Origin of the sequence: Pseudoalteromonas sp. MMG012, assembly GCF_018100875.1 — a bacterium.
GTDB lineage: Bacteria > Pseudomonadota > Gammaproteobacteria > Enterobacterales > Alteromonadaceae > Pseudoalteromonas > Pseudoalteromonas aurantia.
Genome location: NZ_JAGJEF010000005.1, coordinates 1 through 57,671, shown reverse-complemented (window position 1 = coordinate 57,671; position 57,671 = coordinate 1). Strand labels below are relative to the sequence as shown.

The window sequence follows — 57,671 nt, the reverse complement described above, 5'->3', positions numbered from 1 at the left end:
TAAAGGTGCCAAGTAAACATAAACTAAACGCTGTAATGGCCAACAACACAGTCCAAGACTTGAAGATCCCGCGCTTTTCTGTGCTCGCTAAAGAGTGCAGTAATGCTGTTGCGACTAACCATGGCATCAGCGATGCGTTTTCCACCGGATCCCAAAACCACCAACCTCCCCAGCCAAGCTCTGAGTAAGCCCACCAGCTACCGATAGTGATGCCTAACGTCAAAAAGCCCCATGCAACCATCGTCCAAGGTCGTGACCATTTAGCCCAAGTGTTATCCAACTTACCTGTTAATAGTGCCGCTATCGCAAACGCAAAAGACACAGATAAACCAACATATCCCATATAGAGTAAAGGTGGATGAATGATCATTCCAGGATCTTGTAGTAACGGGTTTAAGTCACGTCCCTCTACCGGAAAGTAGGGCAGTAAGCGCTCAAACGGACTCGACATCCAGAGGGTATACAGCATAAAACCTACACCAAGAAAGCCCAGTACCCCCAAGACCCTCGCTCTAAGCACCCAAGGAAGTGACTTAGACATCAGTGCCACAAGCGCAGTCCAACTTGACTGCATCACTAACCATAGCAAGATTGCGCCTTCATGGCCTCCCCATGTCGAAGTGACTTTATAGTACCAAGGCAAGCTTGTACTTGAATGGTGTGCAACGTACGCAACTGTGAAGTCGTCTATCAATGTTACATAAATCAAAATAGCAAACGACACTAACACAAACAAACACTGACCAACAGCCAATGATGGTGCAGCTCGCATCAGCCTTAAATTTCCAGTATAAGCCCCCCACATCGGAAATATGCACAACAACAGACTTAATGCCATCGCTAGCACAAGCGAAAAATAGCCAATCTCTGGGATCATATTAATTCTCGCTATTTAAATTGTAGGTAGGTTTAACGTGCTTAATTCCTTTAACCGCCTCCGCCACCTCTGGGGGCATATATTCCTCGTCATGTTTTGCCAGTACTTCAAATGCTTCAATAACATCTGGCTCAATTAACGTACCTTGCGCAACTATTCCCTGACCTTCTCTAAATAAGTCGGGTAAAATACCACGGTATTTAATAGTCACAAGAGGACCTTTATCAGCGAGTTTAAATGTCACATCCAAACTTGTTTCATCTCGTACTACGGAGCCAGGAACAACCATACCGCCAATTCGTAATTTTTGACCAACAAATGGTTTTTCTTTGTTTTCGCCTTTACCATCAATTAACTCACTTGGCGTATAAAATAAGTTTATATTTTCTTGCAGCGCATATAAGGTTAAGCCTATCGCGGAGCCGACACCAAACACAATCGCCAATACTGCAAGCATGCGCTTTTTACGTCTAGGATTCATACTGCTTGCTCCTGCTGAGCTTTTTTAATTCGAGCTTCTCTTTCAATCTGCAACCTAACTTGCTGCTTAAGCCGCTTCCCATCAAATAAAGAACTTATCAAAACTGATGATAATACCAATGCACAACTACCAAACGACAACCAGACATAAAAACCATATCCACCCATCGAAATAAAATCACTAAATGACTCAAACTGCATACTTAACCTCGACTTACTAAATCTCGCACCCACGGGCGATGCTTTTCACATTGTAAGATCTCATTCTTCAAACGAATTAGCGTAATTACGCCAACAAAGCCTGCAAATGCCGCAATATTTATTAATAGCGGCCACAACATTGAAGCATCAATAGCAGATGTATCAAACTTAGTAATTGTTGCACCTTGATGTAACGTATTCCACCATTCAACTGAAAAGTGGATTATGGGTAAATTAATAACACCAACAATTGCTAAAATACAAGCCGCCCGTCCAGCTGACTTTTTATCCTCAAAGGCGTGATATAGAGACAGCACCCCAAAATATAAAAATAATAATATTAATTCAGATGTAAGCCGTGCATCCCATACCCACCAAGCTCCCCACATTGGCTTGCCCCAAGCGGCTCCTGTAATTAATGCAATTGCCGTCATTGCCGCCCCTACTGGAGCTATGGCAATAACCGCCAATTCTGCATTCCTTATTTGCCAAACCAGCGCTATGATGGCCGCAATGGCCATTGATGAATATGCTCCCATGGACAAAATAGCAGAAGGTACATGAATGAAGATAATACGATAACTGTCTTTTTGCTGATAATCGGCTGGAGCATAAGCGAGCCCCCAAACCCAACCAACAACTAAACACACGACGGTAATAACTGTAAAATAAGGCAGTAGCGTATTACATAATTGATATGCACGCTCTGCTTTTGCATAGGGATGTAACCATTTCCACATGTTAACTTACACTCACTTTTAAAGCTGACGATATTGCTAAAGGGGCCATAACAGCAGCTACTGCTAACATAGCCCCGAGGATCGCGAGTTGTCCACCATAAGCCAATGACATGCTACTTGTATCAATGGCGGACGTCGCAAAAATTAGTACTGGTATATACAAAGGTAACACCAAAAGGCTCATTAAGATCCCGCCTTTTTGTAACCCAACAGTCAATGCCGCGCCGATAGCACCAATAAAACTCAAAAGTGGTGTCCCGATCAGTAATGTTAATAACATCGCGCTGAGTAATTGACTGTCTAAATTCATGAGTAATGCAAAAACAGGTGCCATCAATACCATTGGTAACCCAGTCGTTGTCCAATGGGCCAGTACTTTTGCTAACACTGATAATGGTAACGGGTATGCTGAAGCAATTAATTGTTCTAAGGAACCATCATTAAAATCATCTCGAAAGACTTTATCTAGCCCAAGCATGGTAGAAAGTAAAGCTGCGACCCAAATTATGCCTGGAGCCATTCTTGCTAACAGCGCAGGTTCCGGACCTATCGCCAGCGGGAATAATGTAATAACAATTAAAAAGAACAGCAATGGATTAACAATTTCTGCACGTTGACGAAATGCTAACGTAAGGTCTTTTTTATAGACTGCATAAAATAACTGCCAATATGAATGAGATATTTTCATTAATGACGATACTCCAAAACAAGCGTTTTTAAATCGTCAAAATGTGTGGTTAAATCCTGATGGGTTGTCAATAATATCGACCCACCTAGGCTTAATTGCTGAGCGAATTGTTGTTGCAGTAATATCACGCCTTTTTTATCCAAGGCAGTGAAAGGCTCATCTAGTATCCATAGTTTAGCGTTATTCATCCATAGTCTCGCAAGCGCGACTCGTCGTTGCTGTCCTGCCGATAGTGTCCGTACAGGCACGTCCTCAAGGCCAACCAGACCAAGTTTGGCTAACACCTCATAAATATTGGTTGGACGTTCATAGCCATGTACATCAAGCCAATGACAGACATTTTCATAGGCTGTCAATTGCCCATTCACGCCCGTTTTATGACCTATGAATAACAATTGAGTAGCGAACTCATCATAATGGTCAGTAATTGATTGGCCGTTAAAAATTACATTACCTTCATCCGCATTTGCAAACCCTGCAACAATGCGCAATAAAGATGTTTTACCCGCACCATTTGGGCCCTCAACTTGCATGATTTTACCTGACTCTAAAGCAAAGCTTAAAGATTCGAACAAACAACGCTCTTGTTTGACACAAGTGACCGACTTTATCTCTAGCAAATTGGTGATTCTCGCTACTCAAAATTGGGCGTTAGTCTACCATAATGGTATGGTAATACGAATAATCCAACACCAACGATTACTGAAAATTTGATTTAAAATAATGAATAAACAACCAATTCACATTCAAACTTCGAGTACATCTGACACTCGCACAGTTTTAAGCGATGCTAGTACAAATAGCGTTCAGCATTCTCCACCAAAAACCTTTATCGCTAAGAATGTGGTGATTAAGTCTGATAGCCTGCAAATGGATGTAGAATTAAACGGCCGGTGGCAACCAATGCGACTGGCTATTAAAAATGGGAGCGCGGCGCCTTCACGAATTGAATTAGCACATGTTACTGTCGCAAACAATGGGCAAACATTAACACTTAACACACCAGAACAAAGCATTCAGGTTAAAGCTGCAAATGAACTGATGGCGCTCGTTAACCTGCTCAAAGGACTTCACCCTTCAACGAGCCTTCAACAAAACGTCAGCGTCATCCACACCCCAAACCCACAACTTCAATTCAAAAAACTTGGTATTAACTTAGCAATTAATCCTGCTTTATCAGAAATACTCAAAAACGAGTCTAAGCTTGTAGCTAATATTCAAGCTGCGCCACAAAAAGTTACTTTTACTTTACTCAATCAATTTAAAGACCCGTTATTAACTGGTGCTATTAGCAAACAAAAGTTCACAGAGCTGTTAGCATCAAATAAAGTCACGCCTTTTATACTGGTGGATAAGCAGGATATTCAGGTGAAATTTTCGCAATCTCAGCAATCATTCACGCTGACTAATACCAAAGTGGAAACAAGTAATATTACGAGCACCGCTAAATGGCAACAAGCATCGATTACAAAGCATAGTCAAGGTATCAACATCGCAGCAATCCCTCAAAAACACGCTCTGACATTAGCGCAACCTATTAAAAGTCAATTCTCTGACATTCAACCTTTACCAAACAACAGCTCAATATCAAACACCCACAAACCAATGTCTGATAATACGCTTGGCTACAATAAACCGCTTGTAAATATCACCTTCCAAGACATCAAAGATGCGGTTAAAAGCGCACTAAACAACTTGATTGCTAAGCCGTTTGAATCCCTTAACCAAAAGAATCAAACTACAACGACAATGAACACCGACTCTAATATTGCAAAAAATAGTCAGCATCACCAAAAGCTACCAACGACACTCGATACAACCTTAGTATTACGTTCAGCAAGCCGAACTGAACAAGCCCCTATTGTGCATTTACTTTCAAGGTTAAGCACGGTAATACAATCGCTATCAATGCAAAGTCCTTTGATGGCTACCGAAAAGCTATCAAGCCTAGTTTTGTCTACAAACAATGCATATGACTCACGCACTGATTGGAGTGCACTCAAGCACAGCATAGTAAAACCCACGGCCGCACCGCTGTTAAACTTTCCAAATGAGTTGCCGCCTTCACGTATGCACTATGAACAGCTTTCCTACACGCCTAAGTTGCCTATCGAACGCGCATTACTTAAAACAATACTTGGTCTAGAAAAACAGCCATCACCTGCATATAAAGACTTACCAACAACCCAAATCCTCACCCAAAAAATAGACGCAATTAGTCATTTTAAAAGTAGCGACTCTGTTGATCTAACTAGGCTAGTACACAATGCTTTCAACCGAATGATCGATGAAAAGAATATATCTGCACCTAAAATACTTCATGAGTTACAACCGCATTTTACGCAATTTTCAAGAACTCCTATCAGGGAAACACACGGCCAAAGTAGTAATAACTATACTCAGGCATTAGACAAGCTACTGGTAACACTCCTTGCCGCCCCCAAGGCCACACAAGGGTTTAGTGAAGATATACAGCTTGAAAGGCTTCATTCTTTGCTTAAAACACTCTCCCCGGAATTTAAAGGGGTGCAATCAAAACAGTTATTACAGAATTTGCCGCAACTAAACTCTCAATTATTAGATGATTTAATAAAAATAAATAACGCACACCAAACAAATCTAGTACCCAGTCCAAGTGCCACAAAATTTGATTCTGACGCCCAGTTACTATTGAGTTTATTTATGCCGATGAAACTCCCTCCAGAATGTAAACAAACCGAGCTACAAATTGGCCAATATAAGAAAAAGGCCAAAGAGAATATGCCAGAAAAAACGGTTTGGTTCATTCGCTTAAACTTTGACTATGCACAACAAGGTAAAATCAGTGCACATGCGGAACTTATGGATAAGGCATTAGAATGTGAGTTGTTAGGTACCACGGCACAAGTTTGTAACTTAGCTGCACCCCATATAGATGGCCTGCGAAGAAAACTTTCAGCACACGGGTTACAAGTAAGTGAGATAGTTTTAAATGAAAACGCAGAGCAAGTAGATGCTTTTTTTGACAGTCATGCTATTGTCAATATACAAGTATAGGGGAATTTAAAATGGGGCAAAAAACAGCGATAGGCTTACTTTATGAAGCCGGCCAATCTCCACATGTCGCGTGTAAAGGCTTTGGTGAACTGGCTGACGAAATAATTACGCTCGCAAAAGATAAAGGAATAATGCTTCATCAAGATGCGAGTCTTGCCAGTACATTAAGCCAACTCGATTTAAATCAAGAGATCCCCAGAGAGCTCTATTATGTTATCGCAGAGCTTATCGCATTTTCTTATGTACTAAGAGGCCAATTCCCGCCTGGGTGGAAAGGCTTTAATAGCAAGCTAGATATTAAAGCCTAATTATTATGATTTATTATGCAATGACATAAGAAGTTCAGCTTCGGCACGTGGCAATTCACATTCACGTATAACTTCTTCGATATCAGCGCCTAGCTCAACCATTTTTACGGCTCGAGAGTAAATTCTTGCATCTGGATCATCATACTTTTGTGCCACCTGTTGCTGCGCCAAATCTTTAGCATAATTCTCACAAGCAATAAGACGTTGGCCAATGCTCAGCAAACCAGAACGAACTTCCGCAATTTCACTGCGCAAAATTGCGGTTTGATTTTCAGTATCTTGTATATGAGCGTGTAACTTATTATGTTTGATATGGCTCTGCTGTGCTTTTTTCAAAAATACAAAAACAAACCCCAAGCACACCAATGAAAGTACGCCCGAGGCTATTGCAACAAACAGTAAAACCAAATTGTTATTTACTACATCCACTATTTATATATGACTCAGTTCATCCCACTCATCATCATTGAGCAGCTTATTAAGGTCAACTAAGATCAGCAGCTCTCCTTCTCTATTCGATACACCTTGAATGAACTTAGCACTCTCTTCAGTACCTATATTGGGCGCACTATCAATTTCAGAGCTTCGCAAGTATACAACCTCTGCAACACTGTCTACCAAAATCCCAATTACTTGTTTTTCGGCTTCAATAATTACAATACGAGAGTTATCTGTTACCTCTGCACTCATTAATCCAAAGCGAGCGCGAGTATCAATAACCGTAACAACATTACCACGAAGATTAATAATACCTAATACATAGCTTGGTGCACCTGGCACTGGTGCTATCTCTGTGTAACGCAATACCTCTTGTACTTGCATTACATTAATACCATACGTTTCGTCTTCGAGTTTATAAGTTACCCATTGAAGAACTTCATCGTTACTATCAGCATTCTTGTCTGCAGAAAGTAGTCTATCTTGGCTCATGGTTTTACTCCATAAAGATCTTAGTTACTGCTCTCGACTATCGAGGCCTTGCTCAAGCAAGCGGTTTAAATTATCGACATCAATTAAGGCACACATTTTCTTTTTTATAACACCTGCCAACCAAGGTCGTTTGCTGTCACTCGTGCGCCACTTTACATCATCTGGTTGTAACGTAATATTATTAACTAGGCTCTCAGCCAATAAGCCCCATGGGCTATCGCCCAGAGTTATCAAATACTGATAATCTAAACGCTCCTCAAGTTCTGGTGTAAACTTTTCCGGCATAACCCACCGAGCTGTATCTACAACATTTAGCTTTTCTTCGCGGTTTAACATCACTCCTTTAAACCATTTAGGTTTTCCGAAAAGTTGATTTATTTCACCTAATTGGTGAATTCCGCCTAAAGATTTCAACGGTACAGCGAGTGTTAATCCAGCAACTTCAAAAAATAGTGCTTGAAACTCGTCTTCTCCATAAGCATCTCGAGCACTCACGGCATGATTTACTGTGTCAGCTGCTTCTTTGATAATAGTATTATTTTCTGGTATCTCAAGATTTTTTGCTTGTAGCTCAACGATTTCTTGAGGTTCAACCTTTATTTCAACTGACCTTACCTTTTCAACTTCTGCCGCTGTCTGTGTTGCAACTTTCGTTGAGGTCGGTTCAATTTCAGTAACAACTTCATCTACACTTTGTACTTGCTCTAATAATTTAGCTACAGGTGCAAGTTCTTCTTCTTGAAGAGGTTCTTCCGTTAGTAAAGCCCCTAAATATTGCTTCATGACTTTTTCATTAGCAAATAAATGCTTACTCATTTATACCTCTATTTTGCCTGATGCAGATACTCTAGCAACGCTTGATATGCAAACACACCTCTGGATTTAGGACAGTACTCCACTGGTACTTGCTGCGCCAAACTAGCATCGCGAAACTTAGTATCTACGGGGATAACCCCTGGCCATACATATTCTTTGTAATTGGCTAATAGTGATTTATAAGCTTCTAATGATGCTTTAGTCCTTTTATCATACATTGTAGGCACAATAGTATATTGATAATCTTTGGATTGCGAACTTTGCATCAATTCCATGGTACGCATCATACGATCTAAGCCTTTTAATGCTAAAAACTCTGTTTGTACTGGGATAAGTATACGCTCACTTGCAGCAAGGGCATTAACCATTAAAACACCCAATACAGGGGGGCAATCTAAAATAGCATAATCATAATGCTCGCTAATTTTTGCCAGCGTTTTTTTTAACACCAAGCCCATCCCCGTGCGATTGCCCATACTTCTATCTAATGTCGCGATTGCCATTGTTGCGGGCAAAATATCCAGATTATCAATTGTAGAAGGGCACAACGCTTGCAAAATTTCCTCACTTTGCATCGCTGAGCCTCGCGCAAAAATATCATAAACGCTCACCTCTAACTCTTCTGAGTCGATCCCAAAATAATAAGTCAGTGACGCGTGCGGATCTGTGTCTATTAATAATACACGCTTTCCTTGCAATGCGAGTATACCACCTAAGCTCACTGCGGTAGTGGTTTTCCCTACCCCACCTTTTTGATTTGCGACTGTCCAAATCTTCACAATATATGTCTATTCCTAAACGCGATGCCTATTCACAATAAATTAATTGCCCATTACGTACGCTGTTTCTCGCACATTATTAGCACCCTACCTCTTTTGCAACTCTCATCGCAACATCTTGGAGTGCTAAACTCTCAGTTGATAAACCAGCATTAGTAACAGCTTGAGGCATACCGTAAACAACACATGTTTTTTCATCTTGTGCCCAAATAGTAGAACCTGCTTGTTTTAACATTCTTGCCCCATCCCGACCATCGGCCCCCATACCTGTTAAAACTACGGCCAATACATCCCCTTGGTATGCCTTAGCTGCACTAGCAAAAGTAATGTCTACACTCGGTTTATAAGTAATCCTAGGACTCTCATCCTCAAATACTTTCAATGTTTTAGAGCCGCCTCTGGCTTCCACCATCATCTGCTGTCCACCAGGCGCTAAATAAGCGACACCAGGAACGAGTCTATCGCCATTTTTAGCCTCTTGTACTTTTATCTTGCAAAGACTATCAAGACGCCCAGCAAAAGCTGGGGTAAACGCTGCAGGCATATGTTGAATCAGCAGAATTGGATGCGGGAAATTAGCAGGGAGTTGAGTTAAAATAGTTTGTAAAGCAACAGGTCCTCCTGTTGAAGTACCAATAGCAACTAACTGGTAGCGTTTTCCTGATGCTTTTACACTTGTCGAAGTCGTCGTTGGCGAAGAGCTTCGACTAAAGCTCCTATCTGGCTGTGCTATTACTGGTTTAGCTGATGTCGTAGGCCTCGAATTTAATCGACTACTCCCCTCAGTCGCTGGCGCTCTTGTTGTTGGTGCCACACGATGAACCCGCCTACGGCCAATCTCTTTAACTTTTGACTGTAAAGATTTAATCGCCTCTCCGCTATTACGTGCTATGTCTTCAAATTTTTTCGGTAAAAAATCTAGCGCACCTGCATCCAAAGCGTCTAACGTTGCACTAGCACCTTCTCTTGTTAAAGATGAAAACATCAATATTGGTGTCGGGCTCGCTTTCATAATCGCTTTAACTGCGGTTATCCCATCCATTACTGGCATTTCAACATCCATTGTGATGACGTCAGGTCGAAGCTTTGCAGCTTTTTCTACTGCTTCTTGTCCATTAACAGCAAAATCAATAACCTTGATATCACTGTCTTTTTCTAATATTTCACTGACACGACGACGAAAAAAGCTCGAATCGTCTACTACTAATACTTTAACTGCCATTGGCACGCTCATTCTTCTCTGCGGATCTGAAAAGTGGTGCACTAGCACCACTTCAATCAATTTAACTGTAATCTACAAACTCGGTTACTGACCAGCGTAATGTTTCAGCATATTTGGTACATCTAAGATCAACGCTATACCACCATCAGAGGTTATTGTCGCGCCAGCCATACCTGGAGTACCTTGCAGCAATTGGTCGAGAGGCTTAATTACCACCTCTTCTTGGCCAATCAAAGAGTCAACAACAAATCCAACTTGCTGCGTACCTATTTGCACTATAACGACATGACCTTCCGCTTTTCTGGTCGTTGTATCTGCGCCTTTTACTAACCAATGCTCCAAATAAAACAGTGGAATAGCTTTTTGTCTCACGATGATAGTCAGCTGTCCATCGACAATATTCGTTTTTGTTAAATCTAAATGGAAAATCTCGCTAACACCAGCAAGAGGTAATGCAAAAGTTTGCTCACCTACAACAACCATTAAGGTTGGTAGTATCGCTAGCGTCAGTGGTACTTTGATTTCTAAAATAGTGCCAACACGAAGCTCCGATTGAATATTCACGGAACCATTGAGCTGAGTAATTTTAGTTTTTACAACATCCATTCCAACGCCACGGCCTGATATATCAGATATTTCTTCTTTCGTTGAAAACCCTGGTGCAAAAATTAAATTATACGCTTCGGTATCAGATAAACGGCTAGCCTGATCAGAATCAATAACCCCTTTCCCAATCGCTATTTTCTTAAGCTTTTCTGGATCCATACCTGCACCATCATCTCTGATGGTTAACAATATATGATCTCCTTCTTGGGAGGCTGATAACGTAACCGTACCCGTTCTTGGCTTGTTTGCTGCTTCACGAACATCTGGCATTTCAATACCATGATCGACTGAATTTCGCACTAAGTGAACGAGTGGATCTGCTAACGCTTCAACTAAATTTTTATCTAAATCAGTCTCTTCACCTTCCAAAATTAAATTAATATCTTTTTTCAGGCTTCGAGCTAAATCCCTAACAACGCGAGGAAAACGACCAAACACTTTTTTAATTGGCTGCATCCGAGTTTTCATTACCGCGCCTTGTAAATCAGCAGTAACAACATCTAAGTTAGAAATAGCTTTACCCATAGTTTCACTATTTGTATTGTTAGCTAAACTCACTAACCTATTTCTAACCAAAACTAATTCACCAACCATATTCATGATTTGATCTAAACGTTTTGTATCCACTCGTACAGTTGTTTCTGCTTGCGCAGCAGCTGGTTTTTTAGCCACTGGCGCTTTCGCTGGCGCAGCCTTAGCTTCAAGTTTAACAACTGGTTTCGGTGCTGGTTTTGGTTTTGGCGTTGGTGCTGGCGTAGCCGCTTTTGGAGGCTCAGGTTTTTGTATAGATTCATTCTGTTTAGAAGGTGCTTCTAACTCTGTTGAACGTGGAGCCCCCCCCTTGCCATGAAGTTCATCTAATAATGCTTCAAAATCATCATCATTGATTTCATCGTCAGCGTTATCACCTCCGACAGCCGCACTTGGCGGTGACGAATTTCCTGTAGTTGATGATTCCGCCTCTATATTACCAAAACTACCAACGCCATGTAATTCATCTAGTAGACTATCAAATTCATCATCACTTATATCACCATCACTGCTGCTCGCAGCTGGCGCTGGCGCTGGAGTAGGAGCTGGTCCTTGCCCTGATCCATGAAGTTCATCCAATAAATTTTCAAATTCATCTTCTGATATCTCATCAATACCACCATCATTTTCTGTAGCAGGCGCTAAGTCCGCCTCAAATAACACATCATCGACAGGTGGTGTACTAACCGGCTCGGGCTCGGTTGCAACAATTGGCGCTTCATCTTCTGATTCTGGTCGACTTAATTGATGTAACGTCTCTAATAATTGAGGGTCTGCAGGCTCTGGTTTTTCACGATTTTGAATATGCCCAAACATCTCATTAATGGTATCTAATGACTGTAGAATCACATCCATCAATTCGGAGCTAACGCCTCTTTGCCCTTGCCTTAATACATCAAACACATTTTCAGCACCATGACATGCATCAACGAGTTCGGTCATACTTAAGAAGCCGGCTCCGCCTTTGACAGTATGGAAACCTCGGAATATGGCGTTCAATAACTCCTTATCTTCAGGATTGTTCTCCAGTTCTACCAGTTGTTCTGATAATAGCTCTAGAATTTCTCCTGCTTCAACAAGAAAGTCTTGTAAGATATCTTCATCGACTTCAAAGCTCATGTACCTACTCTCCTATTAGAAGCCTAAACTAGACAATAAATCATCTACTTCATCTTGCCCAGAAACCACATCATCGCGAGTATCCGCATCCAATATGGGGCCTTCGGGACCTGATATAGCATCTATGTCTACTTCAGTTGCTTGAACTACCGCTTGCTCAGCGATTACGTCACTTTCTTGGGCTGGTAGTTCATCAGTCGTACCAAAAACGGTAAGCATATGGATAAGGTTATCTTCAACTTCCCTGACAAGTTCAATAACACGGCGAATAACTTGACCGGTTAAATCTTGATAATCTTGTGCCATTAGCACGTTAGTCATCAGGCCCTGTAACTCGTCAGTACGAGTTTGAGAGCCCTGCATAAAACGATCTAGGTCATGACAAAGCGTTTTAAATTCACCGAGTTGGATATCTCGGCTCATTAAACGATCCCACGTAGGCTTTATCTCTGAGATCTCGTCACCTAACTGTTGCGCTAAAGGTAAGCTAGCCTCTATTGCATCCATTGTTTTGTTAGCTGCATTCTCAGTCATTTCCATGACATAATTTAAACGTTGTTTAGCGTCAGGAATGGCTTCAGTCGTCAAATCAGCAAGGCGAGTATCGAGTTCGAAACTTTTTAGAGACTCATGCAATTGACGGGTTAATTTACCCACCTCCGCAAACAACTCGGACTGTTCTTTATTCGCAGCATCCAGTATAAGTTGGTCTGCTTTATCTTGCTCACCTTGTTCCAAATAAACAACAAGTTGTTTAGCTTGCTCAAGGGTGATTTGAGGCACAGAAGGCGTTGACATAAGCCTCTCCTTCTTATTGTTAACCTAAACGTTCAAACACTTTTTCTAACTTAGTTTTTAGCGTTCCTGCAGTAAACGGTTTAACTATATATCCATTTACACCAGCTTGCGCAGCAGCTACTATCTGCTCTTTTTTCGCTTCTGCTGTTACCATCAGAACAGGTATGTGCTTTAAACTATCGTCAGCCCTAATTGCACGCAATAAATCTATTCCTTGCATACCTGGCATATTCCAGTCTGTTACAACAAAATCAAACTCTTGATTTTGAAGCATAGGAAGCGCCGTACTTCCATCATCAGCTTCTTGTACATTTGTAAAGCCTAAGTCTCTAAGTAAGTTTTTGATTATTCTCCTCATTGTAGAAAAATCATCAACCACGAGAATTTTCATGTTTTTATCCAAAACATCCTCCAGTGAGGTTTCAACCTATTATTTTTACTCTAATTGACCCAGTCATTGATTTTAGCTTTGAGCTTTATCATTGCCTGCCCATGGATTTGGCTAACACGAGATTCACTAACATCAAGTATCTGGCCTATTTCTTTTAAATTCATTTCGTCGTTATAGTAAAGAGAGAGTACTAAACTATCCCTTTCTGGTAGCGATTGTATCGCTGTCAGCAACGATTCATTAAAACGTTCATTTTTAACGTTATTAAAAGGTTTGTCTAGCGATAAATCATGGTTTGCAGGAGTAATCACGTCTTCATCAACGCCTAAATCCTCGATACCGATAATTTTACTCGCATTTACATCATGTAGAATATGATGGTACTCATCTAACGTAATATCAAGTTTTTCAGCAATTTCAATATCTTTTGGTTCTCTTCCCAACGCAGATTCAAGGAAAGATATCGCTTCAGCCACCGTCCTGCTGTTTTTATGAACAGAACGTGGAGCCCAATCGCCTCGGCGGATTTCATCCAACATCGCGCCCCGGATCCGAATACCCGCGAATGTTTCAAAACTTGCCCCTTTACTGGCGTCAAAGTTTTTTGACGCCTCGATGAGACCAATCATACCTGATTGAATTAAATCATCTAATTGAATATTTGCAGGTAGCCTTGCCAATAAATGGCATGCCACCTTTTTTACAAGTGATGCATGACGTTCAACCACCATGCTCAAGTGTTCTGTTGTTTGATACCCCATCGCTTTACTCACCGATGATGCCATAGTTACCCATTGACAAGTTGTTCAATAAAAAACTCTAAATGCCCTGATGGCTGATGTGGTATAGGCCATTTAGCGGCCTTGCTTGCCAGCCCACGAAATGCAACCGCGGCTGGAGACTTAGGAAATAGCTCAACAATTGTTTTTTGACGCCGCGAAGACTTTCGCATGTTTTCGTCATACGGAACTGTTGCAACAAGCTCAAGTGCCACATCTAAGAATCTATCCGTCACTTTAGACAGTTTAGCAAATAACTCTTGGCCTTCTCTTAAACTACGCACCATATTCGCAACTATTTTAAATTTGTAAACGCCATGCTCTCTGCTTAAAACTTTAATCAATGCATAAGCATCTGTAATGGACGTTGGCTCATCACATACAACGACCATTACGTCCTGTGCTGCTCTAGAGAAGCTTAGCACCATATCCGAGATACCGGCGGCAGTATCTACAATTAAAATGTCAAATTCAGTATTTAACTCACTAAATGCCCGGATCAACCCAGCATGCTCTGCCGGTGTAAGCTCAACCATATTCTGTGAGCCGGATGTCGCAGGCACTATTTTTATGCCTGCTGGCCCTTCAACTAAAATCTCATCTAGCTCACATTCGCCCGATAAAACATGAGATAAATTCTTTTCGACACGCAGACCCAACATGACATCACAATTTGCCAACCCTAAATCAGCGTCTAAAACTAATACTCTGTTACCTTGTTGACCTAACGCTATAGCCGTGTTCAAAGACACATTGGTTTTACCCACGCCACCCTTACCACCAGTAACGGCTATGACTTTAACACCATGGTTATTATTTTGATTCATCCTACGCAGGCCACTTGCTTGATCTAAAACTGTGTTAATCATACATTCCTACTGTCTGAGACGCCACTGCTTCGCGCCTCGAATGTTGTGCTTTTATTCTCTTTAAATACAATTGCTCAGCTTTTTTGACTAACTTTTGAGCATTTGCCACTCGAATGTCTTCTGGCACCCGTTGACCATTAGTAAGATACCCTATTGGCAAGCGATTTTGAATCGCAATACTGATAATCTCACCTAAACTTAGACATTCATCAAGTTTTGTGAAAATACAGCCACTTAAATTTACTTTTTGAAAGTGACGGACCGACTCTTGTAAAACATGCATCTGTGAAGTCGCACTTAATACTAAATAACTTCTAATATCAACTCTTGCACTACGCATTAAAGTATTTAATTGTTCTGTTAATCGCAAATCTCTTTGACTCATTCCTGCTGTGTCTATTAATACTAGACGCTTATTGCGTAAATGATATAAAACTTCTGCTAATTCATTGGCATCTTTTACTTGCTTTACAGGACAACCTATAATCCGGCCATATGTCGCTAACTGCTCATAAGCACCTATTCTATACGTATCTGTCGTAATTAGCGCTACTTTGTCAGCTCCATATTTTTGTGCGCCTAATGCCGCAAGTTTTGCCACAGTGGTTGTTTTACCCACACCAGTTGGACCAACTAACGCATAAACACCACCTTGGCGTAAGATATCATTATTGGTTGTATGCATTTGGTTTACGACCATATTAAGCAATGCATTCCATGCTTCTTTGCGCGAAACATCATCTGGAATAAAACACGCCATTTGTTCCGCAACCTCTGAATCAATCCCCATACCTTGCAGGCGATCAATTAAACAGGCTCTAGTAGGATCTCTGCGTGCCATATCTTGTTGCATCAATCCGGAAACTTGGTGCTCTAACAACTGACGAATTGCATTCATTTCTTCGCGCATTGACGTCATTTCGTCTGGCTGGACTTCATCTGACTGTTTAACTATATCATCACCAAATCCAGACTCTAATTCATCCTCAAACTTCCAATCAGCGTTGCTTTCAGTGTGACGAGCTGAAATATCCATTGGTTTTGATTTCGTTGGTCTAACATGACTTTGTTGAGTCGGCGCGCTTTGACGCTGTCCCATTGAACCATATTGACCACCGACTTCTGCATGCTTATTGAATACTTGGTCTGTATCAATACCAGATTGCGAAAACATCGATGCCAACTCAGGAGAACGGGGACGAGGTGCTTGGCGCTCTAACAGAGCTTGCAAGCTATCTGCAACTTGAGCTTGTGGCTCAGGCCGTGCTCTTTGAGGCTCTGGACGTATAAATCTAGGCGGTTGTGATTGCGGTTGCGTAACCGTTTCTGCTAGATTTTCTGAAACCTGAGGTTGTTTCACTAGTTCTCGGTCATTATCTACCGCTGCAACGATCTCAACACCATCTGCCAACTTTTTATTTGACATGATTACAGCATCAACGCCAAGTTCTTCTTTGACTTCCTTTAATGCTGTGCGCATATCTTTAGCAAAAAAACGTTTAATTTTCATGTTACAACCCCTTGAGTCCTATTATTGTCCAACTGAGCTCACAATCTTGATTTGCCTTTCATCTGGTACTTCTTGATATGACATCACTCGAAGTCCAGGTATTGTATGTTTAACAAATCTTGAGAGCACACTTCTCAACATACCTGAGGTTAATAAAATAGACGGGTCACCTAACATTTCTTGCGTTTGATGCGCTTCTCGTAACGATTCTTGAAGCCGCTCCGCAAGGCCTGGTTCGATACCTGCCCCTTCATCACCTGCGTTCTGAAGTGACTGATGCAACATCTGTTCCAACTCAGGCGCCAATGTTATGACAGGGATTTCTTCCGCAGCTCCTACTGCATCTTGAATAATCAATCGTCGTAACGAGATTCGTACAGCCGCGGTGAGTACATCTGGGTCTTGACTACGAGGACCATACTCTACGAGCGTTTGAATTATTGACCGCATATCTCTAATTGCGACCCCTTCATTAAGTAAGTTTTGCAATACTTTAACGATAGTCGTGAGAGGTAATACATCTGGCACCAAACCTTCAACAAGTCTCGGATGACTTTTCGCCAAAATATCTAGTAGGTTCTGAACTTCCTCATGACCTAATAGTAGTGATGCGTTATTAGTCAACAGTTGGCTTATATGTGTTGCTACGACAGTTGCAGCATCAACGACTGTATAACCAAGAGAATGCGCTTCATCTTTCTGTTCGGGTTTAATCCATACAGCCTCTAAACCAAATGCTGGATCGGTTGTAGCAACACCATTTATTGGACCAAATACCTGGCCCGGGTTAATTGCAAGCTCATCACCATGCTTTAATTCCCCATCTCCGGATCCCACTCCCATTAAAGTAATATTGTATGCATTGGGGTCTAACTCTAAGTTATCTCTAATATGTACTGGTGGAACCAAGAACCCCAGTTCTTGAGAAAGCTTTTTACGAACACCTTTGATTCTACTTAATAGTTCACCACCTTGTGCTTGATCTACCAACGGTATTAGACGGTAACCAACTTCAAGCCCAATAACATCCACAGGCTGAACGTCGTCCCAACCAAGCTCTTTTTGATCTTGTTTTCGAGCTGCGATGTCACCACCTTTGGCTTCTTCCGCTTGTTTAACTTCCTCTGCTTTTGTTTTTTGGGACTGAGTGTAATACGCCAAATATCCGAGTAATGCACCTAAACTCAAAAATGCAACATGAGGCATCCCTGGTACAAGTCCCATAACAATTAAAATTGCAGCAGCTATTGATAATGACTTTTCATTACCAAGTTGGGCCTTAAATTGATCTCCCATATTGTGAGATTCATTTTGTCTAGTAACAACAATTGCAGTGCCGATAGATAGAAGCAACGATGGTAATTGCGCCACAAGTCCATCCCCAATGGTGAGTAGAGTATAAACCTCCATTGCTTTACCAAACCCGAGATTGTGTTGGATCATACCAACAAATAAACCACCAATAATATTAATAGCTAAAATAACAATACCTGCAATAGCGTCCCCTTTTACAAACTTACTGGCACCATCCATTGACCCGTAGAAATCAGCTTCACGGGTTACTTCTTCTCGCCTAGCTCGAGCATCGTCTGCACTAATAAAGCCTGCATTTAAATCTGCATCAATCGCCATTTGTTTTCCTGGCATTGCATCTAATGTAAATCGTGCTGACACTTCAGAAATACGCCCGGCTCCTTTAGTGATTACAACAAAGTTAATAATAATTAGAATTAAAAAGACCACTAAGCCGACCGCGTAATTTCCGCCGATGACCACTGAGCCGAATGCTTCAATTACTTTACCAGCCGCATCACCACCATTGTGCCCTTCAAGCAAAACAACTCGTGTACTCGCGACATTTAATGCCAATCGCATAATTGTTGCAATAAGTAACACTGCTGGAAACATACCAAACTCTAACGGTTTCATGGTGTAAACAGTTACCAATAGAACGACTAGTGCTAGCGCGATATTAAAAGAAAATAAAATATCTAGTAGGAAAGGAGGCAGAGGTAAGATAACCATGCCTAGCGCAGCCAGAACCATTAGAGGGGTACCTACACCCTTTGCATATTCTTTCTTATCTCTATTGATTTGCTGTAAAACTGCTTTAAAATCCATAACTTAGTAACTACAAAATATTGACACTGACTAGTACAAAGCAAGTTATGCGCCATAAAGTTACTAACCCTAAATTTATAAGGTAATGATGAAAAATGTAGAGCATAAATAAATGTTACGCTTGTCTAAAAAAACCGTGAAGTTTAATGTTTCAACTCGTTGGGAATAGGTAGATCGTCATTAAGCGCTGTCGGTCGCTTGCCTCGGCCCTTTTGAAAGCGCTTTAACTGAAATACAAAAGCGAGTACTTGTGCTACGGCTGTAAACAATTGATCTGGTATTTGCTGGCCAACTTCAGTGGTATGGTATAAAGAACGTGTTAAAGCTGGTGATTCAACAATAGGCACTTCATTACCTATTGCGACCTTTCTTATTTGCATGGCCAGTTCATCAACACCTTTCGCTAGTACAATGGGCGCACCGGCTTTTTCCGTATCGTATTTTAATGCAACGGAATAGTGCGTTGGGTTAGTAACAATCACATCTGCATCAGGCACATCTTGTATCATACGACGCTGGGACATCTCTCTTTGAGTGCGACGGATACGCGCCTTAATTTGTGGATCACCTTCCGAATTTTTATATTCATCTTTTACTTCTTGCATCGTCATTTTAAGCTGTTTATGGTGATTATAGCTTTGGTAAGGAGCATCTATGGCTGAAATAATAATTAACGTACAACTTAACGCTAAAAACATCCATGCCAAGATTTCTAATGCGTGAATGATGCTACTGGGGATTTGCTCGACACTTAAATGCAATATTTCATAAAAAAAAGTGTTTATCAAGTAAATAGCAAAACCTGCTACCAACCCAAATTTAAGTACCGCTTTTACTAGCTCAATACCCGCCTGTGGGCCTAGCATTCTTTTAATACCTTTTGCCGGAGACATTTTACTGGCTTTAGGTGCCGCTGCCTGCCAACTAAAGTTAAAGCCGCCTAATAAAGTATTACCAACAATAGCGGCTATTACAATGATAAAAACAAACATAGACATTGGGAAAATAAGCTCGGAAAACATCTCCCCCCATATAGAGAACATCTTGGTTGTATCGTATGTTTCATTACGGTTTAGGCTCAATGCTCGGCCCATTATATTATACAGCCCCTTTCCTATATCAGGTCCATACAATAGCAATGATATTGAGGAAAAAATGAGTACAAATGTGGTCCCTAACTCTTTCGAACGTGCAACTTGCCCTTTCTTACGAGACTCATCTATTTTTTTCCCCGTGGGTTCTTCCGTTTTTTCTTGACCCGAATCTTCTGCCATATGCTATACCGTACAACCAATTAAATTGCACATTAGTTCAATTGTCTTAAGCCATTGAAATTCATATTGCACTAAAAAATTTCCTAACGTAGCCCAAATAATAGTAAGACCTGCAACAAGGGTAAATGCAAAACCAACTGCAAATATATTCATTTGCGGCGCAGCACGGGTCATAATGCCCAATGAAATATTAATCACCAACATGGCTGTTAACGGTGCAAGGGATAACGCCATTGCCGTTGAAAACATCCACCCTCCCCAATTCACTATTTGCCAATAATTATCGACAATCCACCATTGCCCATTAATTGGAAAAGTTTGAAAACTAAACACTACCATTTGAATCATCATTAAATGACCATTCAAAACAAAAAACAATAATGTAGCTAAAATCAAGTAAAACTGACCAACCGCAGGGACACTCAAGCCATTAGCGGGGTCAACCACAGAAGCAAAACCAAGGCCCGTTTGCATAGCCAAAATCTGCCCTGCAATAATAAATGTATTAAGTAGCAATAAAGATGCAAATCCAATGGCTATGCCAATGATCATTTGTTGAATAACAACGAAAATCATAGAAAATGAGAAGAGGTCACTAAATTGCGAAGTAGGTAAAACAGGCATCACGGCAAAAGTAACCGTTACAGACAATCCAAGTTTTATTCTCGTTGGTACACTCTGTGCCCCCAGCCCAGCCATCACCATAATCATCGAGCTAATACGTACTAAAGGAAGTAAAAAATCGCTTAACCACTGGACTATAATCGCAAAAGGAAACTCCACGACTAACCTGCAATTTCAGGAATTGATAAAACTAAACCAGTGAAAAAATCCATCAACTCTTGTGTGAGCCAATGCCCCCCAGCAATCAATGCTAAAATTGTAACAATTAGGCGTGGTAAAAAACTCAACGTTTGTTCATTAATTGACGTAGCTGCCTGGAAAACAGCAACAACGAGTCCGATAGATAAGCCAGGAAGTACAATTGCTGCAACGAGTTTTATTACTAAAAACAATGCATTGCTTAATATATCAACAAATACTTCTGGATTCATACTATGCCCCTAGCCCAAAACTCCGAGCGAGTGTGCCCATAACAAGACCCCAACCATCAACTAAAACAAAAAGCATAATCTTAAATGGAAGAGAAACAATCATAGGCGATAGCATCATCATACCCATTGCCATCAAGACACTAGCAACCACTAAATCAACAATCAAAAAGGGAATAAAAAACATAAAGCCAATAATAAATGCCGTTTGCAATTCGCTTGTCACAAAGGCGGGGATTAGCACAATAAATGGTGTATCTTCAGGCTGCTCTAATTTGTCATAGCCTGCAATTTGCACAAAGGTTTCCAAATCTTTTAATCGGGTTTGTGACAACATAAACGCCTTAATCGGCTCCTTCGCTTCAGTTAATGCCTGAATCGATGTCATCTCTTCATTCAAATATGGCGTGACGGCTTTTTCATTTATATCCTGCAAAATTGGCGCCATTATAAAAAAAGTCAAAAACAATGACATGCCCAACAGTATTTGATTGGACGGCGACTGCTGAAGACCTATAGCCTGACGTAATATAGCCAGTACGATAATTATTCTCGTAAATGAAGTCATCATTATGACTGCCGCTGGAATAAAACTCAGTGCCGTCATAATTGCAAGTACTTGCAATGTCACTGAGTATTCTTGAGAACCATCGGGATTGGTTGTAATACTCAAAGCATCAATGCCCTCTGCGCTTACATAGGGTGTAAAAAACAGTAACAGTACTACAGCGAATAATCTAATCATTTGGTGTGTTCTTATTGTGCTTATTGTGCTTATTGTGCTTATTATCAGGCGTAAAGAAGCGGCTTAGCTCCTTTGCAAATACAGGCGAGTTTTGCACATCGAGAGGTGTATCTAGCTGATATAAAAAATTAATATTTTGTGGCGTGACACCTAGTAAAAGTTGCTTATCGTCAACCTCAATAACTAATAAACGCTCTTTAGTCCCTAAAGGAAGACTCCTGATCACTTTAAAATCATTGTTATTGCCAATATTAGGATTTAACTTTTTGAGAAAAAACCCTAATCCAATGATCAACAACAACACCATCAAAAGAGACAAACCAACTGACACTAGCTCTGAACTGAAGCCCGAGGGCTGTACAGCAGTGTAAGCTACACTTGGGTATAAACTAATTGCAAATAAAAAATGTTTCATCGTAATTTTTTTATGCGTTCAACTTGGCTGATAACATCCGTTAGACGAATACCAAACTTATCATTTACTACTACAACCTCTCCATGTGCAATAAGAGTACCATTAACAAGTACATCTAGAGGCTCACCAGCGACTCTGTCGAGCTCTACAACAGAGCCTTGGTTTAATTGTAATAAATTACGGATATTAATTTTAGACCGACCCACTTCCATAGAAATAGTCACTGGTATGTCTAAAATGGTATCTAGTTTTCGGGCTTCATCGGCTGACAAGTTACCTGATGCATCTGTTAACTCATCAAGCTCTGCTAACTCAGGCTCTCCACCTTGATCCGCATCATCAGCCTCTGCTAATGCCGCAGCCCACTCATCCATTGTATCTTGGTCATCACTCATACTATTAAAACCTTTATCAAATCAATTATCACCAATCTAAATCTACGCCATCAGATAAGTGCAAATCTTCTTCTAACTCAGCCAGCTCAGCATCAGAGTCAAGTTTCTTTCCACCTTTAGTAAAGACATGCAACTCTGATTTCACAGATTCTGGACGTTTAATTTTCTCGCTGATCTGCAGCGCTATGTTGTCTCTTGAACGACCCATTTTTGCTCGATATGTTGGTAACTCTTCAACAAATACCGTTATATGCTCTGGCATTTCAACCGGGATCACATCCCCCGTTTTCAGCCCCATAATTTGTTCAAGGGATAAATCAACCTCAAGAAGTTGTGTTGATAACTCAACCTCAACGTCCATAATCTCATCTCTGAGCGCTTTACTCCATCGTAAGTCGGTATCTTCAGTGTCTGATTGCACACCCGCATCAAGTAGTTCACGAATCGGCTCTAACATAGAGTAAGGTAGGGATATATGGAAATCGCCACCACCACCATCGAGCTCAATGTGAAAAGAGCTAATAACAACCACTTCCGTAGGGCTCACAATATTTGCCATTGCTGGGTTTACTTCTGAATCTAAATACTCAAACGAAACATCCATCACAGGTGCCCACGCTTCTTTATAATCTTCAAAAATAATCTTTAGCAGCATCTGAACGATACGTCTTTCGGTTGGGGTAAATTCTCGACCTTCAATTTTAGCGTGATAGCGACCATCACCACCAAAAAAATTATCCACTAAAATAAAAACAAGTCGTGCTTCCATGGTGATAAGACCAGTACCCTTCAAAGGTCGAAAACGCACCATATTCAAGCTGGTTGGTACAAATAAGGTATGTATATATTCACCAAATTTGAGCATTTGCACACCGTTTATCGATACTTCTGCTGTACGGCGCATCATATTAAACAAGCTAATACGCATATGGCGAGCAAAACGTTCGTTCACAATCTCAAGGGTTGGCATACGCCCACGAACAATACGATCTTGCGATGAGAAATCGTACTGTAGCGCATGAGAGGACTCACCTTCTTCACCTTCAACAACTTCTTCTTCTTCAACTTCATCGACACCGTGCAATAGTGCATCAATTTCGTCTTGAGATAATAAATCACTCACCGTAGGACTCCATTACTGCATCACAAAGCCAGTAAATAATACACGCTCAACAACTTTGCTACCCTCGACACCTTCCATTGCAGCCTGTACTTTATCTAAAGCAGTTAAGCGTAACGTTTCTTTTCCAGCACTAGTACTCAATTCATCTGCCGTCGTAGTTGAAAATACACTTAGCAGGGTCCCTTCTATCAAGGGTATATGCTTTTTAGCAATTTCTTCATTCCCATCACCACGAACCAATAACTGCACTTTTATCTGCACTATACGATCTCGGCTTGCGCCCGGTACATTGAAAACAAAAGGTCTCGGCATCGCGACATATAGTGCACTGCCAGTTTCAGCCGCTGCACTTGGCTCTGGCGCTTCAACAATTGCTGTTTCTTCCTCGAGTGTTTCCGCTGGTTCATCCGAGCCAGACATTAAGAAAAATCCAGCTACGCCACCTAAGATAACCACAACTGCGGCTATAATAATAATCAGCTTTTTTTTACCGCCACCAGCTTCTTCTATCTCTAAATCTGTTTCTTCTGCCATACCAATCCTTAAAAGTGATATAAAGTCACAAGGTTTCTTTATATATCATAGCAGTTGTTAGGCATAGTAATCTATTCCTGACCCTTCATCTGCTTTACTATTCATCAATTGAGCGGTATTTTGCGCCTCGTCATTGTTATTGGCAAGTCTAGAATTCCCTTCTTGTTGATTATTCTCGCTTTGTTCATCCCGTTGACCTTGATCCTCTTGCTGAATATTACTCTCCCCCAATTCTATGCCTTGTTCAGCCAACATTTCTTTTAGCTTTGGCATTGACTGCTCAAGAGCTTCTTTGGCTTGCTGATTTTGAACGATAAAATTGACTTGAGCTTGTTCAGCATCACTTCTAATACGAATTTGCATACTGCCTAACTCAGGTGGATCTAATCGAACTTCAGCTTCTTTATTATTCAAGTTCAACATCATCGATACTTTCTCTTGAAGCACTTTTGCAGCATCATTTCGAGCAACATTTATCGCTTGCTGTATCTCTGGATCCACCACCACCCGGCCTGACAAGAATGATGTTTGATTTTGATTTGACACTTGTTGCCCTTGTGTAGAATCTAATACTTGCACGGGACTGTTATAATCAACAAAATCTGTGTTGTTCACACTATGTGGTGCAACAGGTTGCACAATAGCTTTAAGTAGCTGTTCAACTTGAATATTTGGTACTGGTTTTCTAGGTGTATTTATTTCTGCAGCGGCTGCTTGACCTTTAATTACTTCCTCTTTAATTACTTCTTCTTTCATTGCTTCTGTTTGCAAGGCTTTCAAATCGCCATTTCGGTATCCACCGCTTTCTTTTTGAGGAACCCGAGAAATGATGCTCTCAGATACTGTGCTTAGTTTAGGCTGATTCTCATGACTTACTGCCTTAAGTGGGTTATCCGGATCCACCACATCACTTTCACCTATCTGCATTTCTATCTGTGGTGCTTTTACATTACGCTCATTGTTCATGAATTGAAGTGCACGCTGTGCATTTTCTTTCGCCTCAGGCGATAAAGTATTGCTATTCAAGGCCTGCTGTAAAGCAAGCTGAAGTGACTTTTTCTCATTGCTATTAAGTTGCTCAATATGTGTTTTGAGCTGCAAATCTTTTTCTAGAAGCGGTGTTTTATCTTTCTGTTGAGTCACCGTAGGCTGCTCATTCATCTCCTCTTTCTTTATGAATCTACTGTCTATTGCGTTGTACTTAGTATTGCTACTCGATTGTCTATCCATAAGTACTTCAGCACTCTCTTGATTCACGTTTCCCTCTGTTGGTTTGTTCTTTCCTGTTTGTGAAGCACTATTAATCAATGTCGGGTCTTTTCCAGCTATGTCATTATTTGCCAGAGATGACAACAAAACAGGTGTACTTTTGTCCGGTTTATTATCCTTATAACCCGACTCTATATCCTTAAGCGCTTTATCAACATCAGACGCTTTTGTGATCTGTGTATCACCACTCGTCACTGCGTCATTATTTGTACCTTTAGATATTAATTCCGCTTTATTAGTAAATAAAAGCTGAGCATCTGATTCTTTTTCATTCTTTAAATTGCCCCCAATCTGTTGTTCTGGCTTGGCATTTTTTGAAGCATTCAATTGCTCCATTGCTTGTGCAACTTGAGACAGTTTTGAATACTCTGGGGTGGTCGGTTGTGTGTAACTTTTGACTGATGTACTTTGCTGTTGCGCAGCGTTAATTTGCGCTAGGAAATCACCGTCACTATTGTTTGCTGTAGACTTAACACCCTCTTTTGCATCTGGCTCTACAATAATATCAGAATTGGCTTTAGTAGAAGAGCTGGCTTCATCAGTAGACGAATTGGCTTCGGCTTTATTTTCACTCGTATTAATATCATCTGTTTTGCCAGCCGTTGTAGGGGTTTCATACTCTTTGCTTCTCGTCTGCAACTCTTCTTTTGGCTCTTTACCATTTCTTAACTTAGGTTTATTCTCTGGAGTCTCTTTTGAGTCATAAGACGAGGCGTACTCTTCATATCTACTCAATTCATTTGCAAATTCTTCATTAGCTACTGCTGCATCTTTTCGCTCTTCGTATTTGACTTTCTCTGAATAATCAGAGTTGAGTATAGCTAAATCTTGTTTCACATTGAGCATATGATCACCTTTTACATAACGGCAAAACCACGCCGTTTACATTAATAACTTATAAGGACAAGCAAATAACAAGCCAATCAGCTTGCTTTACGTCGCACAAACTGATTTGTTGCAAACTCATCTAACATAGCCTGCTCTGCTTTATCTAGTCGCTTCTGCTTTTCCAAAGCTCTTTTATTAATAAGCATTTCAATTGCTTTTGCTTTTACTTGTTGAGCTAGCCAAATTTTTTTCCGCTGCTCAACAACTTGTTGTGCCGTCATAACTGTTGAGGCTTGCTGTTTTATGGCATCTTCAATTTTTTTAATAAATGATTGATATTGATTAAAGCCACTGGTTTGCAGTCCCGCTAACGCTTTCAAATGAAGCTGCTGAGTATATTCAAGGCGAAAATCATTCAAGCCTTTGAGTTTTTGCTGATTAATGCTCAGGTGCTGTTGAGCCTGACTATAATTAACTCGTAATTTTTCTTCTTTTTCACTTTCAAGCTTATACAGGAGTGCCAATTTATCTGTCGCCATTAGCCTTGCCCCAATAATTGTGCAAGCCCTTGCAAACATTCATCATAATTGAGCACATCTTTCATTCCTTGTTGTAAGAATGTATTCACTGCCGGCATCATGGTGATCGCTTGATCTAACATTGGATCACTGCCTTTTTGGTAAGCACCAAGTGTTATCATGTCTTTATTTTGTTGATACATAGAGTAAACTTGTTTCAAAACTCGTGCTTGTTGCATATGACTCTCAGACACCACTTGCGGCATAACTCGACTGATCGACTTTTCAATATCAATTGCAGGATAATGACCACTATCCGCGAGCTCTCGTGATAAAACAATATGACCATCTAAAATCGCACGCGCGGCATCTGCGATAGGATCTTGCATATCATCACCTTCACTTAAAACCGTAAAAAATGCCGTGATTGACCCTTGCCCTTCACCGCCGTTACCAGCCCTTTCTACTAAAGCTGGCAACTTAGCAAATACCGATGGCGGATAACCTTTAGTAGCTGGAGGTTCTCCAACCGCTAATGCGATTTCACGTTGCGCCATCGCATACCGGGTTACTGAGTCAAGTAACAACAAAACACTTAACCCCTGATCTCGAAAATATTCCGCGATTGTGATTGCACTCTCACAGCCTTTCAATCTCATCAACGGGGATGCATCCGCAGGAGCTGCTACCACAACCGAACGCTTTCGTCCCTCAGCGCCTAATATTTCGTCAATAAACTCTTTTACTTCTCGACCACGTTCGCCGACTAAACCAACCACGATAACATCGGCTTCACTGCCACGCGTCATCATGCCCAAAAGTACCGATTTACCCACTCCACTTCCTGCAAATAGGCCCATTCTTTGCCCTTGACCCACAGTGATAATTGAGTTGATAGCCCTAACACCGACATCCATTGGCTCCTTGATTGGTCGCCTTGCTAATGGATTGATCGGTTCTTGAGCAAATTTTAACGTTTCTTGTGTATCGACCGAGCCTAAACCATCCAATGGGCGACCAAGCCCATCAACCACTCTACCTAGCAACCCCATCCCAACTGGCAACCCTGTTTCATTCAATTGCGGAATAACGCGTGCGCCCGGTAATACCCCTGAAATATGGTCATTTGGCATCAAATACAACGTATCATCGTTAAAACCAATTACTTCGGCATCGACAAAACCACGAATTGTTTCAATTTTACATTGACTTCCAACGGGTGCGATTAATCCTTTAGCTTCCAGTGTTAGCCCTACAACACGTGTTAGACTGCCTGCTACGGGCACGGAGAATTGCGGTATGTGATCTTGATAGCGAGCTATCCGCTCTGCGAGAGTATTGGTTTGGCTCATCCGGTTACGTGATTCTGAATGTTAGATATCACTGTCATGCAAGAATTTATCCAAAATTTCTCGCATTCGTGTTTTTAATGTCATATCAATCGATGACTGCAACGTTTTAACCTCACACCCTCCTCTAGCCAAAGTCGGTTCGGGTGTTAATTGCCATTGTTGTTTAGATAACTCTTCCTCTCCGTAGGCTTGCTTAACTAGCTCAAGATCTTCAGGGTGTAAATGCACCTTCACATTTTGCTGCAAGATAGGCAACGCATCCATCGCTTTTTTCAACGCCAATAAAACTACATCAGGGTTTAATTTTACTTCTTGAAAAATAACCGCTTCCGCCAATAAATTGGCAAGAAAAACCAGTTGCTTTTCACACGCTTCGTCAACAAGTCTCAGGGGAGAATTTAAATCGCTCATTAACTGAGATAACACCTGTAACTTCTCATCTATCAATGGTTGTGCATCATCCAGCCCTTGTTGTTTACCAATTTCAACCCCCTCTTTATAACCAGCGTCTTTTCCTTCTGTCACTCCTTTATCAAAGCCATCAATATAACCTTGTTCATGACCTTGCTTTATCCCTTCTTCATAAGCGTCTTGACGAATTTGCTCAAGCTCTTCCATTGTTAATGTCGGAAATTCAGGCTCATGTGCTTGCGGCTCTGCATTCACTTTTTCTTCCGGTTTTTGGAACACTTCTTCCAAAGGTTGGCCAAAAGCCGTTGAACGACCGGCATATTTCCTAGGGTCATCAGCAACATCAGGGATCGGCCAATTTTTTAGCAACTCATCTAATGCCTCTCCCTCAACAGGGCGCCCTTTATAAAATTTTGGATCACTCATGGTTTACAAGAACTCCTCACCGCCACCACCGCCTAGCATAATTTCACCGGAATCAGCTAATCTTCTGGCCGTTGAGAGTACTTCTTTTTGAGCGGCTTCCACTTCACTTATTCGCACAGGGGGCATTGCCTCTAAGTCATCAGCCATCATCTCGGCAGCACGCTTCGACATATTGGCCAAAATCTTATCTTTGAGTGCATCATCTGTGCCTTTGATAGCTTTCATCAACACATCTTGTTGAACTTCACGGAGAATCGCTTGAATACCTCTGTCTTCCACATCCAATAGATTCTCAAATACAAACATTAAGTCTTGGATCTGCTGTGACATCTCTTCATCATGCTCACGTATAGAGTCCATTAATTGCCCTTCAACATTGGTATCTAGATAATTCATAATATCCGCAGCCGCTTTCAAGCCTCCCATTTTAGCTGCTTGTGCGCCCGCTTGACCGGCAAACTGTTTCTCCATAATTTCATTTAGTTCTTGTAAAGCGGCCGGCTGAACTTCTTCTAAGTTAGCAATACGCATAGTCAAATCTAAACGAACCTTCTCCGGGAATTGAGACAAAATCTCCGCCGATTGCTCTGGTTCTAAGTATGACAAAACAATGGTTTGGATCTGAGGGTGCTCATTTCGAATTATATTCGCAACTTGCTTTGAATCCATCCACTTGAGTGAATCCAAACCTTTAGCGCCCGAGCCCATGACAATTTGGTCAATCAAACTCGCCGCTTTATCTTCACCCAATGCTGCGGTTAATGCTTTACGAATAAAGTCTTCTGACTGGAAGCCAATAGTACTGAAACTCTGTATTTGTTCAATAAACAGATTATGTACAGCACTAATCTTAGATTGAGATAAATCATCTAATGCAGCCATCGACATACCGACTTTTTGTACTTGCTTTGGCTCAAGGTGCTTCAGTATCTGAGCTGCATCTTCTTCGGTAAGGCTCAATAATAAGATTGCAGCTTTATCAACACCATCAAGTTTTTCAACATCAAAGGTTGCCGGTAATTGTTTTTGTTCTTCATCAGTCATCTTCTGTTAACCACGCTTTCACTACTTGTGAGGAGAGTTCTGGCTCGTTAGCTACTAAAGCTCGTACTGCTTTAAGTAAGTCTTCATCGCCATGTAAGTCTGGTAATTGTAATGTACCATCCGACGAGAAACCAACAGCAGCTGAATCAAAATCGTTATTTAACATATCTAACGTGCTATCACCTAAATCAACACCTGAAGTTAATGAGTCTTCATCAAACTCTTCTAATGTATCATCTGGGTAAATCAGACGCTTCAACATCGGTCTTACAACCGCTAGAATTAACACAATAATAACCAATGCTCCCATCACAAGACGCATTGTTTTCATAAACCACTCTTGTTCCCACAAAGGTAGTTCAGCAGTTTCTAAAATGTCTTCTCGCACAAAGGGCACTGTCACAACTTCAAGTGCATCACCACGCTGCATATCAAACCCTACACCACCTTGCAGTAACCGTCTTATATTATTAATTTCTTCTTGGCTTCTTGGTGCCATAGTTACGGTGCCCTCGGCATCTGCTTTCGCCAAATAATCAACCGCAACTGACACACTGATCCTGCGTATAACACCACTTTGTTGGCGTTTATGGCTAATCGTGGTATCTAGTTCATAATTACGTGTTGCTTCTTTATGCGTTCTACTTGGATTTGCATTATTTCGCCCATTGCCTTGTCCAGCAACTTCAGGAATATTTGAATTAACAGGAGGCTGATTCGTCAACGCACCAGGGATCCCTACCGCCAGCCCTCCGATGTTATTTTCTTCGAAGGTTGTTTCACTTCTCACTGCCGGCAAATCAGGGTTAAAGCGCTTTTGTGTTTCTTCGATGGCGCTAAAGTCCATTGTTAAGTCAACTTGCGCTGTAAACTTCCCTAATCCAACTACTGGGATTAAAATACTGTCAATTTTTTCTAAGTACTCTTGCTCTCTTTTACGCTCTAAATCATACTCTTTACGAGAACGAGCAGCCAATGAATCTTGTGACCCGGAATTAAGTAATCGGCCGTTTTGATTTGTCACAGTTACTCGCGCCGGTTCAAGTCCTTGAACAGCTGAAGCGACAATATCAACAATAGCATCCACTTCTTCTCCACCCAGAGAACGGCCCCGTTTAAGCGTGATTACAACTGTTGCAGAAGGTTTTTTCTCTCTTCTTGCGAATACATTTTCTTTTGGGATAGCCAGTAAAACTTTTGCTCTGGTAATATCTTGAAGTTCTTCAATTGTACGCGCGAGTTGCTGCTCGCGACCGTGCTTTAAACGCTCTCTTTCTAATCGCTGACTCACACCGAAACCCATATCTTGCATTAAAATATCGGTACCAGAGCTTGGCGACTGAGTAAAGCCATCTCGCGCCATTTTGAGTTTAATATTTTGGTAGTCATTTTCAGCAACCATGATGGTGTTGCCATCTAACTCATATTCGACCTTTTGCGCATCTAAAAAATCTAATGTTTGTACAAGCTCATCTGTTGGATACTGCCCTAAAGGACGCATGTCTGGTTGGCGGGCCCAAATGATGATAAAAATTGCGATCGCCAAACAAATCGCCAGTGCTATTACCAAAGTAACTTGACGCAACATATCAACGCCACTTAACCCACTCAAATAGCCTGATTTCTGTTCTTGTTGGTCTTCAGATCCGCCATCGCCTACAGCGCCATCGGATAAAGCCAGTTCAGTTGATTGATTCGTTGCCACAGTTACTCTCCACTACCCAAAAATTATACTGGCATGCTCATGATTTCTTTGTACGACTCAACAAGCTTATTGCGAACTTGCACCGTTGCTTCAAAAGCAACGGAAGATTTTTGTGAGGCTATCATCACTTGAGAAAGAGAGACACTGCGATCTCCCATCTCCATGGCCGTTACCTTAGATTTTGCATCTTTTTGTAAGCCACTTACAGTATTAATTGCATCTGATAGCAAATCACCAAATTGTGCAGAAGATGTAGCGGCACTTTGTACTGGCATGGTTGCATCAGGTTTATTGCGTGTCGCCTCGATAGCGAGTGACTGCATTTCTTGATATAAAGTATTAGGTTGAATATTCATGTGCTGATCCTGTAAATTTGTTACACACAGAATAAAGCATTAATCATGCCAACTAATTGTCGATAAAAATCAATGAGTTAATCATCACTTTGATAGTGCCATATTATTGACAGGAGAAAAGCCAGACAGTGCTGGCTTCCATTCATTAATAAAAATTAATCACGCCGGAAGAGCAATACCTAGATCTCGCATTTTAGCCAGCTTATAGCGTAACGTCCTCGGACTCATGCCCAGTACTTCAGCAACATCTTTACGCTTGCCTTGGTAACGTGATAGTGTCTCTAAAATAATCTGATGCTCTTTATCTTGTAATTCACTTTTATAATCAGTACTTTCGTTTTGGACGTCTACATTATTAGAACGCTCTAATTGGTAGTTCAACTCCACACTCACCGTATTATCTATCAGTGTAGGTTCTGGTAAATCCATGGTTTCAGTGTTTTCAATAAAAATGTCTTGTGCGAATATCGTATTACCCTGTAATAAAATGAGGGCTCGTTGCACAACATTATCTAGCTCTCGTACATTACCAGGCCAATTGTGAGTTAGCAGTTTTTTCTTAGCACCATCATCAATCACAGGAATTAATTTCCCCGACTTACTGCAATGTCTCGCGACCAAGTGTTCCGCCAATACAATAATGTCACCAGGGCGTTGATGCAGCGGCTTCCACATAAGCGGGAACACATTAAGGCGGTAATAAAGATCTTCTCTAAATGTGCCTTTCGCTACTGCTTCTTTTAAATCTCGGTTACTCGTAGCTAATACGCGCACATTTAACTCAATGGTTTTTCTTCCACCTAATCTTTCAACTTCTCTTTCTTGTAAAACTCGCAGTAACTTTGCTTGTAGGCCCAGCTCCATTTCCGTTATTTCATCTAACAAGATAGTGCCACACTGAGCTTGTTCAAACTTACCTGGGCATGCTTGAATTGCACCTGTGAACGCCCCTTTTTCGTACCCAAATAAGGTTGCTTCTAGCATGTTTTCAGGTATGGCTGCGCAATTAATAGCAACAAATGGTGAATCTACTCGGTCAGACTTATCATGAATATAACGCGCGAGTACTTCTTTACCTGAACCGCTCGGACCTAAAACCATAACACTTGCATCTGACTTTGCAACTTTAGCTGCTAACTCCAAAAGCTGTAAACTTTGCGCATCTGCTACAATCGGACCATCTGTTTCTTTCGTTTTCTCTGGCATATAACGACTAACCATATTAAGCAAGACTTCTGGTGCAAAAGGCTTTGCCATATAATCAATCGCGCCTAAACGCATTGCTTCCACCGCGTCATCAATCGTCGCATAAGCAGTCATCATTAGTACAGGCAAATCAGGGTAATTTAATTTGATGGTACGCAGTAAATCAATACCACTCATTGTTCCCATTTGAACATCACTCACAACCAACGAAAAACGTTGCTGTTTTAACAAAATTACGGCTTCTTCAGCACTTGCAGCTTCTACACATTCAAGTCCAGCCAATTGTAATGTGTCTAACAATGCTTCACGCAAACCTGCATCGTCTTCAACGACTAATATAGAATGACTCATACAGCCTCCAATTGTTCCATCTCAAATGAAATAGGTAACAACAAACTAAATTGTGCTCCCCCTTCCTCAATATTACTCACTTCGACCTTGCCTTTATGCGAGTTTGCAACAGAATTAACCACAGCTAAACCAAGCCCAGTACCTTGGCTCTTAGTAGTAAAAAATGGTTCAAATAGTTTACTTTTCAATGATTCATCAACGCCGGGACCATTGTCTGTTACAGAGATTCTAACTCTATCGGATCCGGGTTCTCGCTTAGCACTCACCACAACATGCGCATTAATCCCAATGATTTGAATACTGTTATGAATTAAATTTTGAATCGCACCGGCCAAGGCTGTCTTATTACCAACTATTACAATATCTGGTTCTGGTAGCACCACATCTAATATACTTTCGTGCATCAATACCATCGCATCTGACCCAGCCTTAACTTCACTCAACAATTGCTGCATAGACACTGATTCAACAACTTGCTCCTCACCACTTTTAGCAAATAACAGCATATCATTTACTTGAGATTCTAAATCTTTAAGCCGTGACATAAGCTTTTCATGAAAGCGTATTCGTGCAGTGCCTAACATTTTATTACTGCCCAAATTTGCGGCATAAAGCATAGCTGCTGATAAAGGTGTGCGTACTTGATGCGCCAAAGATGCCACCATCTTGCCTAAAGCGCTCAAGCGTTGCATATGCGCCATCCTTGCTTGCAATTGTCGAGTTTCAGTGAGATCGGTCATTAAAATAAGCTGCCCCGGCTCTGGGGTGAGCGCTGAGATATCTAACTTAATCAAACGACCATCTTTAAGAGATACCTCATGCCCATCATCTTGTTTCGGGCAAAAAGAGCGTTGAATAATGTTAAACCACTTCTCCCCCTCAAGTGGCTCGCCTAACATATCTATGGCAATTTGGTTGGCTTTAGCTATCATTCCTTGACCATCTAGCACGATCACACCTGCAGGCATTGTGTCAACTAAATGACTTAGCCAACTCGCCTGTTGGCGCAGGTCGCTCAACTCACCAACATAGGCCTCTTGTAATAAGCAAGGATTAAATTGCGACGATGGAGTAAAGCCTGGATTTAAAATATGTGCTAAAGCCATAATAAAATTCTCAAATAAAAATTCTTACCATAGATAAAGCACACTTTATGCCAATTTTATTTCCTTTACTTTTCATGGGATTAGGTAAATATATCTACAACATTTTTTTGACGGTGATGATATATCTTAAATCCTCCTCTTAGTGATGAAACTCAATTTTAGAAAAAACCAAAGGGCCTGCCAATTCAAAGATTACCAATTCCGCAATATATGGTACTTTACAGTCAGCCAACAGACCGCGACTAAATCACCATATAAATGCCAAGCCACTCTGGCGAATGATAAGTAAACACGGTACGCGGAACTAACCTGTTAACTAAATTAATTATTCCTTTTGAGGAGAGAGTATGTGTACGCGCTGCTTATGGTTAGATCAGTCTAAGCCTGATTACATTGAATATCATGATAAAGAATGGGGTGTTCCCGTTACAGATGATCACACATTGTTTGAATTTATCACGCTTGAATCAGCACAAGCTGGATTAAGCTGGTATACCATATTAAAGAAACGCCAAGGCTATAGAAATGCATTTCATCAATTTAAGGTTGAAGATATCGCACAAATGACGGAAGCAGATGTAGAGCGTTTGCTGGGCAATACTGATATTATTAGAAACCGATTAAAAATATTAGCAACTATCAATAATGCTCAAGCATTTATTAACATTCAACAAGAGTTCGGTAGCTTTGCTCGCTATCAATGGCAGTTTGTAAATTTCAAGGTTGTCATTAATGACATTTCAAGTAAAGAAGACTATCCAGCAACGAGTGATATTAGTATCACGTTTGCAAAAGATTTAAAAAAGCGCGGGTTTAAATTCTTAGGTCCTACGACTGTATGCGCCCATATGCAAGCGTGTGGAATGGTCAATGACCATGATAATGCATGCTTTAGAAAGCAAGAAATTATTAACACCTACCAAAATTTAGATATTAAACAACGTTTAACCTAATCAGCGCCTAACCTTAATTTACTCTTTATTAAGGTTATATTTTTTCATTTTTTCAACAAGTGTCGTGCGGCGCACGCCTAACACTTCAGCCGCCCGAGCAACAATATAGTCATACCGCTCCAGCGCTTGAGAAATTAAACTCACTTCTAATTCAGCCAAGTATTCTTTTAACTCTATGCCCTCAGCAGGCAAGCAACCTAACGCGTGTTCACTTGCCTGAAACTCCGGTTCTGGCTCTTCGTCATAATCGCTAAAGCCCTCACTAAATAGTTCATTAAATGCGTCTTTTTCTCGTAATTCTTCTGGATATTCTGGTTCAAATGCATCCACTTCAATATGTCGATATTTATTTGGTAAATCAGTGACGTCCACCACCTTTTCGGGAAACATAATGACCATTCTCTCGACCAAGTTTGCCAACTCCCGAATATTGCCAGGCCACGTATGTACTTTTAAGCTTTCAATTGCCCGTTCAGTAAATTTAGCACCAGTACCACTTTGCTCATTAACACGGCGCATTAATTCCTTCAGCAGTAATGGAATATCATCCGCTCGTTCATGTAGTGATGGGTTTTCAATCGGGAAAACGTTGAGACGATAATACAAATCTTCTCTAAACTTACCACTTTCAATCATGTCTTCTAAGTTACGGTGAGTCGCGGCAATTACTCTAACATCTGCTTGAATCGCTTTCGTTCCCCCAACTCTTTCATAGCTGCGCTCTTGTAAAACACGTAATAACTTAACTTGCATTTGTAACGGCATATCACCGATTTCATCTAAAAAAAGGGTTCCACCTTGCGCTAATTCAAATCTCCCTTTTCTTGCAGAAATAGCGCCAGTAAATGCCCCTTTTTCATGACCAAATAACTCACTTTCAAGTAACTCACCCGGTATAGCACCACAATTAACCGGTACAAAGGGTCCATTATTTCTTTTTGACAATAAATGTACATTACGTGCAACAACTTCTTTACCCGTACCTGATTCACCTAAAATTAGAACGTTGGCATCAGTTTTTGCTACCTGAGAAATTAAAAAACGTACTTGTTTAACAGCGTCGGTCTCGCCAACCAATCCATCAAAAGATTTGCCATTCGTTTTATCCGATTGACCTGGAAGCATCCTGAGATACTGCTGACTGTCATGCAATAACTGCATAGTAACATCATGGCCAAATGGTTCAGTAATTAGGCCTATAACATTGGCTAAGCTCAATAACGGTTTAAGCGTTTCTCCAACAAGCAGAAACGGGGTCGCTGGGTATGATTTAATTACACTCTCATGTTGCAACTTAGTCAAAGCACCTAGTACGACGATCGCATCTGACCCTAACTTTTTCTCTTGAGATAAGAATTCGTCGTCAATAACTTGAGATGATTGCCCAACAAAGTTCAACGATGCACACAAGCTACTTGCTCGGTTATTATTATTATCGAGGATCAAAACCATCTTAACGAGTCCAACTTTCAAGGTGATAGTGTAAAGTTAAGATTGTAAGGCACTTACGGAGGGATGCAATACCTAAGTGGCAAATTTTTGACATCATCGCCAAAAAACTGCCACCAATTATACTTTGAATCAATATTTATTGATCAGATTGAGCTATTCGTCATTACAACAGTCCAAGTACTGATGATGCAGACTGATTTGCTTGGCCACGTAAAGCAATTGACGCCTGAGACAAAATATCATTTGCAGTTTGTTCCGAAATAGCTTGTGCATAGTCAGTATCTTGGATACGGCTTTGGCTTGCTGCGATATTTTCTTTTTGCGTCCCTAAACCCCGAATAGTACTATTGAGTGTATTCTCAAAAGCACCTAGTTGCGTGCGTTGCGTATTCAAATCTTTAGCGGCTGTATCAGCAATATCAATTGCTGCTTGAGCTCCAGCCTGAGTCGATACATCAACACTTGCAATTGCGCTTGCAAAGCTGCCATCTGTTGGAGTTATGTTTTGCGTTGAGTTTGCATCAGGGCCAACTTGGAAACTCGTTTGTTCTCCGCTAAACAACGACTTCCCTCCAAATGTAGTGTTCTCAAACGTTTCCGTAATTTGCGTTTGCAACTGTGATACTTCATCTTGAAGAGCTTGTCTGTCTGAATCAGTTAACGCACCATTACCAGATTGAATTGATAACTCTCGGATCCGTGATACAGCATCATTCACCCCCGACAAAGCTGAGTCAGCTGTTTGCGAATATGAAATACCATCATAAGCATTACGAACGGATTGATTATACCCTTCTTGCTGAGAATTCAAGCGATTAATTATTTGTAGTGCTGCCGCATCATCCGCTGCAGAATTTACCTTTTTACCGGTCGCGAGCTGTTGATTTAATTTGTTACCAACTTGCTCTGTACGATTAAATGCATTAAAGCTTGTTGTTTGAAGTTTCATAACCCCTCCCCATCAGGTGTTATTAGTTCTACATTAATAGTACAAATACTAACCCGACTTGCTAAAAAAGTCACCTTGTACCATCTTTTTATTTCAATAGGTTTGGCATAATTACTGCAAAATCATTATAAGTATTATAAAGTACTGACAATTAAATTGTTTCTGCTGTGTCGCAACAGTAACTACACAACTTGTTATGTGTATCTGTAAAGTATTTGATGCACTTATGCTAGGTGACTTTATGTTTGATAATAAAACTATTCTAATAACTGGCGGTACTGGATCATTTGGCAAAAAGTATGTCAAAACTTTACTTGCTCGCTATAAACCAAAAAAAATCATCGTATTTTCACGCGACGAGCTCAAACAATTCGAAATGCAACAAGATTACCATCATCCATGTATGCGATATTTTATTGGTGATGTTAGAGACCAAAACCGCTTAAGACGAGCGATGCAAGGAGTTGATTATGTTATTCATGCAGCAGCACTAAAACAAGTACCCGCTGCTGAATATAATCCTATGGAGTGCATCAAGACAAATATTAATGGCGCTGAGAATGTTATTGAGGCAGCCCTAGATTGCAATGTTGAGAAAGTTATTGCACTGTCTACCGATAAAGCTGCAAACCCAATCAACTTGTATGGAGCAACTAAATTAGCCTCTGATAAACTATTTGTTGCAGCCAACAACATTGCTGGAGGCCATAAAACTCTCTTTTCTGTTGTTCGATATGGTAACGTTGTGTGCTCCCGAGGTTCTGTCGTCCCTATATTTAAAAAGTTCGTTGACGAAGGTAAAGACCATATTCCAATAACACATGAAGATATGACTCGTTTTTGGATCAGCCTTCAACAAGGTGTCGACTTTGTACTAAAGAACTTTGAAAGGATGTTAGGTGGTGAAATTTTCATACCAAAAATACCATCTATACGGATCTCTGATTTAGCTACTGCTATGGCACCTAACATCCCACAAAAAATAGTCGGAATTCGCCCTGGTGAAAAGCTACATGAAGTAATGTGCCCCGCTGATTTATGTTTTGATACCTATGAGTATCATGACCACTTTGTTATTGCTCCGGGAATAAAGTTTAGTAGTCGTAGTAATAACTTCGGCTTAAATGCACTAAATGAAAAAGGCAACAAAGTTAAAGTTGGCTTTGAATATAACTCCTTAGAAAATCCCAATTATATGACTATTGAACAAATCCAAGCTTTTAATTCTCAGGCACTGTTATGATCCCATATGGTAAACAGTCTATAGATCAACAAGACATTGATGCTGTAATTAATGTACTCAAATCAGATTGGCTAACACAAGGTCCCAAAGTACCGGAATTTGAGCAAGCCGTCGCTGACTATACTGGATGTAAACATGCTATCGCTGTAAACAGCGCAACATCAGCCTTACATATAGCTTGCTTAGCATTGGGTGTTAAACACGGAGACTCTGTGTGGACCTCCCCCATATCATTTGTAGCCAGTAGTAATTGTGCTCTGTACTGTGGCGCTAGAGTTGATTTTGTTGATATTGAATCGTCCACAGGGAATATGTGCGTGATCGAACTTGAAAGAAAGCTCGTTCACGCAAAAAAAACAGGACAATTACCAAAAGTAATCATCCCGGTACATTTAGCTGGACAGTCCTGTAATATGAAGCGTATCCATGAACTCTCATTAGAATATGCCTTTTCAATTATCGAAGATGCTTCTCATGCAATCGGTGCCAAATACCAAGGTGACCCTATAGGTAACTGCACATATTCTGATATAACTGTTTTTAGTTTCCACCCTGTTAAAATCATTACGTCGGCAGAAGGAGGTATGGCCACCACCAACGATTCCTCTCTCGCTAGGAAAATGCAACTATTACGCAGTCATGGTATCACCACAGTTGATACTGAAATGACCGAGCCGTCCCACGGTCCTTGGTATTATCAACAAGTAAGTCTTGGTTACAATTACCGTATGACCGATTTGCATGCAGCTCTAGGTTTAAGTCAATTACAAAAAATTGATACCTTTGTTGCAAAACGCCACCAACTAGCTAGCTTATACAATGATTTACTCAACGACACATTAGTCACCCCCCTTAATCAAGCTAATGATACTTACTCTGCTTATCATTTATTCGTGGTACAACTGAAAATACCCTGTAAAATTAAGCATCATAAATTGGTCACACAACTACGAGAGAAAAATATTATCGGCCATGTACATTATATCCCTATTCACTTACAGCCCTTTTATCAAGAAATGGGCTTTAAGTTAGGTGACTTTCCTAATGCAGAAAGCTACTACCAATGCGCCGTGAGCCTCCCTTTATTTCCTAATTTAACCGAAATTGAATTAGAACATATATGCTCTACATTAAAAAAATTATTAAATTAAAGTTCCTAGATTTGTTACCGATACATTAAGTCACAACTAAAAAAACTGAGGTTTTCATGATCCAAGCTCAAGCAGCCCTAAAGCTCGCATTTATTGGAGGTGGTACCACTTCTGCGGTTGGTTATGCTCATTTTTGTGCTGCTCATATGGACCATAAATTCAGGGTTGTCGCCGGTGCTTTTTGCAGGGACATAAAGCAAAATCAAGCCACGGCGATACACTGGGGGGTCGATAGACAAAGAACATACCAAAACTGGCGTCAAATGGTTGATGAAGAGGCTAAAAATGTTGACGCTTTTGTCGTGTTAACACCAACTCCACACCATTGTGAAGTGCTTCAATATTTATTTACGAAACAACTACCTGTAATTTGTGAAAAGGCAATGGTATGTGGCCCTAAAGAAATTGAACAACTTCGCCCCTTTTATAACCCTGATAAACAGTTTTTAGCCGTAACCTTCAATTACAGCGGTTACGCTATGGTACGAGAATTAAAACATCTAATAAATACCGGTAAACTGGGGAATATTCAAAAAATACACTTAGAAATGCCCCAAGAAGGTTTTCGACGCCCTCCTGATATTGCTGGACAAACATCTAAGCCACAAGCGTGGAGACTTCAAGACCTTGATATTCCGACTATTTGTTTGGATTTAGGCGTTCATTTACATCATTTGAGCAGTTTTTTAATAGCAGAGGAACCGAGTGAAACAATTGCTGAATTTAGCAATCACTCTCAATACCCAGACCTAATTGATGATGTTCAAATGCTTTTGAAGTACCCTAGTGGAATTAAAGGCAGTATGTGGATGTCAAAAACAGCGATAGGACACAGAAATGGGTTAAAAATCCGTATCTATGGCGATAAAGGCAGTGCCAAGTGGTACCAGCTTAACCCTGATGAATTGGAACTTAATTATAACGATGGACGTAGAGAAACATTAGACAGAGCTGGACAGTGCGAATACGCCCACCAATTTAGATACAATAGAATGAAGCCAGGACACCCGACAGGGTTTGTTGAAGCATTTGCAAATTTATACAGTGATATCGCTACACAGCTAATTGAACATCGTGAAAACGGCGAAAAGAAAAGCCCTTATGTCTTTGGGTTAGAACATGCCAATAATGGCTTAAAGCTATTCGCAGCGGCTAAGCGTTCGACTGAATCTAAGCAATGGCAGCAAGTGTAAACTACACTTGCTTTTTTAAGTATAATTCCTTTATTGACGGCTTATGTATTTTCCCCATTCCCGTTTTTGGCAAAGAAGGTAATACCATAAACTGCCTCGGCTGCTGATAATCTGTTAATTGTGAAAGTAAATACATCCTAAGGGCCATCTCAACATTTTCAGGCGCCTCAGTATTACACACTACAGACAATAAAATGACTTCTCCAAATTGAGCATCTTCAACGCCTAATGCTGCACATTCTTGTATCCAATGAAGTTGATTTACGACAAGCTCAATATCACCTGGAAAAACATTTATTCCTCCCGACTTAATAACTTCTTTAGAGCGGCCGATATAATACAAGTAACCCTCTTTATCTACGTAGCCTAAATCTCCAGTATAAAAATAGCCCTCATCATCATAACTAGCTTGGGTTTGAGCTGGCTGTTGATAATAACCTGCAAACGCTGTTTGCGATAAGCACGCTATTTCACCTGTTTCACCCACTGCTACTTCGCGACGTGCATTGTCGCATATTTTTACATATAAGCTTGGCAATGGCTTTCCTACACTCTCGACTGGTACCCCTTGTTTGGTAACGTCGAAGTCACTGATCACTCCCATCTCAGATGCACCATAGCACTCGTGAAAACAACATGATAATACATCTAATAACTGAGACTTTGCGCCAGCTTCAAGGGTGGCCGAAGAAGAAACAACACACTTCAAACTCGATAACTTCGCTTCTTTAAGCTCTGGTAATAATGCAATCAATTGACTTGAGACCGCAAATAAAAAACTGACTCTGTATTGTTCGACCGCCTCCACCCAAGCATTCACAGAAAATTTAGGTAAAATGACTGCTGTTGCACCTAACATCAATGGCACCAGTAATGAACGCTGAGCTAATGAGTGATACAAAGGAGTAGAAACAAGTACCTTATCATCGCTACTTAGCTTGTAATATTCAATAGTGGCATCAAATGCTCGCTTAATTTTGGTTGCTTGTGTAAACACTATCGGTTTTGGCGACCCAGTAGAGCCAGATGTCATAGTTAAGATAAATGGTAAATCGATAGATACATCTTCGACAAATGGATGCTCAAGATGCTTGTTATTAACTAATGTTTCAAATGCAACTGCGTCTAATTGATGATTTCCCAAAACGACCAATTTAGGCATAGCGATTAACTGTTCATCAAGTAGTCGCTTTGCAACCGTTGACCAAGCTATTGCATATTCACAATCTGCGGCTTCTACTGCCTTAGATAATGCCTGCCCCTGCAGTGTAAGTGGTAGAGGTGCTATAGCTGCACCCAACTTTGCGCAAGCAAGTAGACTGTACACAAAGTCTAAATTATTAGGGCAGAACAAAGCAATTTTACTGCCTTTTCTCACCCCAATATGACCCAAGCCTGATGCTAAGTTATCAACTTTAGATATAAGTTCTCTGTAACTAACAGTATTTCCCTGATAAATACATGCTGCCTTTTCAGGATTAAGATGACTGCACTTTTTCACCAATTGATAAATATTTCTAGTACTCATTATTCTCTAACATTACAAAATTAAATTGTTCATCAGCATAGGGGAAAATCGCTTGTGTTTTCTGATACGCTTCTGAATTCATGTCGGTCGTTGTAAACCCCATATATTGATTAAGTAAGTTCACAAACTTATTCTCTTTATGGATAACTGCAAGCCAAACTGCGTCAGGGTGCTTTTTTTTACAATACTGTAATTGCCACTGAAGCGCCAACATAGCTTGTGGTAACGTAACCTCATCACCACAGGTAAACCACCCCCCGTACAAATATTTACTCTGATAGATATCATGCCAAATAAATAAAGTAGGCCTACCTTCTTTCTCTACAACATACGAATGGCGTTGATTTTTAAACCACCAAATATAATGTCCTAATCTAGGTATCTCTTCGGAAATGGTCATTCTATTGGCATTATTTGGTAGGTTTCGAGCCATTAAATATCGATTTATGTCACTATCTACAACTTTCCTAATCGAAAAGCCTCCACTTAAATGCTCACTGTGATTGTCATCATGCGCATGAACCTCATACAAATGTTCAGAAAATATCCGCTGATTAATTTTTGCAGCAATACGCTTCACTCCTAACCCATCGACCTTTATGTCTGCATAAGTGCGAAGCCGCCTTAATCTATGTATGTTTTGTAACAGAACAGGTAAGTTTTCACCCAGTTGAGCTGCGTCTTGAATAGTGAGTTGTTCAAGGTGGAAGTAATGTCCTAACGCTTCAAGACAAAGGATATCATTTCTTTGGTTGTACGCAATTGAAAAGGTGAACGCTGGCACTTTAAGCGCAGCCAGTTCATATAAAGAAGTGCCAAGTGCGCCAATAAAAAGGTTAGCCAATTTGTAAAATAAGGCAAGACTCTTAGGTTGCTCAATCAACTTTACATTCGTTTTTTTCGCAGCAAACTCCTTCAAGGTTCCTATATTCTTAGCCTGTGGTCCAATGATAACCGTAAAATCAACACGCTCGTTATAATACTCTGGAAGTGCTTGTATTAAAGCAACCCAAATAGCCATATCACCGCTACCGCCAAGAGAGCACATTATTGTAAACTTTTGATAATTGACAATATTTATTTCAGAAATATTCGTATATTGCTCAGATAAAAAGGCATACTTGGGTCCTAAAAACTGTTGACACTTGGCGGGAAGCTTCCCCCGATACCTTAAGTTAGTATTGACCGTTTCCCATTTTGCATCAATTAAATAGTCGCAATCATGCTCCCTTGCCAAATCATCCAAAACAATGATTTGGCAATTTACTGCTTGTCGAATTGCTCGCTCATAGTCAATACCTAATTCATAATGATCAACAAGTAAAAAATCAGCTTCCGCGTCTTGAATTGCCTCTATCGTGTGCTGTTCATCTGACTCAACATCATCTTGTATGCATATCACGTTGCATTTGAGTTCAGAATAAAACTTCGATAACTCTTTGCCGTTTTTATCAAGGATCAGAGTTAAATTAGCTCCTTGTTGATACAACTCAATAAGAAGCCACTTTGATCTCATCAAGTGACCTATTCCCAACTGGGTCGAGACTCTAGCAACTAAGTTCATTATTTCACTAATAAAGTGTCAATGAGCCCAGCAACCGTTGCGTTAGCATCATCTATCAGCTCTTCAGGAGTTAACTTGATCCCTGTTCGAATTTCAAATTCCATGATCATAGTAAGTAATTCAAACGAATCTAAACGTCCTGAACCAATAAAATTAAACTTTAGCAATTCTTCAGTGCTAACCTCAACACCTCGCGATGTTAAAAATTCACTAAAAAAATCAAGTAATTGTTCTTTAAGCATCTGTTACTCCATATCTTGCCATGCTAACTGCGTCCCCCTAGCTAAAAAGCGACTTGCTTTTTTGCCAATTACATAAGGCAACTTTTTTGGCGCTATTTCTCCGCCACCGGGTCTCATTTGTGCGATATTGCTGTAATTTAAGACTCCGCCTTTGTTAATGTCTGATGTTACATAAACACAACGCCTATTTGACGATGGCATATCTGGATAATGAATAGAGCCAATCGCTTTTTCAACTTGTCTAACTCCGTGAACTAGCTGTTCAAGATCATCAGGTGTCATCGAAAAAAAACTATCGGCTGTTTCATCGTCTTTTGATAAAACAAAATGCTTTTCAATTATATGTACACCAAAGCCTACAGACGCAATAGGCACATCATTACCAAGGGTGTGATCTGAAAGTCCAACAGGACATTGAAACATGTCGGCCAAATGTGGGATCGTTGCTAAATTAATCGTTTCAGCCGGTGCAGGATAAGTACTTGTGCACTTTAAAACAACCACTTCTGTTGCGCCTGCCATTTTTGCCACTTCAACCGACTCTGTAATTTCACTGAGTGTCGCGCCACCAGTAGACATAATAATTGGTTTACCCGTCTTAGCAACTTTTCTGATTAGCTCATGATCGATGAGCTCTGGTGAAGCTATTTTATATGCAGGTGAATCAAAACCCTCTAACAGTTCTACGGCTGATGCATCAAACGGGGATGAAAAAATGGTAATACCAACTTCATCAGCAAGCTCAATCAGTGGTTGATGAAACTCCCAAGGCATATAAGCACTTTGGTATAGGTCATAAAGGTACTGTCCTTGCCATGGGCCTGTCGCCTCAAAATGCGCAAGCTGGCAATCCATGGTAAGTGTATCTGCTGTGTATGTTTGCAATTTAATTGCATCAGCACCGGCGTCTTTTGCTGCTCTGACAAGCGCTTTCGCCTGTTCCAGATCTTGCCCATGGTTTGCCGACATTTCAGCAATAATATAGACAGGGTGACCAGGCCCTATCTTACGGCCATTGATTTCGATCTCATTATTAAATGCCACTGGCGCTCCTAGTTTTAAATCGCTACTGTTTTTAAAGCAAAATGCATACCGCCCAGTAAGTAACCTGTATAATAATAGGACAATCACATTGATACTTAGAGAGTTTACACCATTTCAACTATGTGAAAGAGTGTAATGATTTGCTATATTAAACTCAATTATAATTATATCAGTTGCTATTATGTCAAACTTCATGGTGATTATTCAGGCAAGGATGACATCAACCCGTTTACCAGGAAAAGTATTATTACCTCTTTGTGGAAAAACAGTACTCCAAATTATGATTGAGCGCTTAAAACCTCTTCACAAGCATATTATCGTTGCAACCACCAATGATAGTACTGAGCTACCTATTGTTGAGCTATGTAAAAAACTTGGCATTAAAAACTATCGAGGTGATACCGACGACGTACTAGGTCGATATTTTGAAGCAGCGCAAGCATTTGGCGCTGACAGCAACACAACTATCGTTCGCTTAACCAGTGACTGCCCGCTTATTGACGTCCAATTATGTCAAAAAGTGATTAAGCACCACCAAACTTCTAATTTCGACATGGTAAATCTTGGGCCTCATAGTGGTTACCCCAGAGGTTTAGACTGTTGCGCCTTTTCTTTTTCACTCTTAAACAACACTCACTTGTGTGCCACACACCCAGCTGACAGAGAACATGTGACTTTAGGGATGGCAAAATTTAAAAATATCTCTGTGTTTACCTTTAGTGCAGAGGAGGATTTAAGCCATTATCGTCTAACATTAGATGAACCAGATGACTACTCTGCGATCAAAGCTATTTATCAAACTCTTGATTGCCGACTTGATTTCGACTACAGCGCCTTAATCAAAACATTAAAGAAACAACCTCATCTGGTCGATATTAACAAACATATAGAGCAAAAGGCACCATAAGGTCATTTGTGTCCTCCAACTTAATTATTTTAATATAGAGAGTGGTATGAAAAAAATATTGATTACAGGGGCTTCAGGCTATGTCGGCAGCGTGCTTGTAAGACTGCTATTAGAAAAGAACTACGCTGTTGTCGCCGTGGACCGATTCTTTTTTGGCGACAGATTACCCGAACATACCAACCTAACAAAAATAAAAACAGACAGTAGGTTATTAACCTCTGATCTATTTAAAGGCATAAATACGGTTATTGACTTAGTTGCGTTATCTAATGACCCCAGCGGAGAGTTATTTAAAGACATCACTTTTGAAATCAACCATAAGTCTCGGTCTAAAACCGCAAAGTTAGCTAAAGCGTGTGGTGTTAAACAATATATACTGCCCTCCAGCTGCAGTATATACGGGTTTCAAGACGTCCAAGTAAATGAAGAATCAAAGACAAACGCGTTAACAACATATGCTATTGCCAACGAAAAAGCGGAGTTTGACGTTTTAGCCCTTGCTGATGACTCATTTTGCGTGACAGTACTTAGGCAAGCAACGTTATTTGGTTACAGCCCCAGAATGCGCTTTGACCTTGCGATAAATGGCATGACATTAGGTGCATTTAAAAATGGTCGTCTGCCGTTAATGCGTGATGGCAAGCAAGTACGTCCCATGCTGCATGTCAAAGATACCTCTGAGCTCATGTGCTTGTTACTTGAAACTCCATATTCCACCATTAATCGTGAAATTTTTAACGTCGGTAGTAATGAACAAAACTATCAATTAAGCCAACTGGCAGACAGTGTATGTGATGCATTAAAAAAAATTACCGGTATGGATATACCCATAGATTGGTATGGTGACCCCGATAAAAGAAGCTACAATGTCAACTTTGATAAAATTAGAAATGTTTTAAACTGGACACCAAAGTATAGTGTTGCCTATGGTGTTACAGAAATTACAGAGAAACTACAAAGCAAAGAGCTTGAAGACACTCCTGACACGATTACTCTCAATTGGTACATAGACCTAGTCAAATGGCATAAAATCATAAAAGATACGCAACTATCAGACTGTATTCTTCACCTGTCAGAGTCAACAGAATGAAAGGCCTAATCTTAGCCGGAGGTACTGGCTCCAGAATGTATCCAATAACCAAAGCCGTAAATAAACACCTATTGCCGGTTTTTGACAAACCAATGATCTACTATCCCCTTTCTGTATTAATGCTAGCCGAAATAAAAGAGATCGCTATTGTCTGCCGCAGTGCTGATATTCATTCATTTGAAGCTTTATTAGGTAATGGTGAATTATTTGGAATTAGTATTGAATACATTATTCAAGATACTGCAATGGGTATCTCAGATGGCATAAAACAAGCTAGCAACTTTATTGATAACTCTTCATTTTGCGTAATATTAGGCGATAATTTCTTTTTTGGTCCCGGTTTAACCCCCAAGTTAATCAAAGCAAAGCAGCAATTTAGACATGCGACAGCATTTGCTTATGAAGTCAATAACCCTGAGAACTTTGGCGTTATATCATATAACAACCAGCAAAATATTGAATCTATTGAAGAAAAACCGGAACACCCTAAATCAAATAGTATCGCAACTGGGCTGTATTTTTTTGACAAACATGCTCTAACTTATATTGAACAGCTAACGCCATCAGCTAGAGGGGAGCTTGAGGTTACTGATCTATTAAATAAATATGTTGATACTCAATCTCTTCGTGTTGAAATATTAGGTCGAGGGTATGCTTGGTTGGATATGGGAACTAACGAAAACCTAATGGAAGCATCAATATACATTCAATCAATTGAGAAGCGTCAAGGTTTTAAAATAGCTTGCTTGGAAGAGATTGCTTTAAACAAAGGCTGGATTTCTGCAAGTCAAGTTGAAATCGCTTTAACTGATTATCAGCACACAGCTTATACCAATTATCTAGGTAAAGTTATTTTGGAGAAATCATGACATTTGTTACATCCCCCTACCTTCCCTCAATCGATAAATATATAAAATATGTTGAAAGCATATATAGTAGAAAATTATTGACCAACAATGGCCCTCTTGTTAAAGAGTTAACAAAAAGGCTCGAAGAGTATCTTGGCGTTAAAAACTTACTATTAACTTCAAGTGGTACAATGGCGTTACAAATTGCCTTTGGGGTAAAAAAGTTACAAAGTAAAAATGTCATTACAACCCCCTTTACATTCCAGGCAACTTACTCAGCTTTAGCATGGCAAGGTACACAAGTTGAATTCTGTGACATAAATACAAAAACATGGAATTTAGATATAAATATCCTTAAATCTTTACTCAAACAGGGAAAAAAAATTGATTGTATTGTACCTGTACATACCTTTGGTAACCCATGTGATATTGAGCAACTCAATAATCTGAAAGCACAGTATGACTTTGAGATAATATATGACTCAGCACATGCCCTCACTACAAAAAACTCAAAACTAGAAAGTATTTTAAACTATGGTGATATTAATTGCTTTAGTCTTCATGCAACTAAGTTATTTCACACTATAGAAGGTGGTGGTATTACATTTAAAGATAGACATGATTTCGAACGTGCGACTAAGATGATCAATTTTGGTTTAGATGGTGACGATGTGAGTGAACTTGGGATAAATGGAAAACTTAGCGAATTTCATGCTGCCATGGGCTTGGCGGTGCTAGATGATTTAAGTATGATAATTGAGCAGCGCCAAGCGAGAGTAAAACTATATAAGGCACTACTAGGTGGGAATGTGCAATATCAGCATCAATCAAATGATTTCGCTGTTGCTCCAGCATATATGCCTATTGTATTAGAAAGCCCTAATTCTGTTATTTCAATTGAAAAAAAACTACAAGAGAAAAATATATTTCCAAGGCGGTATTTTTATCCTTGTGTACATCAAACCTCCTGGTATAAAAATAACTTTCCAGCGGTGTCCCTGCCTAATTCAGAATATATCTCTGCACGTGTGCTATGTTTACCTTTATCCCCAGTTCTAGATAAAAATATCATTCAAATTATTTGTAATATTATACTTACTGAGCTGAAAAAAAACTCTTAATGTACGAGATAATCCAGCCAAACAATCTCCTTATAGTAAATGAATTTGACAGAAGGCTACCGTGGAAGAAATAGTGATTTATGGTGATGGTTCGATGGCACAGACAATTTACCCATATTTGTCTCAATATTATAAAGTAAAATATTTTACCGTCGAAAATAAATATAAAAGCCACATGAGCCTTTGTGGTAAACCAGTTCTAAATTTTGAAGATGTACAATGTAATGGTGAAAAATTTATTATTGCTGTGGGTTTTCACCAGTTGAATAAGTTAAGGGAAAAGTACTTTTGGTCATTAATAAAAAAAGGGTTTACTCCTGCATCATTCATCGACCCAGCATTAAAGGAAATAAATAACATTCATATTGACCAAGGTAGTATTGTACTAGAGAAAACATCTATTCATTACAATACTCGAATTGGGAAAAACGTGTTTATTGCTACAGGAGCCAATATTGGACATGATTGTATTATTAAGGATAATGCTTGGATCAACTCAGGAGTCACCATTGCAGGAAACACAACGATAGGAAGTAACACCGTGCTTGGTATTAATGCAACAATAGGTAATGATATTGTATTAGGTGATAATAACTTCATCGGTGCTGCGACACTAATCACAAAAAATACAGAAGACAATGCGTGTTATGCAACAGAAGCAACAAAACAACTACCTATTTCAGCTGATGCGTTCATGGCGTTCACTCAAAAAATCTCTTAGTCGTTGTAGTATTCATGACTGTATTTTAATTTACTCTAAAATACAGTCATTTATATTTCTAGATATTAAGAAAATGACCGATGGGTTTTTAATAACAATTCTTCTTGGCTTTTCCACATAAAAGCTATGTTTGTATGAGCAATATGAAAAACCTTATGACTTTGAGAAAACTTATCTACATACTCTGTCACATCAGTAAACACATCTGATTTATAGTCGTGCCACACTATCACCCCCTTTTCTGTGATCATCTCTGTAGCTTTTATTGTATCACTAGATATTATATGAGTTTCATGTCCACCATCTATGAAAACAAGGTCAACAGAGTTTTGTAGTTTATCAGTTTCAAATTCCAAGCTATTGCACAATATAGGGTTAATCTTACGTTTCACTTCCTTATTTTCGTTGGTAATACATTTTGCTTTCAAAGTTACGCTTTGATCTCTTAGTAAACTATCAACCTCCGATGCTTTAGTCTTAGAACCATCGTTTACTGCATAATTTTGCGGCACATCGAGTGTATGAACTTTAGCATCTTCAGCAATGTTTTTCGCAAAGAAAACCGATGTATGACCCATAAAAGTGCCAAACTCAAATACTTTTTTCGGCCGAATCAGTTTAACAAAGGCAAGCAACATTGCTGACTCTAACAATGTTAGACTGCCAATATAGCTAGGTGGCATCATAAAAGTTCCGGATATATTTTGATCTGGAAAGTAATCTTCTAATATTTTTATCAGCACCTTCGGCTTTATTATTGTCACATTTTGATTCATCAGTATCTCCTATTAATCTACCTCAAACCATTGGTCCGGGTGGTAATTTTTGAATATGTTAGGGTACTTTGCTCGTGCTGTAAAATAATTACGTTTAGCAACCAGAACATCATCTAAACTGCCATATCTTGCCGTAGCAACCCAACGTGACTTCTTTGATGTGTTTACACCGCTACGATGCAATACTAAAGAATCGAAGAGTACCATGTCACCAGGTAAAACTTCCTGCACTTCAATGGATGCCGCTTCAAATTCTTCTTCTAAGTTTTCTAAACCTTTTAACTTAATATATCTGGAGTTATGAAACTCTTGCTTTATTTTATGACTATACTCTATCGGCATTAGCTCTCTTTTTGGAGAGATAACTCGCATCCTGCCCATTCGTTCATCTACAGGCATTATAGGTATCCATGCAGTTATTGCATTCAAAGAAAGCATATTATAAGGATAGTCCTGATGCCAAGGGAGATTAGTAAGATCGCTCTGAGGCCTATCTATTCTCAATACATTACTATCATCAACAGATTGAATATTTTTGGTTTTCAACAAGCTTTCGATCGTACTAATAACAGGATCACATGATATAATTTGTTTGAAAACTGGCAAATCTTTGCCTATCGTTAATAAATACCTTGCATCTTCTTCACCCATTGCCTGTTGAGCCATTTGATGCACGACATCTAACGTATCATTATCTTTTATAAAAATATTACGCTTAGATAAAACTGATTCAAAAAAGTTAAACAACCTATTTTGAGCACCCAAAATGAATCTCTCAGGTATTACATTTTTTACAACGACAATACTGCTGACTTCATACGCTTCGAGAAATGCTGTTGTATTAATTTCATTAAAATCGAATTCCGGCACTTTCTTAGTTCTAAGCATAAACGATCTCCTGCACTCAACTCTTCGGAAGAAAATAAACAACACTTTCAGACCAACCCTCAGAATAGTGGCGAAAACGAAGCTTATAATTATTATTAAGAGATAATACATGTTCTGGAATTTGCCAGAAATGATTTGCATCATGATAAACCGAAATAGCCATACACGGTGTATCGTGAATAATATGCTCCTTTGCACCTTTAATCGCTTTTAAATCAAAACCCTCCACATCTAACTTTAAATAGTCAATCCTGCCTTTTACTTGGTCATCAATAGTAGTCACGGCAATTTCATCTTTTCCGCTCTCTGAAAATGCAGAAAAAGTTGTATTTAAACTACAAAAATTCAATAATTTTTTCTCATCAGATATACCAACCTGATAAATGTGAATATTTGAAAAGTTAATCAACCTCTTTCTAGCTTCAGTACAATTCCCTTTATCTGGTTCAAATATATGAATTGCAGTGAAGTCATTCTCAAAAAAATTCAAATAGCCCTGAGCTGTATCACCAGTAAAGCCTCCTCCATCTACAAAAACACCTTTTGCGTGTGGGGTAATAAAGCTTTCAAAATATTGACGATTAAAGTCAACAGAAAAACCAAAGTTTAAACAGTTATCCCCAGTTAATCTATAGAGTAAAACATTCAATAACTGGGCTTTAGACTCATCGTCCTCTAAACAGCTATATAGCCAAGTTAATTTTTCTAAGTTAGTGCTCCAGCACTCATAAGTATCTTTAACAAAACTTGGAACTAGTGATTCATTTGAGAATGCCGCAATTTGAGTGAATGGGATAATTTTGTCAGGTTTTAGTGAGTCTGAGATTGAATATACAGTGTAAGGGTAAATTGAAAAGGAACAATTTATGATAACACACCCCTTTGGCACTTGCTCTTTCTTAATAATGGGAGTGTTAAAAATAATATCACCAGCTTTACAATCATCAACAATAAAGTCTACGCTAAAAAGCTTCAATAACTTTTCGGTATTATCATTTAAACCGAAACACACTACAGTATCTTCTGGAAGAATTTTCACAGGAACACCGTAATAATATTGGAGAAAACCCAATAAACTAGTACTTACTTCTAATTTTTTTATTAGTGAATCTATCATTAGTAAAATATCCTGCTATGGCCTATTAAAATAAATCACATAGTCAATCGTATACACTGTAGACATTTCTAACTTGGCTGAAGCTTAATAGCTGCTCTCTGATTTCCAAGTGAAATATTGATACAATTAACACATCGAATTCATGCTCCGTACAAAATAGGTTTTGAGGTAAATAAACTTGTTTGCCAAATAGCTTACTCCCAGACTTTAAAGGGTCATTATCAACAATGTAATGCCAATCAACACTTTCAGAATCCAAAGTGAATACTAAGGTTCTCAGAGATTCTGATGCACCAAAGACAACAACCTTATTTTTACTTTCCCTAAGTGCCTGAAAGTAATATGGTGACTCTAATTCAATTTGGTGTACTGACTTCTTAATATGCCTAAAGTGCTCTTGTGTGCGCTCAATAAACTTTTCCACATTAGCCTCAGACTCAAACTCTAATTGCTCAATTAGCATTAATAAATTACGCGCGGTTTCCTTCGCGTATAAAATCTGGGATTCACTATCACCATATGCAATACCATACCTTAAGCGAGTGTCGGGCTGCCAATTACTCTCGGATAAACCTTCCTCAGGAATAACAATGGGGATACAACCACACATTGCAGCAAATGATGAATACGCAGAATATAAATCATAACAGTAAAAATATTTTGATTTATTAAACACCATAGCTGTTTCTTCATGAGATAACCCATCTATCAAGACTGAATCAGCTACATCATGCACAATTTCTCTACCCCGCCCCTTTCTCATCATATAGCAGCTACCTTCTCTATTCTCATGATTCTTTTTCGAGTAGTAATGCTTTACGAAATAAGCTACATATAGTTTTTCTGAAGGTAACTTCTCATGAGAGAAAGTGTCTTGAAATCGAAAATATAACTCACTTACACCATAACTTATTTTACCAGAGAAAAAACCTGGTTTATTTAAAAACCACCGAACAACGTGAGGGCACGATATAGGGTTACCACTTACAACATCCATATAAACCACAATATAATCATTAACTTTATCAGTGAATATCTCAGGGGTATTAAAGGATGAGCACTTATTAAAGTTTGATTTCCCATCATGCCATAGGTAAGCTTCAGCTCCTTTCTCATTGATTAAATGACACAACCGATGCATAGAGATCGACCCACCAACATTTTCATCGTAGCTTGGCGCAAATATTATATACTTTTTATTCATTTAACCATCTCGTAGTACTATATTTTGGCATAAAGAACAGCTTCTGCACCAGTATCAGTATAATAATCAAACATAAAATTATAACCCAAACCTAAATCATTAATAAATTTTGGTATTTCTATTAAGTCAGTATCTTTATGATAAACACAAATTGCGAGTTTAGGGTGGTACTTTTTAATGCTATCCATTGCGCCTTGAAGTGCTTTTAATTCAGCTCCCTCAATATCCATTTTAATAAAGTCAACTCTGTTCCCCTCACACTCCAAGAATTGATCAATTGTTATAGTTTCAACTGTCATATTAGAATCTCCAGATAGCTCCGAAACGGTTGAAGCATTTCCTTTATCTTCGAAAGCCAGTTGAACACCAGCTTTGTCCCAAAGAGCTTTATTTACTAATGAGATATTATTCGCGAGGCTAGAATTACTACTGAGGTTTTTATCAAAGTTGTTTATATTCTTTTCAAGAAACTCAAATGAATAAACTTTTTTTGCCCCACATGCAGCAAAATAGATTGCAGTATCGCCATCTGCCCCCCCACAATCTAGTACCACATCACCTTTTTCAACCCTAAGCCAGTCTTTATACGCATATTGTTCCAGTTTATAATTTATAACTAAGCCATAAATAGATTTAGGTAAAAAAATAACGTTATTAAAAAAATTAAATTCCAACAACCCCTTCTCTGCATTATATGGCAATCTCTCAAATTCGGTAGTGAACCTAGCAAACTCCTCTTTATCAAATGGCAAGCGAGTACTATAGCTTTTAACATACTGATAAGCGATGTAACTTATATATCGCTGCCGGCTTTTTTCATCGGATAGCATATTAAAGCAAGCTTCGAAAGCATCCAAATTTTTAACAAAGTAATTATTATTATCCAAAACGATTACATTTGGTTTATACATTGTAATGTAATTCTTGGTTGCAAAAACAAACAAAGCTGTAGTTTTATTTAATAACACTTGAAACCAATTGATTAATTTTAATCTATGGCTAACATATGGTCTAAACTCATTTGTACAACCGCTTGATGAATCTTGGCTTGATATTAAATTTATTTCTTTTAATATTCTTGCATGGAACATATTAGCTTTCCTATAACTTTAAAATAGGCCCAAGAAAGAACCTTTAAAATATTTGGCTTAGACTTGGGCATAGACACACTTAAAACACTAAAAGTCGGTTAAAACTGTTTTATATTTCTATTGGCACACAATATAGTGTGAGTTCCATTCCCCAATGGTTATGTTGCCTTAAGTACATATTGTAATTTTTATTATACTTATTAATTAACAAAGGCACCTGCCATAAATGTTCTGGGACATGATATAAAGATACAGCTATACCTGGTGTTTTATTAATAATGAGTTGCTTAGCCCCCTCTAAGACCTCAATTTCAGCCCCTTCTACGTCTATTTTTATGAAGTTAATATCAGTACCGCTCAGTATACTATCCAAATTAACGATAGGAACTTGAATATCCCCCTTTTCATCAAGGTGTGAACACCCAGCTAAGCCCGATTGAAAAGTTAAAATTTTGACTTCACTACCAACCCCTGTTGGCATACAAACAAAGTTAACACTAGGATACTCTTGCTTTGTCACTTGCATTTTTTTGGTTAAACTTTGAAAAACATCCGGATCAGGTTCAAAGGCATAATAATTTTTAATCTTATGCCCCTGAAACTGTAAAAAGTCACGGCATGAATTACCATCAAAAGAGCCACAATCCGCAATAGACAAACTCCCAAACACCTCATACGGATCAAAGTCATTTGGAAAATAATCACACCCAATATCTGGTATAGGGTAATTTTCGGGTAAAGCATCCGCTCTAAAGCGTTCAATTTTCTCCAATAACTCTAATGAGCGAGAATCACTTAACAGTGCCCTTAATTCATTTATTCGCTCGCTATTGACTAATGGCTTAATCCCTCTTTGTCGCCACATGTAACCATCTGACATAAAATACTCAAGTGCTTTAGGGTATAATTTAAATGTTTTGTAAGTATCTACGATACTCCAGCTGTACTTGCTAAGACTAACTTGAAGATCTTCATCTACATTCTTATGTATCGGAACCATTAAAGCTGCAATATAAAGTGTATCGTTTGGGTAAATTGGAATATCCCCTGGTTTAAACAATGAGATACCCTCTAACGGTGATGTCGTTTTATAGGCATCAATAAAAGCGGTATTTATTCCAATTTCTTTAAAGTGCTTTGCTAAAGCAACTCCAAACACGCCTGCTCCATATATATACTTTTTACTCATATTCCCCTCAACGTACTTGCTTTCCTAATTACTGTTGCTGTAACTGACAGTGTAAACTTCATATGTTAATCGATCACTTTACGCGAAGACCTCTTGTCAATTTGCTTTATTCTAATCATTGACTCCTGAAAACCAAGCAAACATTAGGCCAAAAAAATCTGAAGTATATTTAGGTTATCCATGGCTATAGACCACATCGTGCTCATAGGAGGTGGATTTGCTTAAGTTAGAACTCTACCTGACTCCATTAAATTATCATAGTAGTCAGCTTTGTATAGGGCTAGTAAAATAGGCTCAATTGAAGGAATTAAGTATTGATTGTTAAGCACTTTATCCAAAAAATACAAATTATCAACTAACTTCGATCACAGTTTGACAACCTTTATACCTTTCTTCAGATTCGTTCCGTACCTCAGCAAAACACGCAGACATACTAGATTTCCCACACAATGTACTGTAAATTTTTTCGAATTTCCTTATTGAAGCTAA

Annotated in this window: 58 protein-coding genes (1 of these 58 running past the window's edge); 11 read left to right on the top strand and 47 right to left on the bottom strand. The window is 39.6% G+C overall.

What is annotated here, in order from left to right:
- The 6 genes in view from J8L97_RS02930 to ccmA are tightly spaced (at most 2 nt apart) and all read right to left on the bottom strand, a layout consistent with a single transcriptional unit that may run on beyond the window.
- Positions 1–877 carry the start of a heme lyase CcmF/NrfE family subunit gene (locus J8L97_RS02930; protein WP_211047798.1) on the bottom strand. It extends 1,088 nt beyond the left edge of the window, so 877 of the gene's 1,965 nt are visible here — the first part of the coding sequence; the start codon lies at positions 875–877; the stop codon falls past the left edge of the window.
- A gap of 1 nt (position 878) precedes the next feature.
- Complete coding sequence (ccmE, locus tag J8L97_RS02925; RefSeq protein ID WP_192506876.1) at positions 879–1,358, bottom strand: cytochrome c maturation protein CcmE; 480 nt, start codon at positions 1,356–1,358, stop codon at positions 879–881.
- On the bottom strand, positions 1,355–1,558 hold the full coding sequence (gene ccmD, locus J8L97_RS02920) for a heme exporter protein CcmD (RefSeq protein WP_192506875.1): 204 nt from the start codon (positions 1,556–1,558) through the stop codon (positions 1,355–1,357). Before ccmD ends, ccmE begins: the two co-directional genes overlap by 4 nt.
- Before the next feature lie 2 nt (positions 1,559–1,560).
- Entirely contained in the window at positions 1,561–2,298 is a 738-nt protein-coding gene (locus tag J8L97_RS02915) for a heme ABC transporter permease (RefSeq protein ID WP_192506874.1), read from the bottom strand.
- A 1-nt stretch (position 2,299) separates the two neighbouring features.
- On the bottom strand, positions 2,300–2,986 hold the full coding sequence (gene ccmB, locus J8L97_RS02910; protein WP_192506873.1) for a heme exporter protein CcmB: 687 nt from the start codon (positions 2,984–2,986) through the stop codon (positions 2,300–2,302).
- Entirely contained in the window at positions 2,986–3,606 is a 621-nt protein-coding gene (gene ccmA / locus J8L97_RS02905) for a cytochrome c biogenesis heme-transporting ATPase CcmA (protein WP_192506872.1), read from the bottom strand. Before ccmA ends, ccmB begins: the two co-directional genes overlap by 1 nt.
- Positions 3,607–3,709: 103 nt before the next feature.
- On the opposite strand from ccmA, the gene J8L97_RS02900 reads away from it, so the two are divergent.
- Both J8L97_RS02900 and J8L97_RS02895 read left to right on the top strand, forming a co-directional pair.
- Complete coding sequence (locus tag J8L97_RS02900; protein WP_211047797.1) at positions 3,710–6,022, top strand: hypothetical protein; 2,313 nt, start codon at positions 3,710–3,712, stop codon at positions 6,020–6,022.
- Positions 6,023–6,033: 11 nt separating this feature from the next.
- Positions 6,034–6,330, top strand: a complete 297-nt coding sequence (locus J8L97_RS02895) for an EscU/YscU/HrcU family type III secretion system export apparatus switch protein (RefSeq protein ID WP_210996215.1) — start codon at positions 6,034–6,036, stop codon at positions 6,328–6,330.
- A gap of 3 nt (positions 6,331–6,333) precedes the next feature.
- Here J8L97_RS02895 and J8L97_RS02890 read toward each other — a convergent pair whose 3' ends face one another.
- The 29 genes from J8L97_RS02890 to J8L97_RS02750 all read right to left on the bottom strand — a co-directional run bounded on the left by J8L97_RS02890 (position 6,334) and on the right by J8L97_RS02750 (position 34,911).
- Entirely contained in the window at positions 6,334–6,762 is a 429-nt protein-coding gene (locus J8L97_RS02890; protein WP_312037117.1) for a DUF2802 domain-containing protein, read from the bottom strand.
- Positions 6,763–7,260 (bottom strand): chemotaxis protein CheW, encoded by a 498-nt coding sequence (locus tag J8L97_RS02885; RefSeq protein ID WP_192506869.1) that lies wholly within the window; start codon positions 7,258–7,260, stop codon positions 6,763–6,765. It abuts the gene before it with no gap.
- A 24-nt stretch (positions 7,261–7,284) separates the two neighbouring features.
- Positions 7,285–8,076 carry a chemotaxis protein CheW gene (locus J8L97_RS02880; RefSeq protein WP_211047796.1) on the bottom strand — a complete coding sequence of 264 codons (792 nt, stop codon included), beginning with the start codon at positions 8,074–8,076 and terminating at the stop codon, positions 7,285–7,287.
- A gap of 8 nt (positions 8,077–8,084) precedes the next feature.
- Positions 8,085–8,855 (bottom strand): ParA family protein, encoded by a 771-nt coding sequence (locus tag J8L97_RS02875; RefSeq protein WP_210996217.1) that lies wholly within the window; start codon positions 8,853–8,855, stop codon positions 8,085–8,087.
- Between the two features lie 79 nt (positions 8,856–8,934).
- Positions 8,935–10,077 (bottom strand): chemotaxis response regulator protein-glutamate methylesterase, encoded by a 1,143-nt coding sequence (locus J8L97_RS02870; protein WP_211047795.1) that lies wholly within the window; start codon positions 10,075–10,077, stop codon positions 8,935–8,937.
- A gap of 84 nt (positions 10,078–10,161) precedes the next feature.
- On the bottom strand, positions 10,162–12,333 hold the full coding sequence (locus J8L97_RS02865; protein ID WP_211047794.1) for a chemotaxis protein CheA: 2,172 nt from the start codon (positions 12,331–12,333) through the stop codon (positions 10,162–10,164).
- Positions 12,334–12,348: 15 nt separating this feature from the next.
- Complete coding sequence (locus J8L97_RS02860; protein WP_210996219.1) at positions 12,349–13,131, bottom strand: protein phosphatase CheZ; 783 nt, start codon at positions 13,129–13,131, stop codon at positions 12,349–12,351.
- 19 nt (positions 13,132–13,150) lie between these two features.
- Positions 13,151–13,534, bottom strand: coding sequence for a chemotaxis response regulator CheY (gene cheY / locus J8L97_RS02855; protein WP_010364893.1), 384 nt, complete (start codon positions 13,532–13,534; stop codon positions 13,151–13,153).
- A gap of 38 nt (positions 13,535–13,572) precedes the next feature.
- On the bottom strand, positions 13,573–14,283 hold the full coding sequence (locus J8L97_RS02850; RefSeq protein WP_211047837.1) for an RNA polymerase sigma factor FliA: 711 nt from the start codon (positions 14,281–14,283) through the stop codon (positions 13,573–13,575).
- A 26-nt stretch (positions 14,284–14,309) separates the two neighbouring features.
- Entirely contained in the window at positions 14,310–15,170 is an 861-nt protein-coding gene (locus J8L97_RS02845) for a MinD/ParA family protein (protein WP_010364898.1), read from the bottom strand.
- Positions 15,163–16,680: a flagellar biosynthesis protein FlhF gene (flhF, locus tag J8L97_RS02840; protein WP_211047793.1), complete on the bottom strand. Its 1,518-nt coding sequence runs from the start codon at positions 16,678–16,680 to the stop codon at positions 15,163–15,165. The genes J8L97_RS02845 and flhF overlap by 8 nt, the downstream gene beginning before the upstream one ends.
- Before the next feature lie 21 nt (positions 16,681–16,701).
- Complete coding sequence (flhA, locus tag J8L97_RS02835) at positions 16,702–18,801, bottom strand: flagellar biosynthesis protein FlhA (RefSeq protein ID WP_211047792.1); 2,100 nt, start codon at positions 18,799–18,801, stop codon at positions 16,702–16,704.
- A gap of 143 nt (positions 18,802–18,944) precedes the next feature.
- Positions 18,945–20,075, bottom strand: a complete 1,131-nt coding sequence (gene flhB, locus J8L97_RS02830; RefSeq protein ID WP_211047791.1) for a flagellar biosynthesis protein FlhB — start codon at positions 20,073–20,075, stop codon at positions 18,945–18,947.
- 3 nt (positions 20,076–20,078) lie between these two features.
- Positions 20,079–20,858, bottom strand: coding sequence for a flagellar biosynthetic protein FliR (gene fliR / locus J8L97_RS02825; RefSeq protein ID WP_211047790.1), 780 nt, complete (start codon positions 20,856–20,858; stop codon positions 20,079–20,081).
- Positions 20,859–20,860: 2 nt separating this feature from the next.
- Entirely contained in the window at positions 20,861–21,130 is a 270-nt protein-coding gene (gene fliQ / locus J8L97_RS02820; RefSeq protein WP_211047789.1) for a flagellar biosynthesis protein FliQ, read from the bottom strand.
- 1 nt (position 21,131) lies between these two features.
- Positions 21,132–21,872 (bottom strand): flagellar type III secretion system pore protein FliP, encoded by a 741-nt coding sequence (gene fliP, locus J8L97_RS02815; RefSeq protein WP_211047788.1) that lies wholly within the window; start codon positions 21,870–21,872, stop codon positions 21,132–21,134.
- Positions 21,865–22,287 carry a flagellar biosynthetic protein FliO gene (gene fliO / locus J8L97_RS02810; RefSeq protein ID WP_211047787.1) on the bottom strand — a complete coding sequence of 141 codons (423 nt, stop codon included), beginning with the start codon at positions 22,285–22,287 and terminating at the stop codon, positions 21,865–21,867. The genes fliP and fliO overlap by 8 nt, the downstream gene beginning before the upstream one ends.
- On the bottom strand, positions 22,284–22,682 hold the full coding sequence (gene fliN / locus J8L97_RS02805) for a flagellar motor switch protein FliN (protein ID WP_192506854.1): 399 nt from the start codon (positions 22,680–22,682) through the stop codon (positions 22,284–22,286). The genes fliO and fliN overlap by 4 nt, the downstream gene beginning before the upstream one ends.
- 28 nt (positions 22,683–22,710) lie before the next feature.
- Complete coding sequence (gene fliM / locus J8L97_RS02800) at positions 22,711–23,805, bottom strand: flagellar motor switch protein FliM (protein ID WP_210996225.1); 1,095 nt, start codon at positions 23,803–23,805, stop codon at positions 22,711–22,713.
- A gap of 12 nt (positions 23,806–23,817) precedes the next feature.
- Positions 23,818–24,339 carry a flagellar basal body-associated protein FliL gene (fliL, locus tag J8L97_RS02795; protein WP_211047786.1) on the bottom strand — a complete coding sequence of 174 codons (522 nt, stop codon included), beginning with the start codon at positions 24,337–24,339 and terminating at the stop codon, positions 23,818–23,820.
- A gap of 57 nt (positions 24,340–24,396) precedes the next feature.
- Complete coding sequence (locus tag J8L97_RS02790; RefSeq protein WP_211047785.1) at positions 24,397–26,454, bottom strand: flagellar hook-length control protein FliK; 2,058 nt, start codon at positions 26,452–26,454, stop codon at positions 24,397–24,399.
- A gap of 77 nt (positions 26,455–26,531) precedes the next feature.
- Positions 26,532–26,975 carry a flagellar export protein FliJ gene (fliJ, locus tag J8L97_RS02785; RefSeq protein ID WP_210996228.1) on the bottom strand — a complete coding sequence of 148 codons (444 nt, stop codon included), beginning with the start codon at positions 26,973–26,975 and terminating at the stop codon, positions 26,532–26,534.
- The gene (gene fliI / locus J8L97_RS02780) at positions 26,975–28,306 is read right to left on the bottom strand and encodes a flagellar protein export ATPase FliI (protein WP_210996229.1); all 1,332 of its coding nucleotides are present in this window, start codon (positions 28,304–28,306) and stop codon (positions 26,975–26,977) included. The genes fliJ and fliI overlap by 1 nt, the downstream gene beginning before the upstream one ends.
- A gap of 21 nt (positions 28,307–28,327) precedes the next feature.
- Positions 28,328–29,143 (bottom strand): flagellar assembly protein FliH, encoded by an 816-nt coding sequence (gene fliH, locus J8L97_RS02775; RefSeq protein ID WP_211047784.1) that lies wholly within the window; start codon positions 29,141–29,143, stop codon positions 28,328–28,330.
- 3 nt (positions 29,144–29,146) lie between these two features.
- The gene (gene fliG / locus J8L97_RS02770; protein ID WP_010364930.1) at positions 29,147–30,187 is read right to left on the bottom strand and encodes a flagellar motor switch protein FliG; all 1,041 of its coding nucleotides are present in this window, start codon (positions 30,185–30,187) and stop codon (positions 29,147–29,149) included.
- Entirely contained in the window at positions 30,180–31,892 is a 1,713-nt protein-coding gene (gene fliF / locus J8L97_RS02765) for a flagellar basal-body MS-ring/collar protein FliF (RefSeq protein ID WP_192506847.1), read from the bottom strand. Before fliF ends, fliG begins: the two co-directional genes overlap by 8 nt.
- 23 nt (positions 31,893–31,915) lie before the next feature.
- Entirely contained in the window at positions 31,916–32,248 is a 333-nt protein-coding gene (fliE, locus tag J8L97_RS02760) for a flagellar hook-basal body complex protein FliE (RefSeq protein ID WP_192506846.1), read from the bottom strand.
- Between the two features lie 159 nt (positions 32,249–32,407).
- Positions 32,408–33,805: a sigma-54 dependent transcriptional regulator gene (locus tag J8L97_RS02755; RefSeq protein ID WP_211047783.1), complete on the bottom strand. Its 1,398-nt coding sequence runs from the start codon at positions 33,803–33,805 to the stop codon at positions 32,408–32,410.
- Positions 33,802–34,911, bottom strand: a complete 1,110-nt coding sequence (locus tag J8L97_RS02750; protein WP_211047782.1) for a PAS domain-containing sensor histidine kinase — start codon at positions 34,909–34,911, stop codon at positions 33,802–33,804. The genes J8L97_RS02755 and J8L97_RS02750 overlap by 4 nt, the downstream gene beginning before the upstream one ends.
- Positions 34,912–35,258: 347 nt before the next feature.
- Here J8L97_RS02750 and J8L97_RS02745 point away from each other — a divergent pair, with 347 nt between their 5' ends.
- Positions 35,259–35,864, top strand: a complete 606-nt coding sequence (locus J8L97_RS02745; RefSeq protein ID WP_211047781.1) for a DNA-3-methyladenine glycosylase I — start codon at positions 35,259–35,261, stop codon at positions 35,862–35,864.
- Positions 35,865–35,882: 18 nt separating this feature from the next.
- Here the strand turns inward: J8L97_RS02745 and J8L97_RS02740 are convergent, their stop codons facing one another.
- Both J8L97_RS02740 and J8L97_RS02735 read right to left on the bottom strand, forming a co-directional pair.
- Complete coding sequence (locus J8L97_RS02740; RefSeq protein ID WP_211047780.1) at positions 35,883–37,316, bottom strand: sigma-54-dependent Fis family transcriptional regulator; 1,434 nt, start codon at positions 37,314–37,316, stop codon at positions 35,883–35,885.
- 163 nt (positions 37,317–37,479) lie between these two features.
- The gene (locus tag J8L97_RS02735) at positions 37,480–38,265 is read right to left on the bottom strand and encodes a flagellin (protein WP_211047779.1); all 786 of its coding nucleotides are present in this window, start codon (positions 38,263–38,265) and stop codon (positions 37,480–37,482) included.
- Positions 38,266–38,506: 241 nt separating this feature from the next.
- On the opposite strand from J8L97_RS02735, the gene pseB reads away from it, so the two are divergent.
- The 3 genes from pseB to J8L97_RS02720 are packed head-to-tail and all read left to right on the top strand — an operon-like array spanning position 38,507 to position 41,852.
- Positions 38,507–39,508 carry a UDP-N-acetylglucosamine 4,6-dehydratase (inverting) gene (gene pseB, locus J8L97_RS02730; RefSeq protein ID WP_211047778.1) on the top strand — a complete coding sequence of 334 codons (1,002 nt, stop codon included), beginning with the start codon at positions 38,507–38,509 and terminating at the stop codon, positions 39,506–39,508.
- On the top strand, positions 39,505–40,659 hold the full coding sequence (pseC, locus tag J8L97_RS02725; RefSeq protein ID WP_211047777.1) for a UDP-4-amino-4,6-dideoxy-N-acetyl-beta-L-altrosamine transaminase: 1,155 nt from the start codon (positions 39,505–39,507) through the stop codon (positions 40,657–40,659). The genes pseB and pseC overlap by 4 nt, the downstream gene beginning before the upstream one ends.
- A gap of 56 nt (positions 40,660–40,715) precedes the next feature.
- Positions 40,716–41,852: a Gfo/Idh/MocA family protein gene (locus tag J8L97_RS02720; RefSeq protein WP_211047776.1), complete on the top strand. Its 1,137-nt coding sequence runs from the start codon at positions 40,716–40,718 to the stop codon at positions 41,850–41,852.
- Between the two features lies 1 nt (position 41,853).
- Here the strand turns inward: J8L97_RS02720 and J8L97_RS02715 are convergent, their stop codons facing one another.
- From J8L97_RS02715 to pseI, 4 genes are read right to left on the bottom strand one after another with little or no spacing between them, the layout of a single operon-like run.
- Positions 41,854–43,380 (bottom strand): class I adenylate-forming enzyme family protein, encoded by a 1,527-nt coding sequence (locus J8L97_RS02715; RefSeq protein ID WP_211047775.1) that lies wholly within the window; start codon positions 43,378–43,380, stop codon positions 41,854–41,856.
- The gene (gene pseG / locus J8L97_RS02710; RefSeq protein ID WP_282098489.1) at positions 43,370–44,944 is read right to left on the bottom strand and encodes a UDP-2,4-diacetamido-2,4,6-trideoxy-beta-L-altropyranose hydrolase; all 1,575 of its coding nucleotides are present in this window, start codon (positions 44,942–44,944) and stop codon (positions 43,370–43,372) included. Before pseG ends, J8L97_RS02715 begins: the two co-directional genes overlap by 11 nt.
- Positions 44,944–45,186: a hypothetical protein gene (locus J8L97_RS02705; RefSeq protein WP_211047773.1), complete on the bottom strand. Its 243-nt coding sequence runs from the start codon at positions 45,184–45,186 to the stop codon at positions 44,944–44,946. The genes pseG and J8L97_RS02705 overlap by 1 nt, the downstream gene beginning before the upstream one ends.
- A 3-nt stretch (positions 45,187–45,189) precedes the next feature.
- Positions 45,190–46,230 (bottom strand): pseudaminic acid synthase, encoded by a 1,041-nt coding sequence (gene pseI, locus J8L97_RS02700; RefSeq protein ID WP_211047772.1) that lies wholly within the window; start codon positions 46,228–46,230, stop codon positions 45,190–45,192.
- Positions 46,231–46,411: 181 nt separating this feature from the next.
- On the opposite strand from pseI, the gene J8L97_RS02695 reads away from it, so the two are divergent.
- The 5 genes from J8L97_RS02695 (at position 46,412) to J8L97_RS02675 (ending at position 50,917) form a co-directional block, all read left to right on the top strand.
- Positions 46,412–47,137, top strand: a complete 726-nt coding sequence (locus J8L97_RS02695; protein ID WP_211047771.1) for a cytidylyltransferase domain-containing protein — start codon at positions 46,412–46,414, stop codon at positions 47,135–47,137.
- 46 nt (positions 47,138–47,183) lie between these two features.
- The gene (locus J8L97_RS02690; RefSeq protein ID WP_211047770.1) at positions 47,184–48,227 is read left to right on the top strand and encodes an NAD(P)-dependent oxidoreductase; all 1,044 of its coding nucleotides are present in this window, start codon (positions 47,184–47,186) and stop codon (positions 48,225–48,227) included.
- Positions 48,224–49,096 (top strand): sugar nucleotidyltransferase, encoded by an 873-nt coding sequence (locus J8L97_RS02685; RefSeq protein ID WP_211047769.1) that lies wholly within the window; start codon positions 48,224–48,226, stop codon positions 49,094–49,096. Before J8L97_RS02690 ends, J8L97_RS02685 begins: the two co-directional genes overlap by 4 nt.
- On the top strand, positions 49,093–50,196 hold the full coding sequence (locus tag J8L97_RS02680) for a DegT/DnrJ/EryC1/StrS aminotransferase family protein (protein ID WP_211047768.1): 1,104 nt from the start codon (positions 49,093–49,095) through the stop codon (positions 50,194–50,196). Before J8L97_RS02685 ends, J8L97_RS02680 begins: the two co-directional genes overlap by 4 nt.
- Positions 50,197–50,257: 61 nt before the next feature.
- Positions 50,258–50,917 carry an acetyltransferase gene (locus J8L97_RS02675; RefSeq protein ID WP_211047767.1) on the top strand — a complete coding sequence of 220 codons (660 nt, stop codon included), beginning with the start codon at positions 50,258–50,260 and terminating at the stop codon, positions 50,915–50,917.
- A gap of 65 nt (positions 50,918–50,982) precedes the next feature.
- On the opposite strand, the gene J8L97_RS02670 is transcribed toward J8L97_RS02675, so the two are convergent.
- The 6 genes from J8L97_RS02670 to J8L97_RS02645 all read right to left on the bottom strand — a co-directional run bounded on the left by J8L97_RS02670 (position 50,983) and on the right by J8L97_RS02645 (position 57,182).
- Positions 50,983–51,693 carry a class I SAM-dependent methyltransferase gene (locus J8L97_RS02670; protein ID WP_211047766.1) on the bottom strand — a complete coding sequence of 237 codons (711 nt, stop codon included), beginning with the start codon at positions 51,691–51,693 and terminating at the stop codon, positions 50,983–50,985.
- 12 nt (positions 51,694–51,705) lie between these two features.
- Complete coding sequence (locus J8L97_RS02665) at positions 51,706–52,581, bottom strand: phytanoyl-CoA dioxygenase family protein (RefSeq protein WP_211047765.1); 876 nt, start codon at positions 52,579–52,581, stop codon at positions 51,706–51,708.
- 16 nt (positions 52,582–52,597) lie between these two features.
- Positions 52,598–53,698, bottom strand: a complete 1,101-nt coding sequence (locus J8L97_RS02660) for an FkbM family methyltransferase (RefSeq protein WP_211047764.1) — start codon at positions 53,696–53,698, stop codon at positions 52,598–52,600.
- Between the two features lie 43 nt (positions 53,699–53,741).
- Positions 53,742–54,902 carry a hypothetical protein gene (locus J8L97_RS02655; RefSeq protein ID WP_211047763.1) on the bottom strand — a complete coding sequence of 387 codons (1,161 nt, stop codon included), beginning with the start codon at positions 54,900–54,902 and terminating at the stop codon, positions 53,742–53,744.
- A gap of 17 nt (positions 54,903–54,919) precedes the next feature.
- A complete protein-coding gene (locus J8L97_RS02650) occupies positions 54,920–55,993 on the bottom strand; it encodes an FkbM family methyltransferase (RefSeq protein ID WP_211047762.1) in 1,074 nt (357 codons plus the stop codon).
- A gap of 109 nt (positions 55,994–56,102) precedes the next feature.
- Positions 56,103–57,182 (bottom strand): FkbM family methyltransferase, encoded by a 1,080-nt coding sequence (locus J8L97_RS02645; RefSeq protein WP_211047761.1) that lies wholly within the window; start codon positions 57,180–57,182, stop codon positions 56,103–56,105.
- Positions 57,183–57,671 lie beyond the last annotated feature (489 nt).

What these genes read in the sequence shown, in the direction of transcription:
- ccmE (WP_192506876.1), bottom strand. Translation starts at nt 1,358, where the DNA reads ATGAATCCTAGACGTAAAAAGCGCATGCTTGCAGTATTGGCGATTGTG.
- ccmD (WP_192506875.1), bottom strand. Translation starts at nt 1,558, where the DNA reads ATGCAGTTTGAGTCATTTAGTGATTTTATTTCGATGGGTGGATATGGT.
- J8L97_RS02915 (WP_192506874.1), bottom strand. Translation starts at nt 2,298, where the DNA reads ATGTGGAAATGGTTACATCCCTATGCAAAAGCAGAGCGTGCATATCAA.
- ccmB (WP_192506873.1), bottom strand. Translation starts at nt 2,986, where the DNA reads ATGAAAATATCTCATTCATATTGGCAGTTATTTTATGCAGTCTATAAA.
- J8L97_RS02900 (WP_211047797.1), top strand. Translation starts at nt 3,710, where the DNA reads ATGAATAAACAACCAATTCACATTCAAACTTCGAGTACATCTGACACT.
- J8L97_RS02895 (WP_210996215.1), top strand. Translation starts at nt 6,034, where the DNA reads ATGGGGCAAAAAACAGCGATAGGCTTACTTTATGAAGCCGGCCAATCT.
- J8L97_RS02885 (WP_192506869.1), bottom strand. Translation starts at nt 7,260, where the DNA reads ATGAGCCAAGATAGACTACTTTCTGCAGACAAGAATGCTGATAGTAAC.
- J8L97_RS02880 (WP_211047796.1), bottom strand. Translation starts at nt 8,076, where the DNA reads ATGAGTAAGCATTTATTTGCTAATGAAAAAGTCATGAAGCAATATTTA.
- J8L97_RS02870 (WP_211047795.1), bottom strand. Translation starts at nt 10,077, where the DNA reads ATGGCAGTTAAAGTATTAGTAGTAGACGATTCGAGCTTTTTTCGTCGT.
- J8L97_RS02865 (WP_211047794.1), bottom strand. Translation starts at nt 12,333, where the DNA reads ATGAGCTTTGAAGTCGATGAAGATATCTTACAAGACTTTCTTGTTGAA.
- J8L97_RS02860 (WP_210996219.1), bottom strand. Translation starts at nt 13,131, where the DNA reads ATGTCAACGCCTTCTGTGCCTCAAATCACCCTTGAGCAAGCTAAACAA.
- J8L97_RS02850 (WP_211047837.1), bottom strand. Translation starts at nt 14,283, where the DNA reads ATGGGGTATCAAACAACAGAACACTTGAGCATGGTGGTTGAACGTCAT.
- J8L97_RS02845 (WP_010364898.1), bottom strand. Translation starts at nt 15,170, where the DNA reads ATGATTAACACAGTTTTAGATCAAGCAAGTGGCCTGCGTAGGATGAAT.
- flhF (WP_211047793.1), bottom strand. Translation starts at nt 16,680, where the DNA reads ATGAAAATTAAACGTTTTTTTGCTAAAGATATGCGCACAGCATTAAAG.
- flhA (WP_211047792.1), bottom strand. Translation starts at nt 18,801, where the DNA reads ATGGATTTTAAAGCAGTTTTACAGCAAATCAATAGAGATAAGAAAGAA.
- flhB (WP_211047791.1), bottom strand. Translation starts at nt 20,075, where the DNA reads ATGGCAGAAGATTCGGGTCAAGAAAAAACGGAAGAACCCACGGGGAAA.
- fliQ (WP_211047789.1), bottom strand. Translation starts at nt 21,130, where the DNA reads ATGAATCCAGAAGTATTTGTTGATATATTAAGCAATGCATTGTTTTTA.
- fliP (WP_211047788.1), bottom strand. Translation starts at nt 21,872, where the DNA reads ATGATTAGATTATTCGCTGTAGTACTGTTACTGTTTTTTACACCCTAT.
- fliO (WP_211047787.1), bottom strand. Translation starts at nt 22,287, where the DNA reads ATGAAACATTTTTTATTTGCAATTAGTTTATACCCAAGTGTAGCTTAC.
- fliN (WP_192506854.1), bottom strand. Translation starts at nt 22,682, where the DNA reads ATGAGTGATGACCAAGATACAATGGATGAGTGGGCTGCGGCATTAGCA.
- fliL (WP_211047786.1), bottom strand. Translation starts at nt 24,339, where the DNA reads ATGGCAGAAGAAACAGATTTAGAGATAGAAGAAGCTGGTGGCGGTAAA.
- J8L97_RS02790 (WP_211047785.1), bottom strand. Translation starts at nt 26,454, where the DNA reads ATGCTCAATGTGAAACAAGATTTAGCTATACTCAACTCTGATTATTCA.
- fliJ (WP_210996228.1), bottom strand. Translation starts at nt 26,975, where the DNA reads ATGGCGACAGATAAATTGGCACTCCTGTATAAGCTTGAAAGTGAAAAA.
- fliI (WP_210996229.1), bottom strand. Translation starts at nt 28,306, where the DNA reads ATGAGCCAAACCAATACTCTCGCAGAGCGGATAGCTCGCTATCAAGAT.
- fliH (WP_211047784.1), bottom strand. Translation starts at nt 29,143, where the DNA reads ATGAGTGATCCAAAATTTTATAAAGGGCGCCCTGTTGAGGGAGAGGCA.
- fliG (WP_010364930.1), bottom strand. Translation starts at nt 30,187, where the DNA reads ATGACTGATGAAGAACAAAAACAATTACCGGCAACCTTTGATGTTGAA.
- fliE (WP_192506846.1), bottom strand. Translation starts at nt 32,248, where the DNA reads ATGAATATTCAACCTAATACTTTATATCAAGAAATGCAGTCACTCGCT.
- J8L97_RS02755 (WP_211047783.1), bottom strand. Translation starts at nt 33,805, where the DNA reads ATGAGTCATTCTATATTAGTCGTTGAAGACGATGCAGGTTTGCGTGAA.
- J8L97_RS02750 (WP_211047782.1), bottom strand. Translation starts at nt 34,911, where the DNA reads ATGGCTTTAGCACATATTTTAAATCCAGGCTTTACTCCATCGTCGCAA.
- J8L97_RS02745 (WP_211047781.1), top strand. Translation starts at nt 35,259, where the DNA reads ATGTGTACGCGCTGCTTATGGTTAGATCAGTCTAAGCCTGATTACATT.
- J8L97_RS02740 (WP_211047780.1), bottom strand. Translation starts at nt 37,316, where the DNA reads ATGGTTTTGATCCTCGATAATAATAATAACCGAGCAAGTAGCTTGTGT.
- J8L97_RS02735 (WP_211047779.1), bottom strand. Translation starts at nt 38,265, where the DNA reads ATGAAACTTCAAACAACAAGCTTTAATGCATTTAATCGTACAGAGCAA.
- pseB (WP_211047778.1), top strand. Translation starts at nt 38,507, where the DNA reads ATGTTTGATAATAAAACTATTCTAATAACTGGCGGTACTGGATCATTT.
- pseC (WP_211047777.1), top strand. Translation starts at nt 39,505, where the DNA reads ATGATCCCATATGGTAAACAGTCTATAGATCAACAAGACATTGATGCT.
- J8L97_RS02720 (WP_211047776.1), top strand. Translation starts at nt 40,716, where the DNA reads ATGATCCAAGCTCAAGCAGCCCTAAAGCTCGCATTTATTGGAGGTGGT.
- J8L97_RS02715 (WP_211047775.1), bottom strand. Translation starts at nt 43,380, where the DNA reads ATGAGTACTAGAAATATTTATCAATTGGTGAAAAAGTGCAGTCATCTT.
- pseG (WP_282098489.1), bottom strand. Translation starts at nt 44,944, where the DNA reads ATGAACTTAGTTGCTAGAGTCTCGACCCAGTTGGGAATAGGTCACTTG.
- J8L97_RS02705 (WP_211047773.1), bottom strand. Translation starts at nt 45,186, where the DNA reads ATGCTTAAAGAACAATTACTTGATTTTTTTAGTGAATTTTTAACATCG.
- J8L97_RS02695 (WP_211047771.1), top strand. Translation starts at nt 46,412, where the DNA reads ATGTCAAACTTCATGGTGATTATTCAGGCAAGGATGACATCAACCCGT.
- J8L97_RS02690 (WP_211047770.1), top strand. Translation starts at nt 47,184, where the DNA reads ATGAAAAAAATATTGATTACAGGGGCTTCAGGCTATGTCGGCAGCGTG.
- J8L97_RS02685 (WP_211047769.1), top strand. Translation starts at nt 48,224, where the DNA reads ATGAAAGGCCTAATCTTAGCCGGAGGTACTGGCTCCAGAATGTATCCA.
- J8L97_RS02680 (WP_211047768.1), top strand. Translation starts at nt 49,093, where the DNA reads ATGACATTTGTTACATCCCCCTACCTTCCCTCAATCGATAAATATATA.
- J8L97_RS02670 (WP_211047766.1), bottom strand. Translation starts at nt 51,693, where the DNA reads ATGAATCAAAATGTGACAATAATAAAGCCGAAGGTGCTGATAAAAATA.
- J8L97_RS02665 (WP_211047765.1), bottom strand. Translation starts at nt 52,581, where the DNA reads ATGCTTAGAACTAAGAAAGTGCCGGAATTCGATTTTAATGAAATTAAT.
- J8L97_RS02660 (WP_211047764.1), bottom strand. Translation starts at nt 53,698, where the DNA reads ATGATAGATTCACTAATAAAAAAATTAGAAGTAAGTACTAGTTTATTG.
- J8L97_RS02655 (WP_211047763.1), bottom strand. Translation starts at nt 54,902, where the DNA reads ATGAATAAAAAGTATATAATATTTGCGCCAAGCTACGATGAAAATGTT.
- J8L97_RS02650 (WP_211047762.1), bottom strand. Translation starts at nt 55,993, where the DNA reads ATGTTCCATGCAAGAATATTAAAAGAAATAAATTTAATATCAAGCCAA.
- J8L97_RS02645 (WP_211047761.1), bottom strand. Translation starts at nt 57,182, where the DNA reads ATGAGTAAAAAGTATATATATGGAGCAGGCGTGTTTGGAGTTGCTTTA.